Origin of the sequence: Pseudomonas sp. TH37 (genome assembly GCF_016650735.1) — a bacterium.
In the GTDB taxonomy this organism is placed as follows: Bacteria; Pseudomonadota; Gammaproteobacteria; order Pseudomonadales; family Pseudomonadaceae; genus Aquipseudomonas; species Aquipseudomonas farris.
Window position 1 is genome coordinate 1 of the sequence record NZ_JAEKFD010000003.1, and the last position, 56,665, is coordinate 56,665.

The 56,665-nt window shown below is 58.9% G+C and carries 53 protein-coding genes (1 of these 53 cut by a window edge); 41 read left to right on the top strand and 12 right to left on the bottom strand.

The window, feature by feature from the left end:
- Nucleotides 1-257: 257 nt before the first annotated feature.
- Nucleotides 258-761, bottom strand: a complete 504-nt coding sequence (locus JFU11_RS09320; RefSeq protein ID WP_123719432.1) for a L,D-transpeptidase family protein — start codon at nucleotides 759-761, stop codon at nucleotides 258-260.
- A 65-nt stretch (nucleotides 762-826) separates the two neighbouring features.
- A complete protein-coding gene (locus tag JFU11_RS09325) occupies nucleotides 827-1,378 on the bottom strand; it encodes an NUDIX hydrolase (protein ID WP_123719431.1) in 552 nt (183 codons plus the stop codon).
- A gap of 146 nt (nucleotides 1,379-1,524) precedes the next feature.
- Here JFU11_RS09325 and JFU11_RS09330 point away from each other — a divergent pair, with 146 nt between their 5' ends.
- The 5 genes from JFU11_RS09330 to purT all read left to right on the top strand — a co-directional run bounded on the left by JFU11_RS09330 (nucleotide 1,525) and on the right by purT (nucleotide 4,900).
- Nucleotides 1,525-2,124 (top strand): CoA pyrophosphatase, encoded by a 600-nt coding sequence (locus JFU11_RS09330; RefSeq protein WP_052966546.1) that lies wholly within the window; start codon nucleotides 1,525-1,527, stop codon nucleotides 2,122-2,124.
- A 68-nt stretch (nucleotides 2,125-2,192) separates the two neighbouring features.
- Nucleotides 2,193-2,717 carry a gamma carbonic anhydrase family protein gene (locus JFU11_RS09335; RefSeq protein WP_007954617.1) on the top strand — a complete coding sequence of 175 codons (525 nt, stop codon included), beginning with the start codon at nucleotides 2,193-2,195 and terminating at the stop codon, nucleotides 2,715-2,717.
- Nucleotides 2,714-2,929 (top strand): DUF1289 domain-containing protein, encoded by a 216-nt coding sequence (locus JFU11_RS09340; RefSeq protein WP_007897551.1) that lies wholly within the window; start codon nucleotides 2,714-2,716, stop codon nucleotides 2,927-2,929. The genes JFU11_RS09335 and JFU11_RS09340 overlap by 4 nt, the downstream gene beginning before the upstream one ends.
- Nucleotides 2,930-3,161: 232 nt before the next feature.
- Entirely contained in the window at nucleotides 3,162-3,629 is a 468-nt protein-coding gene (locus tag JFU11_RS09345) for a VUT family protein (RefSeq protein WP_008014742.1), read from the top strand.
- A gap of 89 nt (nucleotides 3,630-3,718) precedes the next feature.
- Complete coding sequence (gene purT, locus JFU11_RS09350; protein WP_123719429.1) at nucleotides 3,719-4,900, top strand: formate-dependent phosphoribosylglycinamide formyltransferase; 1,182 nt, start codon at nucleotides 3,719-3,721, stop codon at nucleotides 4,898-4,900.
- Nucleotides 4,901-5,027: 127 nt separating this feature from the next.
- Here purT and JFU11_RS09355 read toward each other — a convergent pair whose 3' ends face one another.
- The 3 genes from JFU11_RS09355 to ccsA all read right to left on the bottom strand — a co-directional run bounded on the left by JFU11_RS09355 (nucleotide 5,028) and on the right by ccsA (nucleotide 8,757).
- Complete coding sequence (locus JFU11_RS09355; protein WP_201060486.1) at nucleotides 5,028-6,344, bottom strand: MFS transporter; 1,317 nt, start codon at nucleotides 6,342-6,344, stop codon at nucleotides 5,028-5,030.
- A 343-nt stretch (nucleotides 6,345-6,687) separates the two neighbouring features.
- Entirely contained in the window at nucleotides 6,688-7,932 is a 1,245-nt protein-coding gene (locus JFU11_RS09360; protein ID WP_123719426.1) for a transporter associated domain-containing protein, read from the bottom strand.
- Nucleotides 7,933-7,944: 12 nt separating this feature from the next.
- Nucleotides 7,945-8,757, bottom strand: coding sequence for a cytochrome c biogenesis protein CcsA (gene ccsA / locus JFU11_RS09365; protein ID WP_123719425.1), 813 nt, complete (start codon nucleotides 8,755-8,757; stop codon nucleotides 7,945-7,947).
- A 210-nt stretch (nucleotides 8,758-8,967) separates the two neighbouring features.
- Between ccsA and ffh the strand changes: the two genes are divergently transcribed.
- The 5 genes from ffh (at nucleotide 8,968) to rplS (ending at nucleotide 12,538) form a co-directional block, all read left to right on the top strand.
- A complete protein-coding gene (gene ffh, locus JFU11_RS09370; RefSeq protein ID WP_008014733.1) occupies nucleotides 8,968-10,344 on the top strand; it encodes a signal recognition particle protein in 1,377 nt (458 codons plus the stop codon).
- A 249-nt stretch (nucleotides 10,345-10,593) separates the two neighbouring features.
- On the top strand, nucleotides 10,594-10,845 hold the full coding sequence (rpsP, locus tag JFU11_RS09375) for a 30S ribosomal protein S16 (protein ID WP_003198088.1): 252 nt from the start codon (nucleotides 10,594-10,596) through the stop codon (nucleotides 10,843-10,845).
- A gap of 5 nt (nucleotides 10,846-10,850) precedes the next feature.
- Nucleotides 10,851-11,387 (top strand): ribosome maturation factor RimM, encoded by a 537-nt coding sequence (gene rimM / locus JFU11_RS09380; protein ID WP_123719424.1) that lies wholly within the window; start codon nucleotides 10,851-10,853, stop codon nucleotides 11,385-11,387.
- Nucleotides 11,369-12,142 (top strand): tRNA (guanosine(37)-N1)-methyltransferase TrmD, encoded by a 774-nt coding sequence (gene trmD, locus JFU11_RS09385; protein WP_177409327.1) that lies wholly within the window; start codon nucleotides 11,369-11,371, stop codon nucleotides 12,140-12,142. The genes rimM and trmD overlap by 19 nt, the downstream gene beginning before the upstream one ends.
- Before the next feature lie 45 nt (nucleotides 12,143-12,187).
- Nucleotides 12,188-12,538 carry a 50S ribosomal protein L19 gene (gene rplS / locus JFU11_RS09390; protein WP_003175895.1) on the top strand — a complete coding sequence of 117 codons (351 nt, stop codon included), beginning with the start codon at nucleotides 12,188-12,190 and terminating at the stop codon, nucleotides 12,536-12,538.
- Nucleotides 12,539-12,818: 280 nt separating this feature from the next.
- Here the strand turns inward: rplS and suhB are convergent, their stop codons facing one another.
- Nucleotides 12,819-13,637, bottom strand: a complete 819-nt coding sequence (gene suhB / locus JFU11_RS09395; RefSeq protein WP_064679568.1) for an inositol-phosphate phosphatase — start codon at nucleotides 13,635-13,637, stop codon at nucleotides 12,819-12,821.
- A 146-nt stretch (nucleotides 13,638-13,783) separates the two neighbouring features.
- Between suhB and trmJ the strand changes: the two genes are divergently transcribed.
- From trmJ to JFU11_RS09500, 21 genes are all read left to right on the top strand, one after another.
- Complete coding sequence (trmJ, locus tag JFU11_RS09400) at nucleotides 13,784-14,554, top strand: tRNA (cytosine(32)/uridine(32)-2'-O)-methyltransferase TrmJ (protein ID WP_052967502.1); 771 nt, start codon at nucleotides 13,784-13,786, stop codon at nucleotides 14,552-14,554.
- A gap of 2 nt (nucleotides 14,555-14,556) precedes the next feature.
- The gene (cysE, locus tag JFU11_RS09405; RefSeq protein ID WP_007903579.1) at nucleotides 14,557-15,333 is read left to right on the top strand and encodes a serine O-acetyltransferase; all 777 of its coding nucleotides are present in this window, start codon (nucleotides 14,557-14,559) and stop codon (nucleotides 15,331-15,333) included.
- A 240-nt stretch (nucleotides 15,334-15,573) separates the two neighbouring features.
- Complete coding sequence (iscR, locus tag JFU11_RS09410) at nucleotides 15,574-16,065, top strand: Fe-S cluster assembly transcriptional regulator IscR (protein ID WP_007903581.1); 492 nt, start codon at nucleotides 15,574-15,576, stop codon at nucleotides 16,063-16,065.
- Nucleotides 16,066-16,115: 50 nt separating this feature from the next.
- Complete coding sequence (locus tag JFU11_RS09415) at nucleotides 16,116-17,330, top strand: IscS subfamily cysteine desulfurase (protein ID WP_123719423.1); 1,215 nt, start codon at nucleotides 16,116-16,118, stop codon at nucleotides 17,328-17,330.
- An 84-nt stretch (nucleotides 17,331-17,414) separates the two neighbouring features.
- Entirely contained in the window at nucleotides 17,415-17,801 is a 387-nt protein-coding gene (gene iscU, locus JFU11_RS09420) for a Fe-S cluster assembly scaffold IscU (protein ID WP_003443374.1), read from the top strand.
- A gap of 34 nt (nucleotides 17,802-17,835) precedes the next feature.
- A complete protein-coding gene (gene iscA / locus JFU11_RS09425) occupies nucleotides 17,836-18,159 on the top strand; it encodes an iron-sulfur cluster assembly protein IscA (protein ID WP_007903589.1) in 324 nt (107 codons plus the stop codon).
- Nucleotides 18,160-18,167: 8 nt separating this feature from the next.
- On the top strand, nucleotides 18,168-18,689 hold the full coding sequence (hscB, locus tag JFU11_RS09430; RefSeq protein WP_030129844.1) for a co-chaperone HscB: 522 nt from the start codon (nucleotides 18,168-18,170) through the stop codon (nucleotides 18,687-18,689).
- Between the two features lie 51 nt (nucleotides 18,690-18,740).
- Entirely contained in the window at nucleotides 18,741-20,606 is a 1,866-nt protein-coding gene (gene hscA, locus JFU11_RS09435; protein ID WP_123358115.1) for a Fe-S protein assembly chaperone HscA, read from the top strand.
- Nucleotides 20,606-20,947, top strand: coding sequence for an ISC system 2Fe-2S type ferredoxin (gene fdx, locus JFU11_RS09440; RefSeq protein ID WP_123719422.1), 342 nt, complete (start codon nucleotides 20,606-20,608; stop codon nucleotides 20,945-20,947). Before hscA ends, fdx begins: the two co-directional genes overlap by 1 nt.
- Nucleotides 20,948-20,961: 14 nt before the next feature.
- On the top strand, nucleotides 20,962-21,162 hold the full coding sequence (gene iscX / locus JFU11_RS09445; RefSeq protein ID WP_050681789.1) for a Fe-S cluster assembly protein IscX: 201 nt from the start codon (nucleotides 20,962-20,964) through the stop codon (nucleotides 21,160-21,162).
- Nucleotides 21,163-21,254: 92 nt separating this feature from the next.
- A complete protein-coding gene (ndk, locus tag JFU11_RS09450; protein WP_007916882.1) occupies nucleotides 21,255-21,680 on the top strand; it encodes a nucleoside-diphosphate kinase in 426 nt (141 codons plus the stop codon).
- Nucleotides 21,681-21,708: 28 nt separating this feature from the next.
- On the top strand, nucleotides 21,709-22,857 hold the full coding sequence (gene rlmN, locus JFU11_RS09455; RefSeq protein ID WP_007903600.1) for a 23S rRNA (adenine(2503)-C(2))-methyltransferase RlmN: 1,149 nt from the start codon (nucleotides 21,709-21,711) through the stop codon (nucleotides 22,855-22,857).
- A gap of 12 nt (nucleotides 22,858-22,869) precedes the next feature.
- Nucleotides 22,870-23,628: a type IV pilus biogenesis/stability protein PilW gene (pilW, locus tag JFU11_RS09460; protein ID WP_007903601.1), complete on the top strand. Its 759-nt coding sequence runs from the start codon at nucleotides 22,870-22,872 to the stop codon at nucleotides 23,626-23,628.
- Complete coding sequence (locus JFU11_RS09465; RefSeq protein ID WP_123719421.1) at nucleotides 23,628-24,647, top strand: RodZ family helix-turn-helix domain-containing protein; 1,020 nt, start codon at nucleotides 23,628-23,630, stop codon at nucleotides 24,645-24,647. The genes pilW and JFU11_RS09465 overlap by 1 nt, the downstream gene beginning before the upstream one ends.
- A 3-nt stretch (nucleotides 24,648-24,650) precedes the next feature.
- Nucleotides 24,651-25,760, top strand: a complete 1,110-nt coding sequence (gene ispG / locus JFU11_RS09470) for a flavodoxin-dependent (E)-4-hydroxy-3-methylbut-2-enyl-diphosphate synthase (RefSeq protein WP_007903603.1) — start codon at nucleotides 24,651-24,653, stop codon at nucleotides 25,758-25,760.
- A 37-nt stretch (nucleotides 25,761-25,797) separates the two neighbouring features.
- A complete protein-coding gene (gene hisS, locus JFU11_RS09475; RefSeq protein WP_052967496.1) occupies nucleotides 25,798-27,087 on the top strand; it encodes a histidine--tRNA ligase in 1,290 nt (429 codons plus the stop codon).
- Nucleotides 27,088-27,127: 40 nt separating this feature from the next.
- Complete coding sequence (locus tag JFU11_RS09480) at nucleotides 27,128-27,769, top strand: tetratricopeptide repeat protein (protein ID WP_007903605.1); 642 nt, start codon at nucleotides 27,128-27,130, stop codon at nucleotides 27,767-27,769.
- Nucleotides 27,762-28,913, top strand: coding sequence for an outer membrane protein assembly factor BamB (gene bamB / locus JFU11_RS09485; RefSeq protein ID WP_032830306.1), 1,152 nt, complete (start codon nucleotides 27,762-27,764; stop codon nucleotides 28,911-28,913). Before JFU11_RS09480 ends, bamB begins: the two co-directional genes overlap by 8 nt.
- 135 nt (nucleotides 28,914-29,048) lie before the next feature.
- On the top strand, nucleotides 29,049-30,518 hold the full coding sequence (der, locus tag JFU11_RS09490; protein WP_038981746.1) for a ribosome biogenesis GTPase Der: 1,470 nt from the start codon (nucleotides 29,049-29,051) through the stop codon (nucleotides 30,516-30,518).
- A gap of 294 nt (nucleotides 30,519-30,812) precedes the next feature.
- On the top strand, nucleotides 30,813-31,961 hold the full coding sequence (locus tag JFU11_RS09495; RefSeq protein WP_123719419.1) for a pyridoxal phosphate-dependent aminotransferase: 1,149 nt from the start codon (nucleotides 30,813-30,815) through the stop codon (nucleotides 31,959-31,961).
- A complete protein-coding gene (locus JFU11_RS09500; protein WP_201121280.1) occupies nucleotides 31,949-32,740 on the top strand; it encodes an amidohydrolase in 792 nt (263 codons plus the stop codon). Before JFU11_RS09495 ends, JFU11_RS09500 begins: the two co-directional genes overlap by 13 nt.
- An 80-nt stretch (nucleotides 32,741-32,820) precedes the next feature.
- Here JFU11_RS09500 and leuA read toward each other — a convergent pair whose 3' ends face one another.
- Entirely contained in the window at nucleotides 32,821-34,500 is a 1,680-nt protein-coding gene (gene leuA, locus JFU11_RS09505) for a 2-isopropylmalate synthase (RefSeq protein WP_050681792.1), read from the bottom strand.
- Between the two features lie 396 nt (nucleotides 34,501-34,896).
- On the opposite strand from leuA, the gene JFU11_RS09510 reads away from it, so the two are divergent.
- Complete coding sequence (locus tag JFU11_RS09510; RefSeq protein WP_201060488.1) at nucleotides 34,897-35,253, top strand: hypothetical protein; 357 nt, start codon at nucleotides 34,897-34,899, stop codon at nucleotides 35,251-35,253.
- A gap of 135 nt (nucleotides 35,254-35,388) precedes the next feature.
- Here JFU11_RS09510 and JFU11_RS09515 read toward each other — a convergent pair whose 3' ends face one another.
- The 3 genes from JFU11_RS09515 to JFU11_RS09525 form a co-directional block, all read right to left on the bottom strand.
- On the bottom strand, nucleotides 35,389-36,210 hold the full coding sequence (locus JFU11_RS09515; RefSeq protein ID WP_201060489.1) for a peptidoglycan DD-metalloendopeptidase family protein: 822 nt from the start codon (nucleotides 36,208-36,210) through the stop codon (nucleotides 35,389-35,391).
- 3 nt (nucleotides 36,211-36,213) lie between these two features.
- Nucleotides 36,214-37,593, bottom strand: a complete 1,380-nt coding sequence (gene xseA, locus JFU11_RS09520) for an exodeoxyribonuclease VII large subunit (protein WP_201121292.1) — start codon at nucleotides 37,591-37,593, stop codon at nucleotides 36,214-36,216.
- Between the two features lie 137 nt (nucleotides 37,594-37,730).
- The gene (locus JFU11_RS09525; RefSeq protein ID WP_201060491.1) at nucleotides 37,731-38,627 is read right to left on the bottom strand and encodes a LysR family transcriptional regulator; all 897 of its coding nucleotides are present in this window, start codon (nucleotides 38,625-38,627) and stop codon (nucleotides 37,731-37,733) included.
- A gap of 100 nt (nucleotides 38,628-38,727) precedes the next feature.
- On the opposite strand from JFU11_RS09525, the gene JFU11_RS09530 reads away from it, so the two are divergent.
- The 4 genes from JFU11_RS09530 to guaA all read left to right on the top strand — a co-directional run bounded on the left by JFU11_RS09530 (nucleotide 38,728) and on the right by guaA (nucleotide 43,584).
- On the top strand, nucleotides 38,728-39,495 hold the full coding sequence (locus JFU11_RS09530) for a sulfite exporter TauE/SafE family protein (protein WP_201060492.1): 768 nt from the start codon (nucleotides 38,728-38,730) through the stop codon (nucleotides 39,493-39,495).
- A 183-nt stretch (nucleotides 39,496-39,678) separates the two neighbouring features.
- A complete protein-coding gene (locus JFU11_RS09535) occupies nucleotides 39,679-40,227 on the top strand; it encodes a hypothetical protein (protein ID WP_038981758.1) in 549 nt (182 codons plus the stop codon).
- A 216-nt stretch (nucleotides 40,228-40,443) separates the two neighbouring features.
- A complete protein-coding gene (gene guaB, locus JFU11_RS09540) occupies nucleotides 40,444-41,913 on the top strand; it encodes an IMP dehydrogenase (protein ID WP_123358100.1) in 1,470 nt (489 codons plus the stop codon).
- Between the two features lie 93 nt (nucleotides 41,914-42,006).
- A complete protein-coding gene (guaA, locus tag JFU11_RS09545) occupies nucleotides 42,007-43,584 on the top strand; it encodes a glutamine-hydrolyzing GMP synthase (protein ID WP_007903619.1) in 1,578 nt (525 codons plus the stop codon).
- A 119-nt stretch (nucleotides 43,585-43,703) separates the two neighbouring features.
- On the opposite strand, the gene JFU11_RS09550 is transcribed toward guaA, so the two are convergent.
- Both JFU11_RS09550 and treR read right to left on the bottom strand, forming a co-directional pair.
- The gene (locus tag JFU11_RS09550; RefSeq protein ID WP_201060493.1) at nucleotides 43,704-48,422 is read right to left on the bottom strand and encodes a membrane-targeted effector domain-containing toxin; all 4,719 of its coding nucleotides are present in this window, start codon (nucleotides 48,420-48,422) and stop codon (nucleotides 43,704-43,706) included.
- 99 nt (nucleotides 48,423-48,521) lie between these two features.
- Complete coding sequence (gene treR / locus JFU11_RS09555; protein ID WP_123719412.1) at nucleotides 48,522-49,226, bottom strand: trehalose operon repressor; 705 nt, start codon at nucleotides 49,224-49,226, stop codon at nucleotides 48,522-48,524.
- A 237-nt stretch (nucleotides 49,227-49,463) separates the two neighbouring features.
- On the opposite strand from treR, the gene treP reads away from it, so the two are divergent.
- The 5 genes from treP to JFU11_RS09580 form a co-directional block, all read left to right on the top strand.
- Nucleotides 49,464-50,906: a PTS system trehalose-specific EIIBC component gene (gene treP, locus JFU11_RS09560; protein ID WP_123719411.1), complete on the top strand. Its 1,443-nt coding sequence runs from the start codon at nucleotides 49,464-49,466 to the stop codon at nucleotides 50,904-50,906.
- A gap of 140 nt (nucleotides 50,907-51,046) precedes the next feature.
- The gene (gene treC, locus JFU11_RS09565) at nucleotides 51,047-52,696 is read left to right on the top strand and encodes an alpha,alpha-phosphotrehalase (protein WP_123719410.1); all 1,650 of its coding nucleotides are present in this window, start codon (nucleotides 51,047-51,049) and stop codon (nucleotides 52,694-52,696) included.
- 108 nt (nucleotides 52,697-52,804) lie between these two features.
- On the top strand, nucleotides 52,805-54,028 hold the full coding sequence (locus JFU11_RS09570) for a carbohydrate porin (RefSeq protein WP_201060494.1): 1,224 nt from the start codon (nucleotides 52,805-52,807) through the stop codon (nucleotides 54,026-54,028).
- A 62-nt stretch (nucleotides 54,029-54,090) separates the two neighbouring features.
- Entirely contained in the window at nucleotides 54,091-56,625 is a 2,535-nt protein-coding gene (gene ptsP / locus JFU11_RS09575) for a phosphoenolpyruvate--protein phosphotransferase (RefSeq protein ID WP_201060495.1), read from the top strand.
- Between the two features lie 2 nt (nucleotides 56,626-56,627).
- A protein-coding gene (locus tag JFU11_RS09580) for a PTS transporter subunit EIIB (RefSeq protein WP_123719407.1) crosses the window boundary here: on the top strand, nucleotides 56,628-56,665 show its start. 253 nt of this gene lie beyond the right edge of the window; only the first 38 of its 291 coding nucleotides appear in the window; it begins with the start codon at nucleotides 56,628-56,630; its stop codon lies beyond the right edge, outside the window.

Genomic DNA, 56,665 nt, shown 5'->3' on the forward strand with positions numbered 1-56,665 from the left:
TTGGTATCTACCCGGTAGGCGTTGCCGAAGGCTGCGATCTTTTGAAATTATTTTTTCGATGCCGACCGAAGGTAGCGGCCAGAACATGAAGGAAAGGTAAGGCGATGCTTTTGTGGCGAGGGAGCTTGCTCCCGCTGGGGCGCGAAGCGGCCCTCGAATCAGCGAATGCGGTTTTAGATAGAACTTTGGGGCCGCTTCGCAGCCCAGCGGGAGCAAGCTCCCTCGCCACAAAAGCTCCTCGCCAGTGAAGGTAGCCGTTACGGACGAATCTCAATCATCGTGCCATCCGGCACCAGACCCCACACCTCGCGCATGTCCATGTTGCGCATGGCAATGCAGCCGTCGGTCCAGTCCAGCGTATGGAACAGGTCTTCGGGGTTGTCTTCGGTGTCCGGGGTGCCATGGATCATGATCATGCCACCAGGCTCAACGCCTTCGCGCCGGGCGCGGGCGGCGTCGCTGATATTAGGGTAGGAGATGTGCATCGCCAGGTTGAAGCGATCGCTGATCTTGCGCCAGTCGACCCAATAAAAACCTTCGGGGGTGCGTTTGTCGCCCTCCATCAGCTTCTGCCCCTTGGGGCGTTTACCCAAGGAAATGCGATAGGTCTTGATCGGCTTGCCGTCATTGATCAATTGCAACTGGTGGGCAGATTTGAGAACCAGAACTTTTTCGATGACTTTGCCGTCCAGCGTTTCCGTGGAGGAAGCCTGGCTGACAGCGACGAACGACAAGCAAAAAACGGCAAGCAACCAGCGCATTGAAACGATATCCCTAAGAGGTGTCGCGATTATGTATTTTATAGATGCTTTTATGTGTAGGCGCGTTAAATGATGGCAGGCTGGACGAGCGGTGGGATCGATTCGGACCGCACGGGGTAGACCTCGGTCCGCCGGTCAGCGAAGAAGCATTCTAAGGTACGCCCCACCGTGCGGAAAGCCAGTTCGCCCCAAGGGATGTCGGCTTCTTCGAACAGTTGCACTTCCAGGCTCTCGGGCCCTGCGGAAAAATCCAGGTCCACCAGCTCGGCGCGAAAGAATACATGCACCTGGCTGATGTGTGGCACGTCGATCAGCGTATAGATGCTCAGGTTGCGCACCCGGGCACAGGCTTCTTCGGCGGTTTCGCGAATGGCGGCCTGTTCGATGGTCTCACCGTTCTCCATGAACCCGGCGGGCAGGGTCCAGTAACCGAGCCGTGGCTCGATGGCGCGACGGCACAGCAACACCTTCGAACCCCAGACCGGCACGCAACCGGCAACAATATTGGGGTTCTGGTAATGGATGGTATGACAGCTATCGCAGACAAAACGCAGGCGCGAATCGCCTTCGGGAATACGCTGGATCACCGGGTTACCGCATTGGCTGCAAAATTTCATGCTTGGGTTCCTGAATGCTGCGCCTATCTTGGCGTGCAGCGGTGTCGGTCGGCAAGTTGTCGTTTCGCGACATGAGGCTGTTCGGGGCTTGGGCGGCCGGTGCGATTGGTGCATGATGCAGGGTAAGGCACAGATCGAGAAGACTCATGCTGGACGAGCTACTGCACCGGGTAAGCAATCACACGCCGCGTACGCTGGAAACCGACCTGCGTTTCCCTGAAGCCGCGGTATTGGTGCCTATCACGCGCAGTGACGAACCGGAACTGGTTCTGACCCTTCGCGCCAGCGGGCTCTCGACCCATGGCGGCGAAGTCGCCTTCCCCGGCGGTCGACGCGACCCCGAAGACCCAGACCTGATTTTTACCGCCCTGCGCGAAGCCGAAGAAGAAATCGGCCTGCCACCGGGGCTGGTCGAAGTGATCGGCCCGCTGAGTCCACTGATTTCCCTGCATGGCATCAAGGTCACGCCCTATGTTGGCGTGATTCCGGATTTCGTCGAATACCTGGCCAACGATGCCGAGATCGCCGCGGTGTTCAGCGTGCCGCTGGAGTTCTTCCGCAAAGATCCGCGCGAACACACCCACCGCATCGACTATCAGGGCCACAGTTGGTACGTGCCGAGCTACCGTTATGGCGAGTACAAGATCTGGGGGCTGACGGCGATAATGATCGTCGAGTTGATCAACCTGCTCTATGACGCGAAAATCAGCCTGCATCAACCACCCAAGAGTTTTATCAAAACCTGAAGCCGTCGCGCGTATGGCGTGAGTCTTTCTTTTCGCTAGTGAGCCTGTCTGGCCTTGAGGACAATAAGATGAAATACCGCCTGGGCGACGCCCGCGTCGAGACCCATCCGCAGAGCTGGGTCGCCCCCAATGCCGTGCTGGTAGGCAAGGTCAAATTGGAAGAGGGCGCCAACGTCTGGTTCAACGCCGTGTTGCGTGGCGACAACGAATTGATCCTGATCGGCAAGAACAGCAATGTGCAGGACGGCACCGTGATGCACACCGATATGGGCTACCCGCTGACCATTGGCACCGGTGTGACCATTGGCCACAACGCTATGCTCCATGGCTGCACGGTGGGCGATTACAGCCTGATCGGCATCAACGCGGTGATCCTCAACGGCGCGAAAATCGGCAAGAACTGCATCATCGGCGCCAACTCGCTGATCGGTGAGGGCAAGGAAATTCCGGACGGTTCACTGGTCATGGGCTCACCGGGCAAGGTCGTACGCGAATTGACCGAGCCGCAAAAGAAGATGCTCGAAGCCAGCGCCGCCCACTATGTGCACAACTCGCAGCGTTACGCCCGCGATCTGGTCGAGCAGGAAGAATGAGCACCACTGAACGACCGGTTCCATCGCCATGCGTGAATATTTGTGCGCTGGATGAGGATGACATTTGCACCGGGTGTCAGCGCACGGTGGAAGAAATCACCCGCTGGAGCCGGATGGACAACGCAGAGCGGCGCAAGGTGTTGGGGTTGTGTCATGAGCGGGCGAAGTCGAGTGGGTTGATCTGGATGTTGCCTTCCAAGTCTGACTCCTGAATTTTTTGTGGTTAGCGCGGTTTTTGTGGCGAGGGGGCTTGCCCCCGTTCGGCTGCGCAGCAGTCGTAAAGTCGGTACGCGCGGTGATTCAGGTAGAAAACAGTTGCACGTTTTAGCACTGCTACGCAGTGCAACGGGGGCAAGCCCCCTCGCCACAAAGCTCCCTCGCCGTGATCTGTGCGCTGAAGATGAAGTACCCTGTGCACCAAATTGACAGGTATCCCCCCGCCCCATGCTCTTCCTGATCGCCTACATCAGCAGCGTCGTGCTGATCAATTACGCCTTTTCCAGCGCCCCGCACCTGGACATCATCTGGTCGGCCTGGGGTGGGCTGGTGTTCGTCCTGCGCGACATGGTGCAAACCCGTTTCGGCCACGGCGCGATCGCGGCGATGCTGGTGGCGTTGGTGCTGTCCTACGTCACTTCCGACCCATCCATCGCGCTGGCCAGCGCCATCGCATTCGCCGTGTCGGAGTGCATCGACTGGCTGGTGTTCAGCATAACCAAGCGTCCATTGCATGATCGCCTGTGGATAAGTTCGGCGCTGAGCATCCCGCTGGACACCTTCATCTTCTTCGGCATGATCGATGCGTTCACTCCGGCCGTGATCCTCACCGCCATGGGCTCGAAGTTCGCAGGTGTGACAGTCGTGTGGCTGATCATGGCCTGGCGCTTGCGTAATCAGGCCGTCGTCAGCTGAAGCCAAACCCTCAGGTTCATGTAAAATGCCGCGCTTTCTCCCCATGGGAAGCGTGCTTCCCTCGATGATCCGCTTCTTGAGGACCTGAGATGACCCGTATCGGAACTCCATTGTCGCCAACCGCGACCCGCGTATTGCTGTGTGGCTGTGGTGAGTTGGGCAAGGAAGTGGTGATCGAGCTGCAACGCCTGGGCGTTGAAGTGATTGCCGTCGATCGCTACGCCAATGCGCCGGCCATGCAAGTCGCCCATCGCAGCCATGTGATCAACATGCTCGACGGCGCCGCCCTGCGTGCAGTGATCGAAGCCGAGAAACCGGACTTCATCGTGCCGGAAATCGAAGCCATCGCCACCGCGACCCTGGTAGAGCTGGAGTCCGAAGGCTTCACCGTGATCCCAACCGCTCGCGCCGCACAGTTGACCATGAACCGCGAAGGTATCCGTCGCCTGGCCGCTGAAGAGCTGGGCCTGCCAACGTCGCCGTACTACTTCGCCGACACCTTCGAGGACTACAGCAAGGCTGTCGAAGATCTGGGTTTCCCATGCGTGGTCAAACCGGTCATGAGTTCCTCGGGCAAAGGCCAGAGCCTGCTGCGCAGCGTCGATGACGTGCAGAAGGCCTGGGATTACGCTCAAGAAGGTGGCCGCGCCGGTAAAGGCCGCGTGATCATCGAAGGCTTCATTGACTTCGACTACGAAATCACCCTGCTGACCGTGCGTCACGTCGGTGGCACTACGTTCTGTGCGCCGGTTGGCCACCGTCAGGAGAAGGGCGACTATCAGGAATCCTGGCAGCCACAAGCCATGAGCCCGGTTGCTCTGGCTGAATCCGAGCGCGTTGCCAAAGCGGTGACCGAAGCCCTGGGTGGCCGTGGTCTGTTTGGCGTCGAGTTGTTCATCAAGGGTGATCAGGTCTGGTTCAGCGAAGTCTCGCCGCGCCCGCATGACACCGGTCTGGTGACCCTGATTTCCCAGGACCTGTCGCAGTTCGCGCTGCACGCACGGGCGATCCTGGGCCTGCCGATTCCCTTGATCCGTCAGTTCGGGCCTTCGGCTTCGGCGGTGATTCTGGTGGAAGGACAGTCGACTCAAACCGCATTCGCCAATTTGGGCGCTGCGCTGAGCGAGCCGGATACTGCGTTGCGTCTGTTCGGCAAGCCTGAGGTCAATGGCCAGCGTCGGATGGGTGTGGCGTTGGCGCGTGATGAGTCGATCGAGGCTGCACGGGCGAAAGCGACCCGTGCTTCTCAGGCTGTCGTGGTAGAGCTGTAACTGAGTCGCAGCTATCGCGGGCAAGCCCGCTCCCACAGGGTTTTCGGTTGATCACAAATTTTGTGTACACCTGAAATCCTGTGGGAGCGGCGGTGCGACGATTCGACTTGCCCGCGATGGCGTTTTATCAGGCAACCCGATTCAAATCGTTATGCCGCGTTTCCTTCAGGCACAACACCGCAATCAAGCTCAGCACCGCCGCCCCCGACACATACCCGCCGACATAACTCAAACCGCCCATCGCCACCAGTTTCTGTGCAAAGAACGGCGCAGCCGAGGCTCCCACAATCCCGCCCAGGTTGTAGGCCGCCGATGCGCCGGTATAGCGTACGTGGGTCGGAAACAGCTCTGGCAGCAGCGCGCCCATTGGCGCAAACGTCACGCCCATCAGAAACAGTTCGATGCACAGGAACAGCGCCACACCCCAGGTCGAGCCTTGGGTCAGTAGCGGTTCCATCAGGAATCCGGACAGAATCGCCAGCACGCCACCGATGATCAGCACCGGTTTGCGCCCGTAACGATCACTCGCCCAGGCCGACAGCGGTGTCGCGGCCGCCATGAACAGTACGGCGAAACACAGCAGAGCGAGGAAGGTTTCGCGGGTGTAGCCGAGCGTCGACACGCCATAACTCAGCGAAAACACCGTCGAGATATAGAACAGCGCGTAACACACGACCATCGCCCCGGCCCCCAGCAGCATCGGCGCCCAGTATTGGCTGAACAGCTCGACCAACGGGATCTTCACCCGCTCCTGGCGAGCCATGGCGTTGGCGAATACCGGGGTCTCGTGGAGCTTGAGGCGTACGTACAAGCCCACCATCACCAGGGCAGCACTGAGCAGGAATGGAATTCGCCAGCCCCACGAACGGAACTGCTCGTCGCTCAGACTCATGGCCAGAGTCAGGAACAGGCCGTTGGCCGCCAGAAACCCGATCGATGGACCGAGTTGCGGGAACATGCCGTACCAGGCGCGCTTGCCTTTGGGCGCGTTCTCCGTGGCCAGCAATGCGGCACCGCCCCATTCACCGCCTAGCCCCAAGCCTTGGCCGAAGCGCAGCGCGCAAAGCAGGATCGGCGCCCAGGCGCCAATGCTGTCGTAACCCGGCAGCACGCCAATCAGCGTGGTACACACGCCCATCAATAGCAGGGAGGCGACCAGTGTCGATTTGCGCCCGATGCGGTCACCGAAATGGCCGAACAGCGCCGAACCCAGTGGCCGCGCAAGAAAGGCGACACCGAAGGTGAGGAACGCCGACAGCATCTGGGCGGTGCCGGAGGTCTGCGGAAAAAACACCGGCCCGATCACCAGCGCTGCTGCGGTGGCATAGACGTAGAAGTCGTAGAACTCGATGGCCGTGCCAATGAAACTCGCGGTGGCTACTCGGGTGGCGGAGTTTGTTGGTTGGACAGGCGCGGTGTCGCTGAACGTTGTGCTGGTCGTCATGCGGTAATCCCTGACAGTCATGTGCCCCAGTGGAGCGAATTATTATGGTCGAATACCCAGGGATGTGGGTGGAGGCACGGTCGCTGTTCAAGGTAGGAACAGTCGTCGCAGTGGTGCGGATATCGTCGATGATCTGGCCGGAACCTGCTGCGTGCGGGGTAAGCACGTGGTTCGGCGGGAGCTTGGGTAAGCGGCTTGATTATAGGAAGGCGGCTAATGATTGAACAAGGGTATGGATATTGAAAAAGATCGCAGCCTCGCTTCGCTCGACAGCTCCTACAGTTTGGAATGCACTCCCTTGTAGGAGCTGTCGAGCGAAGCGAGGCTGCGATCTTTTAACTATCTAACGGCTAGAGGCAATCGCAGGCGTGGAACTGGTATGCCAGATCAGCACCCGCGTGACGCGATTGTCTTCCGTCTCCAGAATCTCCAGCCGATAACGCCCGATCTTCAGGCAAACCGCACTGTCGGGAATCGTTTCCAGCGCCTCGGTCACCAACCCGTTGAGGGTTTTCGGACCATCGCTGGGCAAGTGCCAGCCAAGGCTTTTGTTCAATTCGCGAATCGACGCCGCACCCTCGATGACCAGGCGACCATCGGCCTGCGGTTGGATGTGCGGATTATCCAGGTTGTGCTGGCTTTCAAATTCACCGACGATTTCTTCGAGAATGTCTTCCAGGGTCACGATGCCCAGCACTTCTCCGTATTCGTCGACCACCATGCCCAAACGTCGCTGCTGCTTGTGGAAGTTCAGCAATTGCAGCTGCAGCGGGGTGCTTTCCGGTACGAAGTACGGTTCGTGACTGGCTGCCAGCAGCGCTTCCAGAGTCAGGCTTGAGTCCGGCAGCAAATGACGGATCTGGCGGGTGTTGAGCACCGCTTCGACCTGATTGATGTCGCTGTGGAATACCGGCAGGCGGGTGCGTCTGTTATGGCGCAGTTGCTCGATGATTTCTTCGAGGGAATCGTCCAGATTGATTCCGTCGACGTCACTGCGCGGCACAAGAATATCGTTGACCGTGATGTTATCCAGCGCGTGGATACCTGACAGTGAATGCGGGCGACTGGCTGCGTGTTCGTGATCGTCGCGCCGATCTGCCGGTATCTCGTCTTCGCTTTGCTGCACCACGTTGATTTTGCGGGCGAATGGTCGCATCAGCAGTTGGCTGATGGCATTGAGTAACCAGGCCGCCGGGTAGACGATCTTCAAGGGTATGCCGAGCAGCGTGTTGCCCAGGGTCAGAACAGCATCCGGATAGCGCACGGCCAGGGTGCGCGGCAGGTAGTCGGCGAACACCAGCAGCACCGCGCTGGCACCGAGGCAGGCAATCCATGGACCGTTTTGTGCCCAGGTGAAAATCGCCAGCAAGGTGCTGATGACCACCACCAATGCGCGGCACAGGGTGTTGCAGAGGATCAGGCTGTTCAGTGGGAAGTTCAGCTTGGCCGGCGGTTTGTCGCTCGAGCGCGAGGCCGTGCGCTGCGCCAGCAATTGCTGTTGTGCAATTTCGATGGCGGTAAACAGCCCCGACCATAAAATCAGCAGGGCCAGCACCGCGAGCATCGGCCCTATGGGCAAGTCGTCCATTAATGCCGCCCGTCAGATATGCAGAATGTATTCGCGGACCAGCTTGCTGCCGAAGTACGCCAGCATCAGCAGGCAAAAACCGGCAAGGGTCCAGCGGATGGCTTTGTGTCCGCGCCAGCCGAGGCGGTTACGCCCCCAAAGCAGCACGCTGAACACGATCCAGGCCAGGCACGCCAGCAGGGTTTTATGCACCAGGTGCTGGGCGAACAGGTTCTCGACGAACAGCCAGCCGGAGATCAGCGACAGAGACAGCAGGCTCCAGCCGGCCCAGAGGAAACCAAACAGCAGGCTTTCCATGGTTTGCAGCGGCGGGAAATTCTTGATCAGCCCGGACGGATGCTTGTGTTTGAGCTGATGGTCCTGAACCAGCAGCAGCAAAGCCTGGAACACCGCGATGGTGAACATGCCGTAAGCGAGGATCGACAAGAGGATGTGGGCGAGGATGCCAGGCTCTTCGTTAATGATCTGCACCGTGCCAGCGGGGGCGAACTGTGCCAGCACCACGGTGGCGGCGCCCAGCGGGAACAGCAATAGCAGCAGGTTTTCCACCGGAATTCGCGAGCAGGCCAGCAGGGTCAGGGCGATGACCGCCGCGGCAATCAGGCTGGCGGCGCTGAAAAAGTCCAGGGCCAGGCCGATCGGTGTCAGCAGATAGGTGATCAGGCTGACGCTGTGGGCCAGCACGGCCAGCACACCGAGCGTGACCAGCAGGCGCTTGTTCGCCTTGGCGCCGGTCGCCAGACGAGTGCCTTGATAGAGGGTCGCAGCGGCATATAAGCAGGCGGCGGCGAGGGTGGTAAGCAAACTGGGTGACAAGGGGAGCATAAATCCTGTTAGGCAAGCCCGAAAGGCGCTGAGTTTGGCATAGAACCCCCACAGCACGAAAGACCAAGCAACCTGACGGCGAGGTGTCCGCCAGACGCAGTCTTCGCTATAATCCGCGACCTGCCCACGCCGCAGGCTCGCCGAGCACATGTTTATTCCGGTCTGGGCCGCCATTATCCCGGTCTACACAGGGCCTGAAAGGATCGCGCAATGTTTGAAAACTTAACCGACCGTCTCTCGCAGACGCTGCGCCATGTCACCGGCAAGGCCAAGCTGACCGAAGACAACATCAAAGACACCCTGCGCGAAGTGCGCATGGCGTTGCTCGAAGCCGACGTCGCCTTGCCGGTGGTCAAAGACTTCGTCAACTCGGTCAAGGAACGCGCTGTTGGCACCGAGGTGTCGCGCAGCCTGACGCCGGGCCAGGCCTTCGTGAAAATCGTCCAGGCCGAACTCGAAAGCCTGATGGGCGCGGCCAACGAAGACTTGAACCTGAGCGCCGTTCCTCCTGCCGTCGTGTTGATGGCCGGTTTGCAGGGGGCGGGTAAAACCACCACCGCCGGCAAACTCGCGCGCTTCCTTAAAGAGCGCAAGAAGAAGTCGGTCATGGTCGTGTCCGCGGACGTTTACCGTCCGGCGGCGATCAAGCAGCTTGAAATGCTCGCGGGTGAAGTTGGCGTTACCTTCTTCCCGTCCGACCTGAGCCAGAAACCGGTCGACATCGCGCAAGCAGCTATTAAAGAAGCAAAACTGAAATTCATCGACGTGGTCATCGTCGATACCGCCGGTCGTCTGCACATCGACGAAGAGATGATGGGCGAGATCAAGGCGCTGCACGCCGCAATCAACCCGGTCGAAACCCTGTTCGTGGTCGATGCCATGACCGGCCAGGACGCCGCCAACACGGCCAAGGCCTTCGGCGATGCACTGCCGCTGACCGGTGTGATCCTGACCAAGGTCGACGGCGATGCCCGTGGTGGTGCCGCGCTGTCGGTACGTGCCATCACTGGCAAGCCGATCAAGTTCATCGGTATGGGCGAGAAGAGCGAAGCGCTCGAACCGTTCCATCCTGAGCGTATCGCTTCACGCATCCTCGGCATGGGCGACGTGCTCAGCCTGATCGAGCAGGCCGAACAGACCCTCGACAAAGACAAGGCCGATAAACTGGCCAAGAAGCTGAAGAAGGGCAAGGGCTTCGACCTTGAAGACTTTCGCGATCAGCTGCAGCAGATGAAAAACATGGGCGGCCTCGGCGGCCTCATGGACAAACTGCCGAACATCGGCGGTGTGAATCTGGCGCAAATGGGCAACGCCCAGGGCGCGGCAGAGAAGCAGTTCAAGCAGATGGAAGCCATCATCAACTCCATGACCCCGGCCGAGCGCCGCGACCCTGAGCTGATCAGCGGTTCGCGCAAGCGCCGGATCGCCATGGGTTCCGGCACTCAGGTGCAGGACATCGGTCGCTTGATCAAGCAGCACAAGCAGATGCAGAAGATGATGAAGAAGTTCTCCGCGAAAGGCGGAATGGCCAAAATGATGCGCGGCATGGGCGGTATGTTGCCCGGCGGCGGCATGCCAAAGATGTAAAGTATTCACGCAAGGGCTTGCCCTTGCATCTCCCACATGGAAGTGGGATCTCCAGCAAACCCGCACTTGGCGGGAGCTGACTGGCCGTTTTCAACGACGGCTCTATAGCAAATCTGGATGGCGACCGATAGGCCGCCGGAAAAAGACATTTGCAAAAGTCCGGATATTCCTTAGAATATGCGGCCTTTCGGGCACCTATGCCCGCTGTGCCTTTAGATTTGCAGCACCGACTACAGGAACGATGTTCACATGCTAACAATCCGTCTTGCCCTTGGCGGCTCCAAAAAGCGCCCGTTTTACCACTTGACCGTAACCGACAGCCGCAACCCGCGCGACGGTTCGCACAAGGAACAGGTTGGTTTCTTCAACCCTGTTGCTCGTGGTCAAGAAGTTCGTCTGTCCGTGAACCAAGAGCGCGTAGCCTACTGGCTGAGCGTTGGTGCACAACCTTCTGAGCGCGTTGCTCAGTTGTTGAAGGAATCTGCTAAGGCTGCGGCCTGAGCAATATGAACGCGACGCCAGCTATTGCCGATGATTTGATCGTTATTGGCAAAATTTATTCTGTTCATGGCGTTCGCGGCGAAGTGAAGGTGTATTCCTTTACTGATCCGACTGAAAACCTGTTGCAGTACAAAACCTGGACGCTCAAGCGCGAAGGTAATGTGAAACAGGTCGAGCTGGTCAGTGGACGTGGGAGCGACAAGTTCCTGGTCGCAAAGCTCAAGGGTCTTGATGATCGTGAAGAAGCACGTCTTCTGGCTGGTTATGAGATCTGTGTGCCGCGCAACCTGTTCCCTGAATTGACCGACGGCGAGTACTACTGGTACCAGCTGGAAGGTCTGAAGGTTATTGATCAACTCGGGCAATTGCTCGGGAAAATCGATCATCTTCTGGAAACCGGCGCCAATGATGTAATGGTGGTCAAGCCTTGCGCTGGCAGCCTGGATGATCGCGAACGCCTGTTGCCCTATACGGAGCAATGCGTGTTGGCTGTCGACCTTGCCGCAGGCGAGATGAAGGTGGAATGGGATGCGGACTTCTAAACGTGGCTAACCTGCGCGTAGAAGTGATCAGTTTGTTTCCCGAGATGTTCTCCGCCATCAGCGAGTACGGCATCACCAGTCGGGCGGTGAAACAGGGGCTGTTGCAGCTTACCTGTTGGAATCCGCGAGACTACACGACGGATCGACATCACACTGTGGATGATCGCCCATTTGGCGGTGGTCCGGGCATGGTGATGAAGATCAAGCCCCTGGAAGATGCGTTGGTTCAGGCCAAGGCAGCAGTCGGGGAGGCGGCGAAGGTAATTTACCTGTCCCCCCAAGGCCGTCAACTGACTCAGTCGGCGGTACGCGAGTTGGCGAATCTGGATGCATTGATCCTGATTGCCGGCCGCTATGAAGGCATTGACGAGCGTTTTATTGATGCTCATGTCGATGAAGAGTGGTCGATTGGCGACTATGTACTGTCTGGCGGTGAGCTGCCGGCGATGGTCCTGATCGATGCGGTTACACGACTGCTGCCTGGAGCTTTAGGGCATGCGGACTCCGCCGAGGAAGATTCCTTTACGGATGGTTTGCTGGATTGCCCGCACTACACCCGACCGGAGGTGTATGCGGATCAGCGTGTTCCCGACGTATTGCTAAGTGGCAATCACGCGCATATCCGGCGTTGGCGTTTACAGCAGTCCCTTGGTAGGACCTTTGAACGACGCGCCGATCTTCTGGAAAGCCGCTCGCTTTCTGGAGAAGAGAAGAAGCTGCTCGAGGAATACATCCGCGAGCGGGACGATAGTTAACAACGTATCGATGGTAGATCCGACGATTTACCTTAGGAGCACAGCATGACTAACAAAATCATCCTTGCACTCGAAGCAGAGCAGATGACCAAAGAGATCCCTACCTTTGCCCCGGGCGACACCATTGTCGTTCAGGTGAAAGTGAAGGAAGGCGATCGTTCGCGTCTGCAAGCGTTCGAAGGCGTAGTTATCGCCAAGCGTAACCGCGGCGTAAACAGTGCTTTCACCGTTCGTAAAATCTCCAACGGTGTTGGCGTAGAGCGTACTTTCCAGACCTACAGCCCGCAAATCGACAGCATGGCCGTTAAACGTCGCGGTGACGTACGTAAAGCCAAGCTGTACTACCTGCGTGACCTGTCTGGTAAAGCAGCTCGCATCAAGGAAAAACTGGCTTAAGTCCAGCTTCCGATGCCGAAACGCCAGCCTGTTCAGGCTGGCGATTCAAGAAAATGCCTCGTATCGAAAGATACGGGGCATTTTTCGTTATGGTGCGGAGCCTGTAGGGGCGAGCGGTGCGGCGATCCGACTTGCCCGCGAAGAGGGTGTGTCAGTCGACATTGATGTTGCCTGGTACGCCGCCTTCGCGGGCACAGGGATTGTGCGACGTTGGGTTTTTTTCTGCGCAAAAAAAACGCCCCGAACAAGTCGGGGCGTTTTCTTGAGATGCTTCGAGCGTTTAACGCTTCAGCGAAGCTGGCAGGTGCGGCTGGATCGCCGTCAGTACTGCTTTGAAGCACTTGGTGTTGCCGGCGACGATGTGGCCTTTCTCAAGGAAGTCGTGACCGCCGGTGAAGTCGCTCACCAAGCCGCCAGCTTCCTGGATCAGCAGGGCGCCTGCAGCCATGTCCCACTCGGACAGGCCCGACTCCCAGAATGCATCGAAACGGCCGGCAGCTACGTAGGCCAGGTCCAGGCTCGCCGAGCCAGCGCGGCGGATGCCGGCGGTCTGGCCAACCAGGGCGCGGAACATGCCCAGGTAGTTGTCGAGGTTGTCCATCTGGTCGTCACGGAACGGGAAGCCGGTACCCAGCAGGGCGCCGTCCAGGCTGGTGCGGCCGCTGACGCGCAGGCGACGACCGTTCAGTTGGGCGCCGCGACCACGGCTGGCGGTGAATTCTTCCTGGCGAACCGGGTCCAGAACAACAGCGTGCTCCAGGCGGCCACGGTATTTGCAGGCAATGCTGACAGCGAAGTGAGGAATGCCGCGCAGGAAGTTGGTGGTGCCGTCCAGCGGATCGATGATCCACAGGTACTCTTCGCCTTCGATGCCGTTACCGGCGTGCATGCCGGTTTCTTCACCCATGATCGAGTGATTAGGGTAAGCCTTGCGCAGCGCATCGATGATTTTCTGTTCGGCGGCGCGATCCACCTCGGATACATAATCCTTGGCGTCTTTTTCGTCGACCTTGATGGTATCCAGGCGCTCGATGGAGCGGAAAATCAATTCACTGGCGCTGCGGGCGGCGCGCAGCGCGATATTCAGCATGGGCTGCATGGATGTGTCACCTAAGGTTGTTAAAGAAAGCCGGGCATTCTATCAGAAAGTTTCTACAGGTGAAGGTCGGTGTTCGCTTTCGTAGCTTAACGGTAGGATGAACTGTAAGATTCTGCTCCCTAATTCTGTGTTCGAGAGCGCCTCCCTTGCTGCAAAACATTCGTGTCGTCCTGGTCAATACCAGTCACCCCGGAAATATCGGCGGGGCTGCGCGTGCCATGAAGAACATGGGCCTGTCGCGGCTGGTGCTGGTCGAACCGCGGTTGTTCCCGCATCACGAAGCCGATGCGCGTGCGTCCGGCGCCGGTGACATCCTTGAAAATGCTCAGGTCGTCGCCACTTTGGAAGATGCCTTGGTCGGCTGCAATCTGGTGCTTGGCACCAGCGCCCGCGATCGTCGCATTCCCTGGCCGTTACTCGATCCCCGCGAATGCGGTGTGAAGGTGGTCGAAGAGGCGGGGCAGGGTGCCGAGATCGCATTGGTGTTCGGTCGTGAAGATTCCGGCCTGACCAATGAAGAGCTGCAGCGATGTCATTATCACGTGCACATCCCATCAGACCCTGAGTTCAGTTCGCTGAACCTTGGGGCAGCGGTGCAGGTGTTGAGCTATGAGGTGCGCATGTCCTGGTTGGCGGCTGCTGGTCAGCCGAGCAAGGTCGAGAAGGATGAAGTGGCATCCACCAAAAGTGGTGAGCTGGCGACCATGGATGAGCTGGAGCGATTCTATGAGCACCTGGAGCAGACGCTGGTGGCCATCGAATTTCTCGACCCGGAAAAACCACGGCACTTGATGGCGCGCCTGCGCCGGTTGTACGGACGCAGCTCGGTCAGCCGGGCGGAAATGAATATATTGCGTGGCATCCTCACGGAAACCCAGAAAGCGGCCCGTGGCGAGCTTCTAAAGCGGAAGGATTAATGATGTTCGAGCGTTTGCGTGAAGATATCCAAAGTGTTTTCCATCGTGACCCGGCGGCGCGTAATGCTTTTGAGGTTCTGACGTGCTACCCGGGCATGCACGCCATCTGGATCCATCGCCTGTCGTCAGCGTTGTGGGGTATGGGCTGGAAATGGCTGGCGCGGCTGGTATCGAACTTCGGTCGCTGGTTGACCGGGATCGAGATTCATCCGGGTGCCAAGGTCGGTCGTCGCTTCTTTATCGACCATGGCATGGGCATCGTTATCGGTGAGACCGCCGAGATCGGCAACGATGTCACTCTGTATCAGGGCGTGACCCTCGGCGGCACCAGTTGGAACAAGGGCAAGCGTCACCCGACTCTGGAAGACGGCGTGGTGGTCGGGGCGGGCGCCAAGGTGCTCGGCCCGTTTACGGTGGGTGCCGGGGCCAAGGTGGGTTCCAATGCCGTGGTCACCAAGGCGGTTCCGCCCGGGGCGACGGTGGTGGGGATTCCGGGACGGATCATCGTCAAGTCCGATGAAGAGCAGGACGCCAAGCGCAAGGCCATGGCCGAGAAGATCGGTTTCGATGCCTATGGTGTCGGCGAAGACATGCCGGACCCGGTGGCCCGAGCCATTAACCAGTTGCTCGATCATCTGCAGGCTGTAGATGGTCGACTTGAAGGGATGTGCGGGGCGCTGAAGGACCTGGGTAGCAATTACTGTGCGAAAGATCTGCCTGAGCTGCGCGAAGAAGACTTTGCCTGTGTGAAGGACAAGGATCAGAGCCAGGCCAGCTAAACCGAGTCAACTTCATCGCGAGCAGGCTCGCTCCCACAAATTTGAAATGCGGTTTCCTGTGGGAGCGAGCCTGCTCGCGATGAACGATAACGCGCAATTGCTGGCTGTACGCAGCCAGCCTTTGCTATGATGCGCGCGCTCTTTTGCGGGTAAACCTGAGTAAAGTACTAGGTCTTATAGTTGACTTAAATACTCGGGAATTGCATACTCGCCCCATTCCGAACTCCGTGGTAATTGTCCATGCGACTGACTACAAAAGGCCGATACGCCGTGACCGCCATGCTTGACCTGGCGTTGCACGCGCAGCACGGGCCGGTGTCCCTGGCCGATATCTCCGAGCGCCAAGGCATCTCCCTGTCCTACCTCGAGCAGCTTTTTGCCAAATTGCGCCGCAGCAATCTGGTGTCCAGTGTTCGCGGTCCGGGCGGTGGCTACCAATTGTCCCGAGACATGCAGGGCATCCAGGTCGCCCAGGTGATCGATGCGGTCAACGAATCGGTCGATGCAACCAAATGCCAGGGCCAAGGTGATTGCCATCAAGGCGACACCTGCTTGACCCACCACTTGTGGTGCGATCTGAGCCTGCAGATTCACGAATTTCTGAGCGGTATCAGCTTGGCTGACCTTGTAACTCGCCGTGAGGTGCAAGAAGTAGCCCAGCGTCAGGACCAGCGTCGTTGCAACAGCAAGGCGCCACGCCTGGACAAGATTGAAGCGTCCGCCGTCGAATGACAGCCAAAGAGCTAGCGGCACGCCAGCCAGCCTGATTTAGGAGATAGTCCATGAAATTGCCGATTTACCTTGATTACTCTGCGACGACCCCGGTTGATCCACGTGTCGCGCAAAAGATGAGTGAATGCCTGCTGGTCGACGGAAACTTCGGTAACCCGGCGTCCCGTTCCCACGTGTTCGGCTGGAAAGCTGAAGAGTCCGTCGAGAACGCTCGTCGTCAGGTCGCTGACCTGGTTAACGCCGACCCGCGTGAAATCGTCTGGACCTCCGGTGCCACCGAGTCCGACAACCTGGCAATCAAGGGTGCGGCGCATTTCTACTCCACCAAAGGCAAGCACCTGATCACCACCAAGATTGAGCACAAGGCTGTCCTCGACACCATGCGCCAACTGGAGCGTGAAGGTTTCGAAGTGACCTACCTCGACCCTCGCGAAGATGGTCTGGTTACTCCAGAGATGGTTGAAGCTGCCCTGCGCGACGACACCATCCTGGTGTCGATCATGCATGTGAACAACGAAATCGGCACCATCAACGACATCGCAGCCATCGGCGAACTGACCCGCTCCAAGGGGATCCTGTTCCACGTCGACGCCGCTCAGTCCACCGGCAAGGTCGAGATCGACCTGTCGAAACTGAAAGTCGACATGATGTCGTTCTCTGCCCACAAAACCTACGGCCCTAAAGGCATCGGCGCACTGTACGTCAGCCGCAAGCCGCGTGTTCGCATCGAAGCGACCATGCACGGCGGCGGTCACGAACGTGGCATGCGCTCCGGCACCCTGGCGACCCACCAGATCGTTGGCATGGGTGAAGCTTTCCGTGTAGCCAAGGAAGACATGGCTGCCGAGAACGTACGCATCAAAGCCCTGAGCGATCGTTTCTTCAAGCAGGTCGAAGGCCTCGAAGAGCTGTACGTCAATGGCAGCATGACTTCCCGCGTACCGCACAACCTGAACCTGAGCTTCAACTACGTTGAAGGCGAGTCGCTGATTATGGCGCTCAAGGATCTGGCGGTTTCGTCCGGTTCGGCCTGCACCTCGGCATCGCTTGAGCCTTCGTACGTATTGCGCGCCCTGGGCCGCAACGACGAACTGGCACACAGCTCGATTCGCTTTACCTTCGGCCGTTTCACCACCGAAGAAGAAATCGACTACGCCGCGCAGAAAGTCTGCGAGGCCGTTACCAAGCTGCGCACCCTGTCGCCGCTGTGGGACATGTACAAAGACGGTGTCGACATTTCGAAAATCGAGTGGGCGGCACACTGATTTCAAGTCGCCGCAAACCGGCCCTGTAAAACTACGGTTCGCAGGGCTTAAGAGCGACTCTCTGATGAGTGAGGATTAAGAATCATGGCTTACAGCGAAAAGGTCATCGACCACTACGAGAACCCGCGCAACGTCGGCAAGATGGACGCGGAAGATCCTGATGTCGGCACCGGCATGGTCGGCGCTCCGGCGTGCGGCGACGTGATGCGCCTGCAGATCAAGGTCAACGAACAAGGCATCATCGAAGACGCCAAGTTCAAGACTTACGGCTGCGGTTCGGCGATCGCCTCCAGCTCCCTGGCGACCGAGTGGATGAAAGGCAAGACTCTGGATGAAGCAGAGACCATCAAGAACACTCAGCTGGCCGAAGAACTGGCTCTGCCGCCAGTAAAAATTCACTGCTCCGTACTTGCTGAAGACGCTATCAAAGCGGCCGTTCGCGACTACAAGCAGAAGAAAGGCTTGATCTGACTTTCAAGATTTGGCGACGAGTAAGGAGTCACCGATGGCTATCAGCATGACAGAAGCGGCTGCTCAACACGTGCGACGCTCCCTCAACGGGCGCGGCAAAGGTGAAGGGATTCGTCTGGGTGTTCGCACCACAGGCTGTTCCGGCCTTGCCTACGTGCTGGAGTTTGTCGACGAGGTGGTGGCAGAGGATCAGGTGTTCGAAAGTCACGGCGAGAAAGTGATCATCGACCCGAAAAGCCTCGCCTACCTGGACGGCACCGAACTCGATTTCGTCAAGGAAGGGTTGAACGAAGGCTTCAAGTTCAACAACCCCAACGTGCGCGGTGAATGTGGCTGCGGCGAAAGCTTCAACATCTGAGGCTGCTTGTGGGAACTCCTTGTCATTTCGCTTTATTTGAACTGCAGCCGAGCTTCCGTCTGGATCTCGAGCAGTTGGCCACGCGCTACCGTGAGTTGGCGCGTGGTGTTCATCCGGACCGCTTTGCCGACGCTTCCGAGCGTGAGCAGCGGCTGGCGCTCGAGCAATCCGCGAGCCTCAACGAGGCCTATCAGACGCTCAAAAGCCCCCCCAAACGCGCGCGCTACTTGCTCGCCATGGGCGGTCGTGAGCTGCCGCTGGAGGTCACGGTGCATGATCCGGAGTTTCTTCTGCAGCAGATGGAGCTGCGTGAAGAGCTCGAAGACCTGCAAGACAGCGCCGACCTGGCGGGTGTTGCAGTGTTCAAGCGTCGCCTGAAGACCGCGCAGGATGAACTGAACGAAAGCTTCGCAGCCTGTTGGGATGATGCAGCGCAACGTGAACAGGCCGAACGCCTGATGCGGCGCATGCAGTTCCTCGACAAGCTCACCTACGAAGTGCGCCAGTTAGAAGAGCGCCTCGACGATTAACCCAGTGCCGCTCCGGTCGCACGCCTGATATACAGATAAGTCCTGATAACGATGGCCCTACTGCAGATCGCCGAACCCGGCCAAAGTCCTCAACCGCACCAGCGTCGTCTGGCTGTGGGGATCGACTTGGGCACTACCAATTCGCTGGTCGCTGCATTGCGCAGTGGTCTTTCCGAGCCTCTGGCCGACGCGCAAGGGCAGGTCATCCTGCCGTCTGCCGTGCGCTATCACGCCGATCGCGTCGAAGTCGGCGAGTCGGCCAAACTGGCCGCCGCGTCCGATCCTTTGAACACTGTGCTGTCGGTCAAGCGCTTGATGGGTCGTGGTCTTTCCGACGTCAAGCAATTGGGCGATCAGCTGCCGTATCGTTTTGTCGACGGCGAGTCGCACATGCCGTTCATCGACACGGTGCAAGGCCCGAAAAGCCCGGTCGAAGTCTCCGCCGATATCCTCAAAGTGCTGCGTCAGCGCGCTGAAGCGACCTTGGGTGGCGAATTGGTTGGCGCGGTGATTACCGTTCCGGCCTATTTCGATGATGCTCAGCGTCAAGCCACCAAAGATGCAGCCAAGCTGGCCGGTCTGAACGTGCTGCGCTTGCTCAATGAGCCAACCGCGGCGGCCGTTGCTTACGGTCTGGATCAGCACGCCGAAGGCTTGGTCGCGATTTATGACCTGGGCGGCGGTACTTTCGATATTTCGATTCTGCGCCTGACTGGCGGTGTGTTCGAAGTGCTGGCTACCGGCGGCGACAGCGCCCTGGGTGGTGATGACTTCGATCACGCTATTGCTGGCTGGATCATCGAGAGCGCCGGTCTGTCGGCCGATCTCGACCCGGGTACGCAACGTAATCTGCTGCAAACCGCGTGTGCGGCCAAAGAAGCCCTGACCAATTGCTCGTCCGTCGAAGTTGCTTATGGCGACTGGAAGGCCGAGTTGACCCGTGAAGCCTTCAATGCGTTGATCGAGCCGATGGTTGCTCGCAGCCTGAAAGCCTGCCGCCGCGCTGTGCGTGATTCCGGTATCGAACTGGAAGACGTACACGCTGTGGTCATGGTCGGCGGCTCGACGCGCGTGCCTCGTGTCCGCGAAGCCGTTGCGCACGCCTTCGGTCGCGAACCGCTGACTGAAATCGATCCGGATCAAGTCGTCGCCATCGGTGCTGCGATCCAGGCCGATACCCTGGCTGGCAACAAACGTGACGGCGGCGAACTGCTGTTGCTCGACGTGATTCCGTTGTCCCTGGGGCTGGAAACCATGGGCGGCCTGATGGAGAAGGTGATTCCGCGCAACACCACCATCCCCGTCGCCCGGGCCCAGGACTTCACGACTTATAAAGATGGCCAGTCGGCCATGGCGATCCATGTATTGCAGGGCGAGCGTGAGTTGATCAGCGACTGTCGTTCCCTGGCACGCTTCGAATTGCGCGGTATTCCGGCGATGGTGGCCGGCGCGGCGAAGATTCGCGTGACCTTCCAGGTCGACGCCGACGGTCTGCTCAGTGTCTCGGCCCGCGAATTGGGTTCGGGCGTCGAAGCGAGCATCCAGGTCAAACCGTCCTACGGCCTGACCGACGGCGAAATCGCCAAAATGCTCAAGGATTCGTTCCAGCACGCCAACGACGACAAAGTCGCCCGCGTATTGCGTGAGCAGCAAGTTGATGCCCAGCGCCTGATCGAGGCGGTGCAGGGCGCTCTGGAGGTTGACGGCGAACGCCTGCTCGACGCCGAAGAGCGCATGGTCATCGAATTGCAGATGCAGGAACTGACCGAACTGATGAAAGGCACCGATGGTTACGCTATCGAGCAGCAGACCAAGCGTCTGTCGCAAGTGACCGATGCCTTTGCTGCCCGCCGCCTGGACTCGACGGTGAAAGCCGCTCTGGCGGGGCGCAACCTGAATGAAATCGAGGATAACTGATGCCGCAGGTCATTTTTCTGCCACACGAGAAGTTCTGCCCGGAAGGCATGGTTGTAGAGGCTGAGCCCGGTATATCCATTCTCGAACTGGCCCATGAACACCATATCGAGATGGAAAGCGCCTGTGGCGGCGTCTGCGCTTGCACTACCTGCCATTGCATCATCCGCGAAGGTTTTGACTCGCTGGAAGAGGCGGATGAGCTGGAAGAAGACTTTCTTGATCGGGCCTGGGGTCTGGAAGCGCATTCGCGTCTAGGCTGTCAGGCGATCGTCGGGACTGAAGACCTGACCGTCGAAATTCCGAAATACTCGCTCAACCATGCAGCCGAAGCGCCGCACTGATTCAAGGAACCGACATGAGTCTGAAATGGGTTGATGTGCTTGAAATCGCGATCCAGCTGGCTGAAACCAAGCCAGATGTGGACCCGCGTTACGTGAACTTCGTCGATCTGCACAAATGGGTGCTGGCGTTGCCGGAGTTCAGTGATGATCCGACCCGCGGTGGCGAGAAGGTGCTTGAAGCCATTCAGGCCGCCTGGATCGAAGAAGCAGACTAAGTCTGCACCGTACGCAGTTAGGCAATACCAAAGAACCCGCGTATAATTCGCGGGTTTAATTTTTCGCAAATTACCGTTTCTGGAGTTACACCATGGCTGTTCAACGTACTTTCTCCATCATCAAGCCTGACGCTGTTGCAAAAAACGTTATCGGCGAGATCACCACTCGTTTCGAAAAAGCTGGCCTGCGCGTTGTAGCTTCGAAACTGAAGCAACTGTCCAAAGCTGAAGCTGAAGGCTTCTACGCTGAGCACAGCGCTCGTGGTTTCTTCGGCGACCTGGTTGCTTTCATGATCTCCGGTCCGGTTGTCGTTCAGGTTCTGGAAGGCGAAAACGCTATCGCTCTGAACCGTGAGCTGATGGGCGCTACCAACCCTAAAGAAGCTGCTGCCGGCACCATCCGCGCTGACTTCGCTGATTCCATCGACGCCAACGCTGTACACGGTTCGGACTCCGAAGCCGCTGCTGCTCGCGAAATCTCGTACTTCTTCGCAGCTACTGAAGTAACCACTCGCTAAGCATTGGCTTAAGAGTGAAGGTGAATCCATGACTACATCGACTGTAAAAACCAACCTGCTGGGTCTGACTCAACAGGAAATGGAAAAATTCTTCGACTCAATCGGGGAGAAGCGTTTCCGTGCCGGTCAGGTAATGAAATGGATTCACCACCTTGGCGTTGATGATTTCGACGCCATGACGAACGTCAGCAAGGCCTTGCGCGACAAGCTCAAGGCCATTGCTGAAGTCCGCGGCCCCGAAGTGGTCAGCGAGGACATCTCCACCGATGGCACCCGTAAGTGGGTGGTGCGCGTGGCGTCCGGTAGCTGCGTCGAGACCGTGTACATTCCCCAGGGCAAACGCGGCACTCTGTGCGTTTCGTCCCAGGCAGGCTGTGCCCTGGATTGCAGTTTCTGCTCCACCGGCAAGCAAGGTTTCAACAGCAACCTCACCGCCGCCGAAGTGATCGGTCAGGTCTGGATTGCCAATAAATCGTTCGGCAGCATCCCGGCGACCGCCGACCGTGCCATCACCAATGTGGTGATGATGGGCATGGGTGAGCCGCTGCTGAACTTCGACAACGTCGTGGCCGCCATGCATCTGATGATGGATGACCTGGGCTACGGGATCTCCAAGCGCCGCGTGACCCTGTCCACTTCGGGCGTGGTGCCGATGATCGATGAGCTGTCCAAGCATATCGACGTGTCCCTGGCGTTGTCTCTGCACGCACCAAACGACGCATTGCGTAACCAATTGGTGCCGATCAACAAGAAATATCCGCTTAAGATGCTGCTCGAGTCGTGCCAGCGCTACATGTCGTCCCTGGGCGAAAAGCGCGTGCTGACCATCGAGTACACCTTGCTCAAGGACATCAACGACAAGGTTGAACATGCCGTTGAGATGATCGAGTTGCTCAAGAACATTCCGTGCAAGATCAACCTGATTCCGTTCAACCCGTTCCCGCATTCCGGTTACGAGCGCCCGAGCAACAACGCGATTCGCCGTTTCCAGGATCAGCTTCACCATGCAGGCTTCAACGTCACCGTACGCACCACCCGCGGTGAAGACATCGATGCCGCGTGTGGCCAATTGGTAGGGCAGGTGCTGGATCGCACCCGTCGCAGCGAACGTTATATCGCCGTGCGCGAGTTGAGCGCCGAAAACGATATCGCAACAAACGCCGCGAACAATAATTAAGAGAGGATCTCTATGTCCCTGCGCTTCGCGCTGCTTGTGCTGTTGGCCAGCCTCTGTGCTGGTTGTGTCCTGTCGGGCGATTTCAACCCGATGAAGACCAGCAAGGGCCGTGATGAAGCGCGTGCCGCCTACGTGCAGCTGGGCCTGGGGTATCTGCAGCAGGGCATGACCGAGCGTGCCAAAGTCCCGTTAAAGAAGGCTTTGGACCTGGATAGCTCGGATCCTGACGCCAACGCGGCCTTGGGGCTGGTGTTCCAGGCCGAGATGGAGCCGGAACTGGCCGATCAGCATTTTCGCAAGGCGCTGTCTTCGCGTCCCGCCGATGCGCGAATCCTGAATAACTACGGCAGTTTTCTTTTCGAAGAGAAACGTTACAAAGAGGCTTACGAACGCTTCGAACAGGCCGCCGCCGATACCCTGTATCCTGAGCGTTCACGGGTTTTCGAAAACCTGGGCATGACCGCTTCAAAGCTTGGCCAGCGTGATCTGGCCCGCCAGCAACTGGAAAAAGCCCTGCGTTTGAATCGCCAACAGCCACGTGCATTGCTGGAAATGGCTGAGTTGTCTTACGAAGACAGGCATTATGTGCCCGCGCGTGACTATTACGACCGTTTTAGCCTGCTCACCGAACAAAATGCACGTAGTCTATTGCTCGGCGTTCGGCTGGCAAAAGTGTTCGAAGATCGCGACAAGGCCGCCAGTTTTGGCCTGCAATTAAAACGACTCTATCCCGGTACGCCGGAATATCAGCAATACCTGTCGGAGCAATGATGAAAGCGGCGCATCCCGAAGTTGTAGCAGCGAATCGCGTTAACCCCGGTGAGACTTTGCGCCAGGCCCGCGAAAGCAATGGCTGGTCGCTGGCCGAAGTGGCCCTCAAGCTCAACCTCACCGTCAATTCCCTGAGTAATCTGGAAGCCGGCGCTTTCGACAAGCTGCCTGGGCACACCTTTGCCCGTGGCTATATTCGCGCGTATGCCAAATTGCTCGGCATGGACCAAACCGTTCTGGTCCAGCAGTTCGACCAATCCACCGGCACCGACTCCCAAGGCAGCAACGTCCACAGCCTGGGGCGTATCGAAGAGCCGGTTCGGGTTTCCCACACCATTTTGCGAATTGTCAGCCTGCTGTTGCTGCTCGCAGTGATTGGCGGTGGTTTTGTCTGGTGGCAGGATCAAACCTCATTGCGCACCAAGGACCTGACCGGCCTGGCTCCGGAACACGTTGAAGTCGAAGGCGCCGACGGCACCACCCAGATCCATCCACTGGACGAACCGGAAGACCAGGCTGTTGCTCAAGGTCAGGCTGAAGGTGAAACGCCTCTTGCGCTGCCTCAGTCCGAGACTTCGGCCGAGGAGTCAGTCAGTGCCGAAACGAGCGCACCGGTTCCAGCGCCAGCGGCCCCAGCAGTAACGCCTGCGGCCCATGGCACTGCTCCGGTTGTCGCGACACCGGCGACACCAGCCCCGGCTGTTCCCGCTGTACCGGCACCGGTTGTTACTGCACCGATTGCTCCGACTGCCCCGGCTCCAGCAGCCACGGTGGCTGGCCAAGGCCAGGTTCAACTGCAATTCACCGCCGATTGCTGGACGCAAGTAACCGATGGCACGGGTAAGGTGCTGTTGAGTGGTCTCAAGCGTAAAGGCGAAAATGTTACTGTCAGCGGCAAACCGCCTTTTTCCGTGCGTCTGGGCTTCGCCCGTGGCGCGCAGGTCAGCTACAACGGGCAGGTGGTTGATGTCGCTCCGTTCACCAGTGGCGAGACTGCTCGCCTGAAGTTGGGTCAATAAGTCATGCACGGCGAATCTCCAATCAAACGTCGCGAATCCCGCAAAATCTGGGTCGGTAACGTGCCCGTGGGCGGCGATGCGCCTATCGCTGTGCAGAGCATGACCAACAGCGATACCAATGACGTGGCCGCCACCGTGGCCCAGATCAACCGTCTGGAAGCCGCTGGCGTCGATATCGTGCGGGTTTCCGTGCCGGACATGGACGCCGCCGAAGCCTTCGGCAAGATCAAGCAGTTGGTCAAAGTGCCGTTGGTGGCCGACATCCACTTCGACTACAAGATCGCTTTGCGCGTAGCCGAACTGGGCGTCGATTGCCTGCGGATCAACCCGGGCAACATCGGTCGTGAAGACCGCGTGCGTGCGGTGGTCGATGCTGCCCGTGATCGGGGGATTCCGATCCGCATCGGCGTCAACGCCGGCTCCCTGGAAAAAGACCTGCAAAAGAAATATGGCGAGCCGACTCCCGCTGCGCTTGTCGAGTCCGCCTTGCGTCACGTTGAACACCTCGAGCGCCTGAATTTCCAGGACTTCAAGGTCAGCGTGAAAGCCTCCGACGTATTCATGGCCGTCGCCGCCTACCGCTTGCTGGCCAAGGAAATCGTCCAGCCGCTGCACTTGGGCATCACCGAAGCCGGTGGTTTGCGTTCAGGCACGGTGAAATCCGCCGTGGGCCTCGGTATGCTGCTCGCCGAAGGGATTGGCGATACTATTCGCATCTCGTTGGCGGCCGACCCGGTCGAGGAAGTGAAAGTCGGCTACGACATTCTCAAATCCCTGCACCTGCGTTCCCGTGGCATCAACTTCATCGCCTGCCCGAGCTGCTCGCGGCAGAACTTCGATGTGGTCAAAACCATGAACGAGCTGGAAGGGCGTCTTGAAGACCTGCTGGTGCCGCTGGATGTCGCGGTGATCGGTTGCGTGGTCAATGGGCCGGGCGAAGCCAAGGAAGCCCATATCGGCTTGACCGGCGGCACGCCAAACCTGATTTACATCGACGGCAAGCCGTCGCAGAAACTGACGAATGACAATCTGGTGGATGAGCTTGAACGCTTGATCCGTCAGAAAGCGGCCGAAAAGGTCGAAGCCGACGCAGCTGTAATCGCTCGCGGCTGACCCTGACTAAAGAGCCGAATGAATTTAAGGATTTTAAGTGAGTAAGTCTCTGCAAGCCATTCGTGGCATGAACGACATCCTGCCCGAGCAGACTCCCCTGTGGCGTCATTTCGAGGGCACTGTTTCGCGTTTGCTGGATAACTACGGTTACAAGCAGATTCGCATGCCGATCGTCGAGTTCACCGAGCTGTTCAAACGCTCCATCGGTGAAGTGACCGACATCGTCGAAAAAGAGATGTACACCTTCGACGACCGCAACGGCGATTCTCTGACCCTGCGCCCTGAAGGCACGGCGGCCTGCGTGCGTGCGGTGCTTGAGCACGGCATCACCGGCGGCGGTCAGGTGCAGAAACTCTGGTACATCGGCCCGATGTTCCGTCACGAACGTCCACAGAAAGGTCGTTATCGCCAGTTCCACCAGATCGGTTGCGAAGTCTTCAACCTCGACGGTCCGGACATCGACGCCGAGCTGATCGTGCTGACCTGGCGCCTGTGGGGCGAGCTGGGTATCCGCGATGCGGTCAAGCTCGAACTCAACAGCCTGGGCACCAGCGAATCCCGTGGTCGTTATCGTGAAGCACTGGTCGAGTACCTGTCCGCTCGCCTGGATCAACTGGACGAAGACAGCCAGCGCCGTCTGAAGACCAACCCGCTGCGGGTTCTGGATACCAAGAACCCCGACACTCAAGCGGCGTTGGCCGACGCGCCAAAGATGGCCGACTACCTCGACGAAGAATCCCGCGTGCACTTCGAGGGCCTCAAGGCTCGTCTGGACGCCGCGGGCATTCCTTATGTGATCAACCCGAAGCTGGTTCGCGGGCTGGATTACTACAGCAAGACCGTTTTCGAATGGGTCACCGACAAGTTGGGCGCCCAAGGCACCGTGTGTGCCGGTGGTCGTTACGACGGTCTGGTGGAGCAGATGGGCGGCAAGCCGACCACAGGCGTTGGTTTCGCCATGGGCATCGAGCGTCTGGTGCTGCTGCTTGAAACCCTGGAGCAGATTCCCGAAGAGATCTCCCGTCAGGTCGATGTCTACCTCTGCGCCTTCGGTGAAGCCGCCGAGCTGGCCGGTCTGGCCCTGAGCGAGCGTGTTCGTGATCAATTGCCCAACCTGCGCCTGCAAGTCAATGCCGGCGCCGGCAGCTTCAAAAGCCAGTTCAAGAAAGCCGACAAGAGCGGTGCGCTGTACGCATTGATTCTCGGTGAGGACGAAATGGCCCAGCAAGTGGTAGGTTTCAAACCCCTGCGTGGCCAGGGCGAACAACAAAGCATTGCCTGGGATGCGCTTGCTGCACACCTGGCCACCTGCGTCGTGCAGGGTTGAAGCTGTCAAACAGCCGATTTAGCGATTAAGGAGTATTGGGGTGTCGAGTACCGAAGACGAACATCTGGCGGAGTTGAAGGACTGGTGGACACGCAACGGCAAGCCCCTGGTCACTGGCGGCCTGTTGGCGCTGGTCATCGTGTTCGGCTGGCAGGCCTTTCAGAAGTATCAGAGCAATCAGTCGCAAGGCGCCTCGATTCTCTATCAGCAATTGCTCGAAACTACGCTGACGCCTGATGGCAAGCCTGATGCTGCACGTGTTTCGGATCTGGCCGGCAAGCTCAACAGCGAGTTCGGCGGCACCGCTTACGCGCAATACGGCAGCCTGTTCGTGGCGAAAGTCGCGGTCGACAGCGGCAAGCTGGACGACGCAGCCAGCGAGCTGAAAGCCATTGTCGCCAAACCGGCCAATCCGGCACTCGGCGAAATTGCTCGTCAGCGCCTGGCGCAGGTACTGGCCGCGCAGAACAAGGTCGATGAAGCCCTGAAACTGCTCGAAGGCGATGCCGACAAAGCCTTCCTGGCCACTCGCGAAGAACTCAAAGGCGACCTGCTGGTGCAGTTGGGTCGTACCGACGAAGCGAACACGGCGTATCAAAAAGCCAAGGCGGCACTGTCGGATGAAGCGGCGGTCGGTGGCCTACAAATCAAGCTGGACGACCTGGCCAAAGGGGATGCGTGACGTGATCCGTTGGAAACATGCAGCATTGCTGGCTCTGGCCATATTGGCCGCGGGTTGCAGCAGCAACAGCAAAAAAGAATTGCCACCGGCCGAGTTGACCGACTTCAAAGAAGAAGTGGTTCTGCAAAAGCAGTGGAGTCGTTCGATCGGTGACGGTCAGGGCGAAACCTACAACATGCTGGTTCCGGCGATCGATGGCGATACCATCTATGCTGCCGACGTCACCGGTGTGGTGATGGCGATGGATCGCAGCAATGGCGACGTCAAATGGAAGAAAGATCTCGAACTGCCTGTCTCCGGCGCCGTTGGCGTGGGTTACGGTCTGGTCATGATCGGCACGCTCAAGGGCGAAATCGTTGCCCTGGACGCCAGCAGCGGTGAAGAGAAATGGCGCGCTCGCGTGACCAGTGAAGTGCTCGCGCCGCCGGCCACCAACGGTGACGTTGTTGTGGTTCAGACCCAGGATGACCGTCTGATCGGCCTGGATGCCGCTACCGGCAACCAGCGCTGGTTGTATGACAGCACGCCGGCGGTTCTGACCCTGCGCGGCACCAGCGCACCGATCGTCACCAACCGCCTCGCGGTGGCTGGCCTGTCGACCGGTAAAGTGGTTGCTCTGGATGTTTCCAACGGCGTGCCGGTATGGGAACAACGCGTAGCGATTCCACAAGGTCGTTCGGAACTGGAGCGTGTGGTCGATATCGACGGTGGCTTGCTTCTGTCCGGCGGTACACTGTACGTCGCCAGCTACCAGGGTCGTGTCGCGGCACTGGACCTGGAAAGCGGTCGTCAACTCTGGCAGCGTGATGCTTCCAGCTATGCCGGCGTTGCCCAGGGTTTTGGCAGCGTCTACGTGAGCCTGTCCGCAGGCACTGTTGAAGGCGTCGACGAACGTTCTACCACTGCTTTGTGGAGCAACGATTCACTGGCCCGCCGTCAACTGTCGGCTCCGGAAGTGTTCTCCAGCTATGTTGCAGTCGGTGATATGGAAGGTTACCTGCACCTGCTGAGTCAGGTGGACGGTCGTTTCGTCGGCCGCGAGCGCATCGACAGTGACGGCCTGCGTGCCCGTCCGCTGGTGGTGGGTGACACGATTTATCTGTATGGCAACAGTGGCAAACTGGAAGCCCTGACCATTAAGTAAAGACTATGCTTGGGGTTTAACCCCCAAGCGGCCCCGTTCTGCGGGGCTCGCAGTGCTTACAGGCGCTGCCCCGAGCACCAGCCGCTGCCTCGCAGCGGCTTTTGTATTTTCTGAAATAACGAAGTGGAGAGCCGCATGGTTCCCGTAATCGCCCTGGTGGGCCGACCGAACGTCGGCAAGTCCACCTTGTTCAACCGCCTGACCAGGACTCGCGACGCTATCGTCGGCGACTTGTCCGGTCTGACCCGTGATCGCCAGTACGGTGAGGCCAAGTGGCAAGGGCGTTCCTACATTCTGGTCGACACCGGCGGTATCTCCGGTGACGAGCACGGTATGGACGAAAAAATGGCCGAGCAGTCGCTGCTGGCCATTGAAGAAGCAGATGTCGTTCTATTCCTGGTAGATGCCAAGGCCGGTTTCACCGCGGCCGACCAGATGATCGCCGAGCACTTGCGCAAGCGTAACAAGCGTTCTTACGTGGTTGCCAACAAGGTCGACAACATCGACCCTGAAATGGCCCGCGCCGAATTCGCCCCATTGGGCATGGGCCACGCGATCCCGATCGCCGGTGCTCATGGTCGTGGCATCACCCAGATGCTGGAAATCGCCCTGAGCGACTTCCCGAAAGACGAAGAAGAACCGGAAGAAGGCGAAGAAGAGATCGTTGCCGAAGGTGAGGAAGCCAAGCGCATTCCTGGCCCAAGCGAAAAAGACGGTATCAAGATCGCAATCATCGGTCGCCCGAACGTCGGCAAGTCGACCCTGGTCAACCGCATGCTCGGTGAAGACCGGGTTATCGTTTATGACCAGCCCGGCACCACTCGCGACAGCATCTACATCCCGTTTGAACGTAACGACGAGAAGTACACGCTGATCGACACCGCTGGTGTGCGCAAGCGCGGCAAGATCCACGAAGAAGTCGAAAAATTCTCCGTGGTCAAAACCCTGCAGGCGATCAAAGACGCCAACGTGGTGATCTTCGTGATGGACGCCCGCGAAGGCGTGGTGGACCACGACCTCAACCTGCTGGGCTTTGCCATTGAGTCGGGTCGTGCGCTGGTGATCGCGATCAACAAGTGGGACGGCATGACGCCGAGCGAGCGCGACTTCGTGAAGGTCGAGCTGCAACGTCGACTGTTCTTCGTTGACTACGCCGACATTCACTTCATCTCGGCCCTGCACGGCACGGGCGTGGGCAACCTCTACGCCTCCGTACAGAACTCGTTCAAGTCTGCGGTCACCCGCTGGCCAACCAACCGCCTGACCCAGATTCTGGAAGATGCGGTTGGCGAGCACGCGCCACCGATGGTCAACAACCGCCGGATCAAACTGCGTTATGCCCACTTGGGTGGTGCTAACCCGCCGATCATCGTGATCCACGGTAACCAGATCGAGAAGGTGCCGAAGTCTTACGTCCGTTACCTGGAAAACACTTACCGTCGTGTGCTAAAGCTGGTCGGTACGCCGATCCGCATCGAGTTCAAGGGCGGCGAGAACCCGTACGAAGGCAACAAGAACTCGCTTACCGACCGCCAGGTCAACAAGAAACGCCGCATGATGTCGCACCACAAAAAGGCCGACAAAAAGCGCCGCGACAAGCGCTGATTCACGGATCGCCCACGCCGCTGGTGTGGGCGCATTTGTGGCGAGGGGGCTTGCCCCCGTTCGACTGCGAAGCAGTCGCAAATCGATCAATGGGTTTCATCAGAAGCACCTCGATTACAGGTTTTGGGGCCGCTTCGCGACCCAACGCGGGCAAGCCCGCTCACCACAGGTTATGCGGTGAATGTTTTAGAAGAAGGGCGCCGGTTGGCGCCCTTTTTTTATGGGCGCCGTTTGGGCTATTCTCGAGCTCTCCCGTGCCGTCGTAGAGCCGGGTGTAGAGCCGGGGAATCACCGATGATCACCAGTAAGCTGCCGAATGTCGGCGTCACTATCTTCACGCAGATGTCTCAGCTCGCGGCGCAAACCGGGGCGATCAATCTGTCTCAAGGGTTTCCCGATTTCGACGGCCCGCAGGCCCTGCGCGATGCAGTCGGTCGGCATATCGCCAGTGGTCACAATCAGTATTCGCCGATGACCGGCTTGCCGGTGTTGCGTCAGCAGATTGCAGCAAAGATCGCTCGCAGCTACGGCGCCCATGTCGATGCCGACAATGAAGTGACGGTCACCCCCGGCGCGACTCAGGCAATCTTCTGCGCCATTCAGGCGGTGATCCATAGCGGTGACGAAGTCATCGTGTTTGATCCGGCCTACGACAGTTATGAACCTTCGGTGGAGCTGGCCGGTGGCCGTTGCGTGCATGTGCAACTGGGCCTGAAAGACTTTGCCATCGACTTCCAGAAGCTCGCTGAGGCCATTACGCCGCGCACGCGGATGATTATCCTCAATACCCCGCACAACCCCAGCGGAGCACTGATCAGCCGTGCCGAGCTGGATCAACTGGCGGCGTTGATCCGCGACCGCGACATCTATGTGATCAGCGACGAAGTCTACGAGCACCTGGTATTCGATGGCGTGCCTCACGTCAGCGTATTGGCCCACGAAGAGCTCTATCAACGCGCATTTGTGGTCAGTTCGTTCGGCAAGACCTACCACGTCACCGGTTGGAAAACCGGTTATGTAGTGGCGCCGCCAGCCCTCACCGCAGAGCTGCGCAAGGTTCACCAGTACGTCAGTTTCTGCGGCGTGACGCCGTTGCAATATGCCTTGGCCGATTACATGGCCGAGCACCCGGAACACGTCGAAGAGTTGCCGGACTTCTATCAGGCCAAGCGCGATCTGTTCTGCGATCTGCTGACACCGTCACGCTTCAGTTTCACCCGCGTGGCCGGTACTTACTTCCAGCTGGTCGATTACTCGCAGATTCGCCCGGACCTCAATGACGTCGAGATGGCGCTGTGGATGACCCGCGAACATGGCGTCGCGAGCATCCCGATCTCGGTGTTCTACCAGACTCCACCGGTCGGCCAGCGCCTGGTGCGCCTGTGCTTTGCCAAACGCGAGGAGACCCTGCGTGAAGCAGCGGCAAAACTATGCGTGATCTGAGTGCTCTGCCCAATCTGAATGTTGCGCTGATCCAGACCACTCTGGCCTGGCATGATCGTCAAGCCAATCTGCAGCATTTCGAGCCCTTGCTGGAACAGGCTCGCGGCGCTGACCTGATCATCCTGCCGGAGATGTTCACCACCGGTTTCTCCATGGAATCGGAAACCCTCGCCGAGCCGGAAAATGGCCCCACCAGTAAATGGCTGCGGGTTCAGGCGGCGAAACTGGATGCGGTGATCACCGGCAGCATCATCGTTCAGGTGCCTGACGGCAGTCATCGCAATCGTCTGTTGTGGGCGCGGCCGGACGGGGAGGTGTGGCACTACGACAAGCGTCATCTGTTCCGCATGGCGGGCGAGCACAACCATTTCACCCCGGGCGAGCGTCAGGTGCAGTTCGAATTGAAGGGCTGGCGAGTGCGGCCGCTGATTTGCTACGACCTGCGTTTCCCGGTCTGGAGCCGCGACCCTCAAGACACCGACTTATTGCTGTACACCGCCAATTGGCCGGGCGCCCGGCGCCAGCACTGGAACCGTCTGCTGCCGGCACGGGGGATCGAAAACCTTTGCTATGTGGCGGCGGTGAACCGCATCGGTACTGATGGCAAAGGCTTTGCGTATACCGGTGACAGTCAGGTGCTGGATTTTCAGGGCGAGACGTTGCTCAGCGCAGGCGATGCCGATGGGGTCTTCAAGGTTGTTCTGGACGCGGCGGAGTTGGCGGCTTATCGCGCACGGTTTCCGGCGAATCTGGATGCGGATACCTTCGAGTTCACGTAACTGATCGTTCCCACGCAGAGCGTGGGAACGATCAGGCCCCGAGGTTCACACCCCGGGGCCTTTTGCATTGCCGCGCAGACTTACGCCGCTTTCGCTTCCGGCTGGCTCAGGGAGCGGTTCAGCGCGCTGAACAGGGCCTTGAAGCTGGCGGTGGTGATGTTTTCATCGATACCGACGCCGTGCACCGCACGCTCACCATTCACCCGCAGTTCAATGTAGGCCGCTGCCTTGGCATTGGTGCCCGCGCCGATGGCGTGTTCGTTGTAGTCCATGATTTCCACCGGGATCGGCAGACCGGCCACCAGCGCTTCCAGAGCGCCGTTGCCCTTGCCACGCCAGTGCAGGTTGGTTTCACCCTGACCTTTGCTGGAGACTTCCACTTCCACGGCGCTGTGACCGTTTTCTTCCTGCAAACGATGGCTGACCAGCGCGTACGGGGTGTTGGCCTGCAAGTACTCGCTGTGCAGCAGCGCGTGGATCTGCTGGGCAGTCATCTCCAGGCCCAGGCGATCGGTTTCACGCTGTACGACCTGACTGAACTCGATCTGCATGCGGCGCGGCAAGTTGATGCCGTATTCCTGTTCCAGCAGGTAAGCGATACCGCCCTTGCCCGACTGGCTGTTGACGCGAATCACCGCCTCATAGCTGCGGCCGATGTCAGCCGGGTCGATCGGCAAGTACGGCACTTCCCACAGGGCGTCCGGTTTCTGCTGGGAGAAGCCCTTGCGGATCGCATCCTGGTGCGAGCCAGAGAACGCGGTGTGAACCAGGTCGCCGACATACGGGTGACGTGGGTGCACCTGGATCTGGTTGCATTCTTCGACGACTTTGCGCACGCCGTCGATATCGGAAAAGTCCAGTTCAGGGTGGATGCCCTGGGTGTAGAGGTTCAATGCCACGGTCACCAGGTCGACGTTACCGGTCCGCTCGCCGTTGCCGAACAGGCAACCTTCGACACGGTCGGCGCCGGCCATCAGGCCCAGTTCGGTGGCGGCTACGCCAGTGCCACGGTCGTTGTGGGTGTGCAGGCTGATGATCACGCTGTCACGACGGTTGATGTGGCGGCCGAACCATTCGATCTGGTCGGCATAGATGTTCGGGGTGGCGCATTCGACGGTGGCAGGCAGGTTGAGGATCACCTTGTGCTCAGGCGTCGGGTTCCACACTTCGATCACCGCGTCGCAGACTTCCTTGGCGAATTCCAGTTCGGTGGCGCTGAAGGTTTCTGGCGAGTACTCGAAGGTCCACTCGGTTTCCGGCTGCTGGGCGGCGTATTTGACGAACAGCTTGGCGGCGTTCACGGCGATGGCCTTGATCCCGTCCTTGTCCTGGTTGAAGACAATGCGGCGGAAGGAAGGGGAGGTCGCGTTGTACAGGTGAACGATGGCTTTCTTGGCACCGCGCAGGGATTCGAAGGTACGTGCGATCAAGTCTTCACGGCCCTGGGTCAGCACCTGAATGGTGGTGTCGTCCGGGATGTGGCCGTCTTCGATCAGCGTACGCACGAAGTCGAAGTCGGTTTGCGAAGCGGCCGGGAACGAGGCTTCGATTTCTTTCACGCCGACTTGCACCAGGGTTTTCCAGAAACGCAGCTTCTTGACCGCGTCCATGGGCTCGATCAGCGACTGGTTGCCGTCACGAAGGTCCGAGCTGCACCAGATCGGCGCTGCGGTGATGGTCTTCGATGGCCAGGTGCGGTCCGGGATATCGATGGTCGGGAACGCGCGGTATTTCGAAGACGGGTCTTTGAGCATGCTCATCGGAAAATCCTTATTGTGTGGGCCGAAAAAAGGCGGCCTGCCGGTGGATCAAATGTTCTGGGGATAAAGCGTAAGACGAGGCACCGCGATTCAGCCTGGCAGTCGTGCGCTGACGAGGCACAGGCTGCGGTGCTGGCGAAGCTGAATGAGGGTGTGAGAGGTTTTCATGCCTTCAACCCTAACCGCGGGGGGAAAGGATGGCAAGCAGTCGAAAAAAATTGAGAGGAATACTCGAAAAGTCGAGTTTATTGAGATTTTGTTGCGGTGAATGGCAGGGATTGTATTGATGTTTGCGCGAGGTTTGAGCGATGCGCAATTGAAGGTTGGCGATTGCAGTTCGGTCGACGCAGCTATTCTTAAAGCCTCAACCAGACGACCAGAAAGCAGGAGTTGGCAATGAACGAGTCGGATTGGAAGCTCTATAGCGCACTGCGTCCGGTAGCCCATGAGCGGATGTGTATCCGGATCATGGAGGAGGTCGAGCGCACGGTGCTGGATAAAAGCCTGGCGCCTTATGAGCGTATTGAAGCCAGTGAAGAAAGGCTGAAGGCCGGTCAGCAGGAGCTGTATTGGGCGTTTGGCGTTTTCAGTCACTCACGCAATGAGGCGCCTGCTCATTTGCTGGGGCTGTGTGCTCATGAGCTGATCACATCTGAAGAATTGGCTGGTTTCTCGCAGGAAACTCAAACCTGGATCAAAGAGCGGCTGGCGCACCGGGAAGTCCATGGGATTGAGGATCTGGAGGCGGAATAAGCGGCGCCTGTGACATTGCCTTCGCGGGCAAGCCACGCTCCCACAGTATTTGTGTCGTTCACAGATTTTGTGTACGACACAAATACTGTGGGAGCGTGGCTTGCCCGCGAAGAGGCCGGTAGTCTCAACAACTATTTACGGTTGAAACGCCCCAATAAAAATCGCCGGATCCACCCGCGCATCATTCAGGCTGATGTTCCAGTGCATATGCGGCCCGGTCGCGCGCCCGGTGGAGCCGACTTTGCCGACCACGCCACCACGGGCCAGTTGCTGGCCGACCTTCACGTCGATCTTCGACATATGGCAGAACATGCTGATAAAGCCCTGGCCGTGGTCGACGAATACCGTATTGCCGTTGAAGAAGTAGTTACCAATCAGGATCACCTTGCCGGCGGCCGGGGTTTTGATCGGCGTGCCGGCAGGCACCGCGAAGTCGAGGCCTGCGTGGGGATTGCGTTCTTCTCCATTGAAAAAGCGGCGCACGCCAAACTTGCTCGACAGCGGCCCGTTGACCGGTTTGTCCAGCAGCAGATTGCTCGGGGTGTTCGGGCTGAAGCTGCGGTAGGCCTGGATCTGCTCCGCCAGCTCGCCCTCGATGCGCTTGAGATTCTCCGGGTTCGGATTGACCTGCTGAGTGTTTTTCAGGGTGATGTGCTGTTCCGGGTATTTCTTGCCGCCGACGGTGAAGCTCAGGTTACGACCACCACTGCTAAGCGACTGGCTGCCCGGTTTGACGGTCAGCGGCACGCCGACGATGGCCAGCCAGTTGTTCTGTTCCTTGACCACCAATACCGGTTTGCCTTGATAGCTGGCTTTGGGTGCCTGGGCGGAGCTGCCCAGATCCACCACCGCCACGCCCCCCGGCACCGGTTTGTTCAACAGGCGGGTGATGTAACTGTCGGCGTGGGCGTTGAACGTCAGGCACAGCAACAGCAGCGGAGCTAAAAAACGCGGCATGGATCAATCCAGTAAAGAAAGGGTGACAGGCGTCAGGTGATTGTCTTCGACGCGCACTTGCAGCTCGCCTTCGCCCAGTTTGGCTTTCAGGCGTTGGCCGGTATGGGTCTGCGCGGCGCTACGAATCGCGTTGCCGCGCTCGTCCAGCAGAATGCTGTAGCCACGCGCGAGGGTCGCCAAGGGGCTGACCACATGCAGCGTCTGCATCTGACTTTGCAGTTGCAGCCGGCGGGATTTAAGCCCTTCACGCATGGCTCGGGGCAGGCGCTCGGCGAGGCTGTCGAGGCGCTGGCGAAGCAACGCCAATTGCCGCCCCGGATGTTGGCCAGCGAGGCGGGTTTCCAGACGGATCAAACGTTCGCGACGGGTATTGAGGCTGCGTTCGAAAGCGCGGCGCATGCGCATGTCCAGGTCATCCAGGCGTTGTGCTTGCTGACGCAGTCGTTCGCCAGGATGACGCAGGCGCCGGGCCATGCCTTCCAGACGCAACCGGTCGCGCATCAAGCGGTCGCGGATGCGCATCACCAGGCGCCGGTGCAGACTTTCGACACGACGCACCAGATCGCTGGAGTCCGGCGCGAGCAGTTCGGCCGCGGCGGACGGTGTCGGGGCGCGGACGTCGGCGACGAAGTCACTGATCGACACGTCGGTTTCGTGGCCGACGGCGCTGACAATCGGCGTCGCGCAGGCATCCACGGCGCGGGCCACGGCTTCTTCGTTGAAACACCAGAGGTCTTCCAGCGAACCGCCGCCACGGGCCAGGATCAACGCGTCGAAACCGCGGGCATCCGCCAGTTTCAGCGCGCGGACAATCTGCGCGGTAGCTTCGCGGCCTTGCACGGCGGTGGGGATCAGCGTCAGTTGGATCTGCGGCGCGCGGCGGCGGAACACACTGATGATGTCGCGGATCACCGCGCCGGTGGGCGAGCTGATGATGCCGATGCGTTGCGGGTGCGCTGGCAGCGGCACTTTGCGCTCGGCACTGAACAGGCCTTCGGCGCTGAGCTTTTCCTTCAACGCATCGAAGGCCAGACGCAGGGCGCCGTCACCGGCCGGTTCCACTGTGTCGAGAATCAGCTGGTAATCGCCACGGCCTTCAAACAGCGAAACCTTGCCGCGAACCTTGACCGCCAAGCCGTCCTTCAGCGCCTGGCGAACCCGCGCGGCGTTCTGCCGAAACAGCGCGCAACGCACTTGGGCGCCGCTGTCCTTGAGGGTGAAATACACATGGCCGGACGCCGGGCGGGCGAGGTTGGAGATTTCGCCTTCGACCCAGATGTTGCTGAACACGTCTTCGAGCAACACCCGCGCGCGGCCGTTGAGCTGGCTGACAGTCAGGACTTCCCGGTCCAGGCCGAGTCTTGCAAAGGGATCTTTAATCATGGGGCGCATGATAAAGGCAATCTCCTGCGCAATGCACGATCCCCTGTAGGAGCTGCCGCAGGCTGCGATCTTTTGATCTTGAATTTCGGCGAGGCTGAAATTGCTGAAGATCAAAAGATCGCAGCCTTCGGCAGCTCCTACGCCGATTGGGTGAAGTGCTCAACGAATTGCTGAACCAGCGCAGTGGGACTCTGCCGATAGGCGAGGGCGACGGTGCTTTGGCAATCGGGGTCGGCCAAGGGGAGAAAGTGGATATCCGGCGGTGCGATGTCCTGCATCGATTCCGGTAGCAGCGCGATGCCGAATCCGGCCTGGATCAATTGCAGTTGCGTGGTTTTGCGCGACACCACCCGCGCCGCCTGGGGAAAGAACCCCTGGCGCATGCACAACTCGGCGGACAGATAGCTCAGGCCGCCACGCTGTGGATGAGGGATGGAAATAAACGCTTCATTCTTCAACTGCGCCAGATCGATGCCTTGCGCGGACTTATCCACAGCCAACCGATGATTCGGCGGCACCGCCAGCAACAGGCGCTCGCTGTACAGCGGAACAATCTGCACCCCTTCACGCTGACGCAGCACCGGCAGGCGCAACAGGCCCACATCGAGGCGACCTTCGGCCAATTCTTCCAGTTGCGCCTCGGAGGACAGTTTGACGATGTCCATGGACACACCGGCGTGCCGATCCAGATAGACGCTGATGCCTCGCAACAGCCGACCGCTCATGGGCACCGTGCTGGAGTGACTCAGGCGCAACACGCCGAGTTGACCGGTGCCCACCTGAGTAGCCATTTCGCTGGCCTTGGTCAGTTCGTTCAGCAGGTTTCTCGCCCGAGGCAAAAAGGCTTCACCTGCCGCCGTCAAACGGGGCTGGCGCGCGGTGCGTTCGAACAGCGGCGTTTGCAGACGGGTTTCCATGTCCTTGATCTGCCGGCTCAAGGCGGATTGAGCAATAAACAGTCGTTCGGCTGCAGCGCTGAAGCTGCCGCTCTCGGCGATTTCCACGAAGTAGCGCAATTGACGGGTTGAAAGCACGAGGCATGCCTTTTTGAGATGGGTAGATGACCTTGAAGATATTAGTCGCAACGCTCGGCGCTGGCTAAAGTCATCACAGAAATTAAAGGAAGCCGTGACGATGAGTGTGCTGGAGTTGTTAAACCAATGGCCGTGGGTGGCGGTGGATTGGCTGGTGATCGGGTTGGGCGTTGCCCTGGCCTACATCGTGTTCGGCATCGCCAGTTTTGGCACCGCGCTGGTGGCCGGGCCGATTCTGATCCTGTTCATGCCGCTGTCGAAAATCGTGCCGCTGCTGGTGCTGCTGGACTTCGTCGCGGCGTTCGGCAATTTGCTGCCCTCGCGACGGGATGTGGCGAGGCCCGAATTGCTGCGGCTGCTGCCATGTATGGCGGTAGGCTGCACGTTGGGAGTGATATTTCTGCTGAACCTGAAATCCGATGTTTTGCTGCTGTTGATGGGGCTGTTTATCAGTGCCTATGCGATTTACAGCCTGTGGATTAAAACCCGTCCGGCGCAATTGTCCGCCGGGTGGGCGGTGCCGATGGGCACGGTGGGCGGGATGTTCGGGGCGCTGTTTGGCAGTGGCGGCTTTTTATATGCGATCTATTTGAACAGTCGGCTGCCCAAGGACGCAGCCCGGGCAACCCAGAGTGCGCTGATCAGTTGCAGCACCGTGGTGCGTTTGAGCCTGTTTGCCGTCGCCGGTGTGTATGCCGAGCTACCCTTGTTGGTATTGGCGCTGTGTTTGTTGCCGGCGATGGCGCTGGGGTTGTGGATCGGTCGGCGGTTGATCATGAAATTGTCCCGCGAGGCATTCGTGCGGCTGGTGACCTGGCTGGTACTGGCCAGCGGGATTGCCTTGATCGGGCGCTATTTGAGTACTTGACCGGATTTCGTCAGGGATTAAGCTGCCGGCCGTCCTGACGCCATCGCGGGCAAGCCCGCTCCCACAAGGATCTCAGGTGAGCACAAATGTGTTTACAACCGAGATCGTGTGGGAGCGGGCTTGCCCGCGATGGCGTCAGGACGAACACCGCAGAACATCCTTTTGACGCAGTAGGCTTGCACCATGAACTCGCAAAGCATCATCGTCCCGAAAATCTCCACCCTGCCGGTGCACGAACCCCGGGCCCGGGCGGTCGTGCGTTGGCTGGTGCGCAAGAACATCATTAAAGAAGAACTGACCACCTGTGGTCGCACCGGCAATCGCATGGCCCACGCCATCGCCGACGGCGCCCGTGCGGTGGTCCTGCACCCTGAAGCGCTGCCGTTCGGCGAGCCGGTCAATGGTCTGGAAATCATCACCAAGCGCTGCATCTATACACCGGCCAAGGGATTTCTCGAAGAGGCCGGCTGCGCCGAGTGCCGCAAGGAAATCGGCGAAGCGCTGTTCGAAAGCCTGGAAGAGTGGATGCCGGGGCGCACCGATAACTTCACGTGCCCTGAATGCGGGCATGAAGACGACATCAACGGGTTTCTGTTCTTGCAGGAGTGCGGCTTTTCCAACCTGGGCTTCATCTTCAACAACTGGCTCGAGGCCGGGTTCAAGCAGAGCTTTATCGACGAATTTGCCGATTGGCTGGATCAACCTGTGAGCTGGGTCAAGGTCGAACTCTGAACGCGGGCGCCTTTGCAGGAGCTGCCGAAGGCTGCGATCTTTTGATCTTGTTTTTGAAAATCAAAGTCAAAAGATCGCAGCCTTCGGCAGCTCCTACAGAGACGTCGTTTTTCCGTATGTCAGTAATGCCAATAATAGACAGAGTTTTACATTGAACCCGAGGGGGTGTCTGACTATAATGGCGCGCTTCCATTTTCCCGCTCGGGAGCCCCCGCGATGCTGCGTATCAGCCAAGAAGCTCTGACCTTCGACGACATTCTTTTAGTGCCCGGTTATTCCGAGGTTCTTCCTAACGAAGTCAGTCTCAAGACCCGCCTTACCCGTGGCATCGAGCTGAATATTCCACTGGTTTCTGCTGCCATGGACACCGTTACTGAAGCCCGTTTGGCAATTGCCATGGCTCAGGAAGGTGGCATCGGTATCATCCACAAGAACATGACCATCGAGCAGCAAGCTGCCGAAGTGCGTAAGGTCAAACGGTACGAGGCCGGCGTGGTCAAGGACCCGATCACCATCGAGGCTGACGCCACGGTTCGTGAACTGTTCGAACTCACCCGCCTGCACAACATCTCCGGCGTTCCGGTACTGCACGATGGCGACCTGGTCGGCATCGTCACTTCCCGTGACGTGCGTTTCGAAAACCGCATGGACGCCAGCGTCCGTGAAGTGATGACGCCTAAAGAGCGTCTGGTCACGGTCAAGGAAGGCGCCGACAAGAACGACGTCCGTGAGCTGTTGCACAAGCACCGTATCGAACGCGTGCTGATCGTCGACGACAAATTCGCCCTCAAAGGCATGATGACCGTCAACGACATCGAAAAAGCCAAGGCCTACCCACTGGCCAGCAAGGACGATCAAGGTCGTCTGCGCGTTGGCGCTGCAGTCGGTACCGGTAAAGACACCGGTGACCGCGTAGCTGCCCTGGTTCACGCTGGTGTTGACGTAGTAGTGGTCGACACTGCTCACGGTCACTCCAAAGGCGTGATCGACCGCGTTCGCTGGGTCAAGCAGAACTTCCCTGAAGTGCAGGTCATCGGCGGCAACATCGCCACCGGCGCTGCCGCCAAGGCCCTGGCCGAAGCCGGCGCTGACGCAGTCAAGGTCGGTATCGGCCCTGGCTCGATCTGCACCACCCGTATCGTCGCCGGTGTCGGCGTCCCGCAAATCAGTGCCATCGCCAACGTCGCCGCTGCCCTTGAAGGCACTGGCGTTCCGTTGATCGCCGACGGCGGCATCCGTTTCTCCGGTGACCTGTCCAAGGCCATCGTTGCCGGTGCTTCCTGCGTGATGATGGGCTCGATGTTTGCCGGTACTGAAGAAGCGCCAGGCGAAATCGAACTGTTCCAGGGCCGTTCGTACAAGGCTTACCGCGGCATGGGTTCGCTGGGCGCCATGTCCCAGGCTCAAGGTTCCTCCGACCGTTACTTCCAGGACTCCTCGGCAGGCGCCGAGAAGCTGGTTCCGGAAGGCATCGAAGGGCGTGTTCCGTACAAGGGCACCCTGAGCGCCATCATCCATCAACTGATGGGCGGCCTGCGTTCTTCCATGGGCTACACCGGTAGCGCCGATATCGAAGAAATGCGCACCAAGCCTGAGTTCGTGCGGATCACCGGCGCTGGCATGGCCGAGTCCCACGTTCACGACGTGCAAATCACCAAAGAAGCGCCAAACTACCGCGTAGGTTGAGGCTTCCAGCAATAAGTTAAGTAACCGGGGCTGTTTTCAGCCCCGAGTTGTTTCTGATTCTCTTCACCGAACTGCATAGACGAGACTGACCACATGGCCCTCGACATTCACGCCCACCGCATCCTGATCCTCGACTTCGGTTCCCAGTACACCCAGCTGATTGCCCGCCGCGTGCGTGAAATCGGCGTGTACTGCGAACTGCATCCGTTCGACATGGACGACGAAGCGATTCGCGAATTCGCTCCAAAAGGCGTCATTCTCGCCGGCGGCCCCGAGTCCGTGCACGTAGCCGACAGCCCGCGCTGCCCGCAAGCGGTGTTTGACCTGGGCGTACCGGTCTTCGGTATCTGCTACGGCATGCAGACCATGGCTGAACAGCTGGGTGGCAAGGTCGAAGGTTCCGAGCTGCGTGAGTTCGGTTATGCCCGCGTTGACGTGGTCGGCAAGAGCCGTCTGCTCGATGGCATCGAAGACCATATCGACGCCGATGGCCTGTTCGGCCTCGACGTATGGATGAGCCACGGTGACAAGGTCACCAAGATGCCGGAAGACTTCCACATCCTGGCCAGCACCCCAAGCTGCCCGATTGCCGGCATGTTCAACGATGCTCGCGGCTACTACGGCGTGCAGTTCCACCCGGAAGTGACCCACACCAAGCAGGGCGGTCGCATCCTCTCGCGCTTCATCCTCGACATCTGCGGCTGCGAAGCCCTGTGGACACCTTCGAAGATTGCGGAAGACGCCATCGCCCAGGTCCGCGCCCAGGTTGGTACCGACAACGTATTGCTCGGCTTGTCCGGCGGCGTTGACTCCTCGGTGGTTGCCGCGCTGCTGCATAAGGCCATCGGCGACCAGCTGACCTGCGTGTTCGTCGACAACGGCCTGCTGCGCCTGCACGAAGGCGAGCAAGTGATGGCCATGTTCGCCGAGAACATGGGCGTCAAAGTGATTCGCGCCAACGCCGAGGACCAGTTCCTCGACAACCTGGCTGGCGAAAGCGACCCAGAGAAGAAGCGCAAGATCATTGGCCGTACCTTCATCGACGTTTTCGATGCCCAGTCCAACAAACTGGATAACATCAAGTACCTCGCCCAAGGCACCATCTACCCGGACGTGATCGAGTCGGCTGGCGCGAAAAGCGGCAAGGCGCACGTGATCAAGTCGCACCACAACGTGGGCGGCCTGCCGGAAGAAATGAACCTCAAGCTGGTTGAACCCCTGCGCGAGCTGTTCAAGGACGAAGTCCGTCGTCTGGGCCTGGAACTCGGCCTGCCGTACGACATGGTCTACCGTCACCCGTTCCCGGGCCCAGGCCTGGGTGTGCGGATCCTCGGTGAAGTGAAGAAGGAATACGCCGACCTGCTGCGTCGCGCCGACCACATCTTCATCGAAGAGCTGCGCAAGGCCGACTGGTACCACAAGGTCAGCCAGGCATTCGTGGTGTTCCAGCCGGTGAAATCGGTTGGCGTTGTCGGCGATGGCCGTCGTTACGCCTGGGTTGTTGCCCTGCGTGCCGTGGAAACCATCGACTTCATGACCGCGCGTTGGGCACACCTGCCTTACGAACTGCTGGAAACCGTCAGCGGCCGCATCATCAATGAAATCGAAGGCATCTCCCGCGTCACCTACGACGTGTCGAGCAAGCCGCCAGCGACCATTGAGTGGGAATGATCGTGATTGAGCCTGTGAACTCAGGCTCAAAACGATAGTGACAAAAGAAGCCCCCGATCGAGAGATCGGGGGCTTTTTGCGTTTCAGGGGTTGTGTACCTTGTAGAAACGGATGATGAGTTAAAGCGGCAAGCGGCCTTCGAGGTCCATGCCCATACGGCTCAGGGCCCAGGACAGTTCGACGATGTCGTCGTACGGTACCTGATGCACCTCGGTCCATGATGGGCGATTGATCAGATACTTGCCGTCTGCCGTGCTCTCGACCAGTGTTCGTGCAATTCGGCCATCCCTTCCGCGATGAATCAGCGTCCAACCGCCGTCCGACTTCTCGAAAGTGAACATGCCTTGGCGGAACAGCAGCCGCTCGAGCTCCTCCGGTGTCCTTTCGAGCAAGGGCAGTGGCGTCTGCAGACTCAGGTCGGCAAACAGGGTGTCGGAATCTCCCCTAATGGATTCGTGTTGCGAGCCAAAACCGCGTCCTATCTCAATCCCCCGATCCGTTTCGATCAGCAAGTTTTCTTCCGGTAGCACCTCTTCAATGCGCAAACCAATACCGCCCTGCATTTCACTGATGCCAGGCATACCGCGAAAGGTGTTCAAGTTTTCCTGATCCGTCAGCACCACCCATTTTCCAGCCCCGTTGAGCGATTCATTGGCCTGCATGATGGTGTGGGTGAGGTAGGTTTTTATGGCTTGTTCATGCATGTCGGGAAGTGGCGAGGCGGGGTAGCGGTAACTCGCCAGACAATCCGTTGCCTGTATTCGAATGCGGTTGTGTTGAGCGACCTTGACCACTTCAAGCGGCGTGAACCGTCCGGAAGGATCGCTTTGCAGCTGTCGTAGAGACTTCTCAAGGTCGTCGGACATTTCCCCGCTTCTGAAAAACTGATTGAGATCCAGTTGACTGAAATCGTTGAGCAGGCGATGGAAATAGAGCGTCTTGACCTCCTTTTGGGCCAGGATCGGCATGTTCTCGATAAGAAACCGCATGCTGGCAATGCGATCCTGGCTTTCGCCGATGACCAAGCCTGGTGCGGCGTTAAAAATCTCCGGAATCAGTTCTGCGGCGGTGGTCGATGGTGTCACGACAGGAAGCGCCGGGCGCGCGGGCAATGAACCAGTTAACCCACTACGGGAAAAGAACTGTCGGGCGTCCCGTGACAGGTTTGCGCGATGGGCTGCGACGTATTCGTCGTAAGTGGACATCCCGCGCAGATGTCCATCGGGCTGGCGCATGATTTTGATGTGAGTTTCTCTTATGCCCAGCGCCAGTTTTCTGAGACGGAGTCCGCCCGAAGCATCGTACCGAGTGGCGGGACGGCTCAGGGTGGCCAGCGGTGGATTTTGAACAGTGACCTGGGACGTTCCTGGCTGCGTGTTGCCGCCGCCCTTGAGTTCGGCTCGGGGGGCCAGCTCCCATTCGCCCTGAGCATTGAGGCGTACCGGTAGAGATCCTGAAAACGCGTTCGGTCGTTCAGGATCAATGATGGCCCAAGTGCCGCCGCCATTGACGTCGGCTTCGTAGCGCACGTAATAGGCCGTGTCATCCAGCATGATGGCAGTTGAAGGGTTGGCGTCGAGTTGATAGATGCCCTGGAATTTTCCGGAATCGGTGCCGGGTGTTTTGTCCTCCAGCAGTTCGTTGGCCTGCCAGTTGTCTGGAATGCCCGATCGTTGGATTTCAGGCAGCGACCGAGGAAGGTTTTCGATCAGCGATGCTGCTCCGTCAACCTCGCCAGCCACTTCCGGCCAGCCCATCGGCTTCATCCCCTTTGCAGTCAATGCCTCTTTGAGTTCATCGAGGTTGTCCACAGTCATGGATTCATAGGCTGGCCGAAGCGGGGTATCCAGGTTGAGCCTTCCACCGGGTGTCGATCTAACGGAGCTCTCTACAATTTCGTTATTGGCGTTGCGATAAACCACCAGCACGTTGCTTCTGAAGCGCTGAAAGGTGAACATTCCGGACTCCGGCAACAGCGCTCTCAGATCCTGCGGGGGCCGGTAGGCCCATGGGGTTTCCATCTGAACGCGCCAGTCGCCTTTGATCAGGTCATGGATGCTGTCGAAATCAGTTCCGTCTGACACGTCATAAACAGGGGAGTCCGGATAGTCTGCATATTCCACTGCTAGCCCGGGATCGGAGCCGATGGGTTGTGCCTGCCCCGGCACTACATCATCGATACGAAGGCTCAGGGCATCGGTCTGTTCGCTGATGCCCCGGTAGCCTCTGAACGTCGCCATGTTTTCCTGATTGACCAGGGCAATCCATTTGGCCGGCTCTTTCAGTTCTTCATTGAAGTGGATGACCTCGCTGGCAAAAAAACTCCTGGCCATCTGGTAATCCGATTCCCAGTTAAAAGCATCTTTATTGATGTTGTAGGTCGTCGACATGTCGATAGCTTGAACCCGAATGTGCTGGGCATTGGCGGCTTTCACCAGCGCGAGCAAATTGAATTTGCCATCGGGATCGTTGCCGGCCTTGATGTCGAGTTTCCTCAAGTAGTTTTCCAGTTCTTCCGGCATTTCGCCGGTTCGCGCGAAGGCATCCAGTTCAAGTTGGTTGGCGTTCGCCAGCAGCTCCTGCAAGTACAGGGTTTTCACCCCGCGCTGGGCCAGCGCGGGCATGTTATCGATCAGGAACTGTTTGCTGCCGATGCTGCCTTGACTCTCACCGACGACTAACCCCGGCTTTCCCGCGAATGCAGCATCGAGCAGATTGGTGGACGTTTCGAACAGTTGTGCTGTAGGTATCGGTAGACGAGGACTGGGTGGATTAAGCTCGTAATACACCTTTGCGTCACTGACCAGGTTGCTGCGAGGTTCTTCCTGCGCCAGGTCAAACTCGCTCAAGGAGCCTGTGAGTTCGTCCATAGGGGACATGAATACACTACGGGCGCCGACTGTATCTACATCGGACATGAGCACACTGCGCACGTCTATTGAGCCGATTGTCCATACCCTTCTGAACAGGCCGCGAACGTCTGCCCCACCGAGTGCCCAGGCTCTCATCTCGGGGTCTTCGAGCCCGGGCACATGAATGCCCGGCGTTCGTGCCCATTCTTCTACAACGGGTTCAGCTGATACGCCAGCGGTCGCGATGGGCGGTACGTTCATGCCGCCCCTCAGCCCCAGTCGCGGGATGATTTGCCACTTGCCTTCGGCGTCCAGGCGCACGGGAATCGTGCCCGAGAATGCATCGGGCTTGGCCGGGTCGACAATGGCCCAGCTACCACGGCCGTTTATGTTGGTTTCATAGCGCACGTAATAAGCATTGTCGTTGAGCTTGATAGCGCTCGAAGGGTTGGACGCGAGGCGATAAGTCCCTTGAAATTTGCCCGGTTCACGAACCAGCGCATTGTCATCGAGTGACACATCGATCTTGAAAGTCTCTGGCACCTTCACAGCAGGCTCGGTCTCGCCCGCTGCTTCAACGGTGACCTCGGTCGGCGTCAGTCCCGGGCTTTTGACAGGTAGTGTCGATTCCTTCAGATCGGCCATTTCTTTCGCTTCGGCAGCGTCGATTTCCGGGCCGACTTCCTCAAGCGAGCCCGGACCTTTGAGGACTAAAAGGTTAAACAGCAAATCTATGCTGCTGAGCACCGCGCCAAGGACGCCGGCCTTGCGTTCCTCGGTGGTTTTTCCATTGACCGCCTGATCGATGTTCAAGCCCAGGCTGACGATGCTGGCGCCGACCACTGGCAGTGCAATCGGCCAGCCGACGACCGCCATCGGACCGAGCACTCTCACCCCCGCGCTGAGGTAGCCGATCCAGAGTTTTTTGCGTAGATCGCCATTGGATGTCAGCGAGAGTTCGGCTTCGGCGAACATCGCAGCTTTGGTCGAGTCGCCCAACCAGCTGAACGCATCGCCGGTGACAGCCTGGTTCTTTTGATTGATCAGGTGATGGTCGTACTTGCCCCAGGTGCTGACCAGCCGGTTCATGATATCGGTGATGTTCTCGGCGACGGTCTGGCGATCGGCCAGGGAAAAATGCGTCATGAACGCCTGGCGCGCATCTTCCGTGTTCATCCGCTGCAACATCCAGTAGTGCATGTCTATCGCGGTTTCCAGCACCTGAAAGGCGTCGGTTTCACCGGGCAGGTAAACAATCTGCCGGCCCTTGGGCGCGACAAAACGAAGAATGTTGTTGGCCATGTAGCCATCGACATCCAGGGTTCGAACGCTGTCAGCGCAGGGGTGTTGTGATTGCAGTAACTGCAGGCTGACAGGCCAGGTAATCGGGCCAATGACCGTATTGGTGACGAACTGGAAGTCCTTTTCACTCAACTGGCGTTTATCACGCGCCTGCAGGGCTTTGATAAGAAAATTGCACTTGGCCAGGGTGCGGAAGTCGGTGCCGGAATCGTTCCAGAACGCGGTTAGCTTATCGGTATAGCGCGTGCTGAAATCAATGCTCCAGAAGTCCTTCAAAACCTCATTGCAATGCAGGCGCACTTCGTTGGTTTCATTGAAATCGCCAGTTTTCGGGCCGACGGTATAGAAGCCCGCATAGACATCCAGCAAGTCGGCGTTGTCCTGGTCAGCGACGCGGAAGCGATGGATCACCAGCTGCGTCAGGGTCATGGAACTGGTGGGCGTTGCCTTGACGTGTTCCCAACCGGTGAAGGCTTTCGAGCTGCTTTGGGACGCGTCGAATCGGTGGAAGTACACCTGATCCGGATCGAGGTCGACGATGTCATATTTTTTCAGCAGGTCACTGGCAACTTCGTGCGCCGTGTCTTGCAGGCTGGGGCACGTCTGGATGACGCTGGTGGCGATTGCCTTGAGCGCTGCCTTGTCGGCAGCATTGGGCAGTGGGCGGGTTTCGATCGGGTTCATGCTCTCTATCCTTGAGAAATGGGCATCGAGGATGACCCGTTCGCTCAAGGAATGTGCACTACATAGTTATGCCCATTGTCGATTCAGTACCGTGTAGTGTCAGCGCCGGGCCACATCCGAAAAATAGAATTTATCGAGGGTGTGCCGCGACTCGGTGTACTCGAACTGTCGACCGTCCTGCAGGAAGGTCTGGTTGCTGACCACGATCACATGACTCTGGCCGTCGAGGTCCAGGAGCAGTTGGTCGTCCTTGCTGCGGGGCACCGCTTCGATGGTGCGCTGGGCGTAGGCGATTTGCAGTTGCAGGGTCTGCTCGATGAAGGCGTAGATCGATTGTTCGGCGATATCGCGGGACAGGCCGGGAATCACGTCGCTGACGAAATGGTTGATGTCGAGGATCACCCGTTTGCCGTCGATCCGCCGCACTCGCTTGATTCGTGTGATCAGGCTGCCTTCTTTGGCCTTGATGTGTTCAAGCAACGGGCCTTCGAGAGGTATTTGTGCGAACTCGACCACTTCGGTGCTGACGTCATTGCCCAGTCGTGGGTAGGTTTCCTGGAAGCTGACGATGCCGCCGAGCTGAAACTCGATCGGGTTGGTCGACAGCACGAAGGTGCCTTTGCCGTGGACTTTCTGGGCGAAACCGCGCTCCTGCAATTGCTCGATGGCCTTGCGCACGGTGCCGCGGCTGGCCTGATAGCTGTCCATCAGTTCGGTTTCGGAAGGCAGTCGTGCGCCGCGTTCCAGACGTTCGGTCGTGATGCTGGCAAGCAGATCGCTGTAGATCTGGTTGTATTTACTCATGGGAATGGCTCTGTGCCGCGCTGTGCTCAAGGTTTTGAACCTTAAGGGCAGGGTAGGGGTTTGTCCATGCGGCTTTGGGTTTCTTTGACTTCGGAGGTAGGAAATATCGCCGCCTGTCGGGTTCGGGAGACACAAAATCAAACTCGTCTGTACGAGTTGTTGCAATAACTCGTACAGACGAGTACTTTTCGCTTCGGCGTGCTGCCAATAACAAAAAACTACAGTGGAAGAACAAGCATGAGCCACGACTACCCGAATATCGCCTCTGAGCTGCTACACAGCCTCGGTGGCAGCGACAACCTCGAGCAGGCCGCGCATTGCGTCACACGGCTGCGCCTGGCCCTCAAGGACCCGAAACTGGTCAACAGCGCCACGCTGAACCAGATCGATCTGGTCAAAGGTTCGTTCTTTACCGGTGGCTTGTTCCAGGTGGTGATCGGCCCCGGCGAGGTGGAAAAGGTCTACGCCGAACTGCGCCGGCAAACCGGTCTCGCCGCCTCGACCATCGCCGACGTCAAACAGAAAAGCGCCGACAAGATCCACCCGATGCAGCGATTGGTGCGGGTGTTTTCCGACGTGTTCATGCCGATCCTCCCGGCCCTGATCATTGCCGGCCTGTTGATGGGCATCAACAACCTGATCGGCGCCAAAGGCATGTTCATCGAGGGCAAGACCCTGCTGGACGCGTACCCGAAACTTGACGGGCTCTGGAGCCTGATCAACCTGATGGCCAACACCTCGTTCGTGTTTCTTCCGGCACTGGTGGGCTGGTCGGCGGCCAAGCGCTTTGGCGGCAGTGAAATCCTCGGCATCGTGCTCGGCCTGATGCTGGTGCACCCGGATCTGCTTAACGCCTGGAACTACGGCAAAGCGGTGGCGGGGCTGGAAGGGCAGAGTCTGCCGTACTTCGACATCCTCGGCATGTTTCAGATCGAGAAAGTCGGCTATCAGGGACAAATCCTGCCGATCCTGCTGGCAGCCTACGTGATGAGCGTCATCGAAAAGTGGCTGCGGGCGCGGGTGCCTAACGCGGTGCAATTGCTGGTGGTGCCGATCACTACAATCGTCGTCACCGGTGTGCTGGCGCTGGCAGTGATTGGCCCGGTGACCCGCCATCTGGGGATCCTCATCACCGAAGGCGTGGTCACCCTGTTCGACCTGGCGCCCATGGTCGGTGGCGCGATTTTCGGCCTGCTCTACGCACCGCTGGTGATCACCGGCATGCACCACATGTTTCTCGCGGTCGACCTGCAACTGATCTCCACCCAGGGCGGCACTTTCATCTGGCCGATGATTGTCATGTCCAACCTCGCCCAAGGCAGCGCGGCCCTGGCGGTGTTCTACACGACCCGCAGTGTGCGGGACAAAAGCATGGCCTCGACCTCGGCGATTTCTGCCTACTTCGGCATCACCGAACCGGCCATGTTCGGGGTCAATCTGCGCTACAAGTTTCCGTTCTATGCGGCTCTGATCGGCTCCGCGCTGGGCTGCATCTTCCTGTCGCTGAACAAGGTCCAGGCCTCGGCAATCGGCGTCGGCGGCTTGCCCGGTTTCATCTCGATCATTCCGCAGTTCATTCCGATGTTCGTGGTCGGGATGGTGATTGCCATGGTCGTGCCGTTTGTTCTGACCTGCGGGTTGAGCATGAGGATTGTTCGGCCCGGGTATCGGGTCGCTTGATAGATCGCATTCGCCCGTAGGAGCTGCCGAAGGCTGCGATCTTTTGATCTTCGGCGGTGTTGCTGAAAGACCAGGATCAAAAGATCGCAGCCTTCGGCAGCTCCTACGGGGCCAGTACATATTTAAGAGGGAATCCCGCCATGCAAGACTGGCAACGTTCGGTGATCTACCAGATCTACCCGAAGAGTTTTCACAGCCACGCCGGCAACCCCACGGGGGATTTGCTCGGCGTCGTGGCCAAGCTCGACTACCTGCACTGGCTGGGTGTCGATTGCCTGTGGATCACGCCGTTCCTGCGTTCGCCCCAGCGCGACAACGGTTACGACATCAGCGATTACTACGCCATTGATCCAAGCTACGGGACCATGGCCGACTGCGAGTTGCTGATCGCCGAAGCCGACAAGCGCGGGATCAAATTGATGCTCGACATCGTGGTCAATCACACCTCGATCGAACACACCTGGTTTCAGCAGGCCCGTAGTAGCCTCGATAACCCTTACCGCGATTTCTACATCTGGCGCGACCAGCCGAACAACTGGGAATCCAAGTTCGGCGGTTCGGCCTGGGAGTACGAGGCCCAGACTGGTCAGTACTACCTGCACTTGTTCGACCACACGCAGGCCGACCTGAACTGGGACAACCCCCAGGTGCGTGCCGAAGTCTTCAAGATGATGCGTTTCTGGCGCGACAAGGGTGTGGGCGGTTTCCGACTGGACGTGATCAACCTGATCTCCAAACCGGCGGACTTCCCCGAAGACAACAGCGACGGTCGTCGCTTCTACACCGATGGCCCGAACGTCCACGAATACCTGCAGCAGATGCACCGTGAAGTGTTCGAAGGCCATGATCTGATCAACGTCGGCGAGATGTCGTCCACCAGCCTGGAACACTGCATTCGCTACTCGCGGCTGGAGTCGAAAGAGCTGTCGATGACCTTCAACTTTCATCACTTGAAGGTGGATTACCCGAACCTGCAAAAGTGGGTTCGCGCCGATTTCGATTTCCTCGCACTCAAGCGCATCCTCTCCGATTGGCAGACCGGGATGCAGGCTGGTGGCGGCTGGAACGCGTTGTTCTGGTGTAACCACGATCAGCCGCGTGTGGTCTCGCGTTTTGGTCACGATGGTGAGCATCGGGTGGTGTCGGCGAAGATGCTCGGCACGGCGCTGCATTTCCTGCAGGGCACGCCGTTCGTGTACCAGGGTGAAGAACTGGGCATGACCAATCCGGGGTTCGATCACATCGATCAATACCGCGATGTCGAAACCCTGAACATCTTCCGGCTCAAGCGCGAAGCCGGTAGCAGCGACGCCGACAACATGGCGGCGATCATGCAGAAGTCCCGGGACAACGGTCGTACGCCCATGCACTGGAACGCCGAGCCTAACGCCGGTTTCAGCGCTGCCGAACCATGGATCGGTGTGCCGGCCAACGCGGCGCAGATCAACGTCGCTCACCAACTCGACGATCCGGATTCCGTGCTGCATCACTACCGTCAGCTGATTGCCCTGCGCCGCCGTGAAACGCTGATGTCCGACGGCGTGTATCGGCAGTTATTGCCTGAGCACACGAAAATCTGGGCGTATGTGCGTGAAGGCCATGGCGAGCGTTTGCTGGTGCTGAACAACTTCTATGGCGCGCCGTGCGAAGTCGAACTGCCAGATGACGTGATCAGCGAAGCGATGGCTCAACGTCTGGTCATCAGCAACTACCCGGACTGTGCGCTGCGCAATCAGCAGGTGTTTTTACGGCCGTTTGAGTCGTTCGTGCTGCACCTGACTAACCACTAGCCCTTAACCAATAAAAGCACCGTTTTAAAAAACACGCAGAACGCTGCGCGGGGGAGTTTTGCGCGCCGTTTTTTGCTGCATCACACAATAAAAATAATGAGGTGGTTCTTGAAAACAACAATAAATCGCAGCCTTGTAGCGGCGGGCGTGTGCCTGGCATTACCACTGTCGGCCCAGGCGCTGGAATTCGCCGGTTACTTGCGCAGCGGCGTCGGAACCTCGGTTAACAGCGGTAAACAGCAGTGTTTCCAACTGCCGGGAGCGCAGACCAAATACCGCTTGGGTAACGAATGCGAGCAATACGCCGAACTTGAATTGCGCCAGGATCTGTACACCCTGGACGATGGTTCGGTGCTCAGCGTCGACGGCATGGCATCGCTGTATAACCAGTACGACAAGGACCTGACGTTCAACGGTGACAACGGCTCGGTGCGCCTGCCGCAGCTGTATGCGCAATGGTCGAACATGCCCAGCCTCAACGGCGGCTCGCTGTGGGCCGGTCGGCGTTACTACAAACGGAACGATATCCACATTTCCGACTTCTACTACTGGAACCAGAGCGCCACCGGCGGCGGTATCGAAGATGTGCTGATCGGCGATCTGAAGTACAGCTACGCCTTCTCGCGCAAAGACAATCTGTACCAGAAGGACTACATCAACCGTCACGATTTCAACGTCGCCGGCTTCAATACCAACCCCGGCGGCGAACTGGAATTCGGCCTGAGCTACATCGACAAACCCGACAGCCGCGACGCTCATCGCGGTTGGGCAATTACCACCCAGCATGTGCAGAAAGGCTTTCTGGGCGGCAAGAATAAACTGGCCTTTCAGTACGGCGAAGGTCCGGGCACCGGGTTGGGCTATACCGGTAACGTGAAGCTGGATGACAGCAGCAAAAGCTACCGGGTGGTGGAGTTCTTCGACTGGCAAGTGACGCCGCGTTTCGGCGGGCAAGTCGAAGCGGTCTACCAGAAAGACATTCGCCCGGACGGCGCCGACCAGAACTGGATTTCCCTCGGGATTCGTCCGGCGTATGCGATCACCGAGCAGTTCAAGCTGGTGACCGAACTGGGCCACGATCAGGTTGAAGCCACGGGCGGGACGCGCAAGCTGAGCAAGTTCACCTTCGCCCCGACCTGGTCGCCCAAGGGCCCGGAATTCTGGGCGCGCCCCGAGGTGCGTCTGTATTACACCTATGCCAGCTGGAACGAGGCGGCCAAACGGGCGGCCAATGAACTGGCGGCGGGTTCGGCGTTGTCCGACACCGGCGCCTTCGGCACGGCGCGACACGGTTCGAACGTCGGATTGCAGGTCGAGTATTGGTGGAAATAAGCGATGCTGTCGGAGCCTCGCGCTCCATCAGCACTTCAAAGAACAAAACAGCAGGTGACGTCATGGCCACACCCCAACAATTGCAACTGCTGGCACCTTTGTCCGGCGTGCTGATGCCGCTGGACCAGGTGCCCGATCAGGTGTTTTCCAGTCGCGTGATCGGCGACGGTCTGTGCATCGATCCAACTTCGCAAACCTTGTGCGCACCGCTGGCCGGGGTGATCAGTAATGTGCAGGTCAGTGGGCATGCCGTCAGCATCACCGACGACAATGGCGTGCAGGTGCTGATGCACATCGGCCTCGATACCGTGAACCTGGCCGGCAAGGGTTTCACCCGGTTGGTGGAGGAAGGTCAGCGGGTAGTAGTGGGGCAGGCGCTGATCGAGTTCGATGCCGATTACATTGCCTTGAACGCCCGCAGTTTGTTGACCTTGATGCTGGTGGTCAGTGGCGAGCCGTTCACCTGGCTGACGCCCGAAACGGGTGTGGTGGAAGGCGGTCAGCCGCTGCTGAGTTTGAATCCGTCCGAAGTGGCGGTCGATGAGCCGATGCCGGAAGAGGACGAGGCGCTATTCTCCAGACCGGTGACGTTGCCCAATGCCAACGGCTTGCACGCGCGCCCTGCGGCAGTGTTTGCCCAAGCGGCGAAAGGCTTTTCTGCGAGCATTTGCCTGCATAAACAGCAGGACAGCGCGAACGCCAAATCCCTGGTGGCGATCATGGCGTTGCAGACCGCCCATGGTGATGTCCTGCAGGTCAGCGCGGCGGGCACGGATGCCGAAGTGGCGATCAAGACGCTGGCCGAGTTGCTGGCCGTCGGTTGCGGGGAAGCCGTGACGGTGATGGCAGAAGTTGAGACGGTTGTGGCCGAGACCTCATCGCTGAAGGTGCTGCGCGGCGTCTGTGCATCGCCGGGGTCGGCGTTTGGCCAAGTGGTGCAGATTGCCGAGCAGACCCTCGAGGTGAGCGAGTCAGGCACCAGTCCTCAGGTTGAGCGTGAGCACCTGTCCCGGGCGTTGGCAGCGGCGGTTCTGGCCTTGCAGCAGTTGCGAGACAAGGCCACGGGTGACGCCCAGGCAGACATCTTCAAGGCTCATCAGGAACTGCTCGAAGACCCAGGCCTGCTGGATCAGGTCCTGGCACTGATCGATGCCGGCAAAAGTGCCGGTTTCGCCTGGCATGCGGCCACCGAGTCGACGGCAGCCTTGTTCAAAAGCCTGGGCAATGCCTTGCTGGCTGAACGCGCCGCAGACCTGGCCGACGTCGGTCAACGGGTGCTCAAGCTGATTCTCGGCGTCGAGGATCGTGCAATGGAGCTGCCGGACGGGGCGATTCTGATTGCCGAGCAACTGACGCCCTCCCAAACGGCTGGCCTGGACACGCATAAGGTGCTGGGGTTCGCGACGGTCGGCGGTGGCGCCACCAGCCACGTGGCAATTCTCGCGCGGGCCTTCGGTTTGCCGGCGATCTGCGGCTTACCGGTTCAGGTGCTGACATTGATCAATGGCACCCGGGTTTTGCTTGATGCCGACAAGGGTGAGTTGCAGCTGGATCCCGAGCTGGCCGCTATTGAGCAGTTGCAAGCCAATCGTCAGCGACAAAAGAAACGCCAACAATACGAGCTGGAAAATGCAGGCCTGGCCGCCTGTACCCGCGATGGGCATCACGTTGAAATCACCGCCAATATCGCTTCGCTGGCCGAAGCCGAACAGGCCATGACGCTGGGCGGCGAGGGCGTTGGTCTGTTGCGTTCAGAGTTTCTTTATCTGGATCGCAATCACGCGCCGAGCCATGACGAACAGGCATCCACCTACAGCGCCATCGCCCGCACCATGGGCCCGGCGCGCAATCTGGTGGTGCGAACCCTGGATGTCGGCGGTGACAAACCGTTGGCCTATGTGCCGATGGAGCGCGAAACCAACCCATTCCTGGGCATGCGCGGAATTCGTTTGTGCCTGGAACGTCCGCAGCTGTTGCGTGATCAGTTCAAGGCGATTTTGAGCAGCGCCGGGCTGGCTCGCCTGCACATCATGCTGCCGATGGTCACGCAGTTGTCGGAGCTGCGGCTGGCCCGTCAGCTGCTTGAAGAAGAGGTGCTGGCATTGGGCCTCACTGAACTGCCGAAACTGGGGATCATGATCGAAGTGCCGGCGGCGGCACTGATGGCTGATCTGTTTGCGCCCGAGGTGGATTTCTTCTCCATAGGCACCAACGACCTGACCCAGTACACCTTGGCCATGGACCGCGATCACCCACGGCTGGCCAGTCAAGCCGACAGTTTTCATCCCTCGGTGCTGCGCCTGATCGCCAACACTGTGAAAGCCGCTCATGCCCATGGCAAATGGGTTGGCGTGTGCGGCGCCATGGCTTCGGAAAAACTGGCGGTGCCGCTGTTGCTGGGGCTTGGGGTAGATGAACTGTCGGTGAGCGTGCCGTTGATTCCGGCGATCAAAGCGGCAGTTCGCGAAGTGGATCTGCTGGACTGCCAGGCCATCGCCCTGCAGGTGCTGGGGCTGGAAAGTGCCGAGCAAGTACGCGAGGCATTGCGGCGGCACCATGAGGCGACGGTCGATACTTCATTGATTCTGGAGAACTGAGCATGTTCGAGAAAATGCAGCGGGCGTTCTGGAAAGCGTT

What these genes read in the sequence shown, in the direction of transcription:
- JFU11_RS09320 (WP_123719432.1), bottom strand. Translation starts at nt 761, where the DNA reads ATGCGCTGGTTGCTTGCCGTTTTTTGCTTGTCGTTCGTCGCTGTCAGC.
- JFU11_RS09325 (WP_123719431.1), bottom strand. Translation starts at nt 1,378, where the DNA reads ATGAAATTTTGCAGCCAATGCGGTAACCCGGTGATCCAGCGTATTCCC.
- JFU11_RS09330 (WP_052966546.1), top strand. Translation starts at nt 1,525, where the DNA reads ATGCTGGACGAGCTACTGCACCGGGTAAGCAATCACACGCCGCGTACG.
- JFU11_RS09335 (WP_007954617.1), top strand. Translation starts at nt 2,193, where the DNA reads ATGAAATACCGCCTGGGCGACGCCCGCGTCGAGACCCATCCGCAGAGC.
- JFU11_RS09340 (WP_007897551.1), top strand. Translation starts at nt 2,714, where the DNA reads ATGAGCACCACTGAACGACCGGTTCCATCGCCATGCGTGAATATTTGT.
- JFU11_RS09345 (WP_008014742.1), top strand. Translation starts at nt 3,162, where the DNA reads ATGCTCTTCCTGATCGCCTACATCAGCAGCGTCGTGCTGATCAATTAC.
- purT (WP_123719429.1), top strand. Translation starts at nt 3,719, where the DNA reads ATGACCCGTATCGGAACTCCATTGTCGCCAACCGCGACCCGCGTATTG.
- JFU11_RS09355 (WP_201060486.1), bottom strand. Translation starts at nt 6,344, where the DNA reads ATGACGACCAGCACAACGTTCAGCGACACCGCGCCTGTCCAACCAACA.
- JFU11_RS09360 (WP_123719426.1), bottom strand. Translation starts at nt 7,932, where the DNA reads ATGGACGACTTGCCCATAGGGCCGATGCTCGCGGTGCTGGCCCTGCTG.
- ccsA (WP_123719425.1), bottom strand. Translation starts at nt 8,757, where the DNA reads ATGCTCCCCTTGTCACCCAGTTTGCTTACCACCCTCGCCGCCGCCTGC.
- ffh (WP_008014733.1), top strand. Translation starts at nt 8,968, where the DNA reads ATGTTTGAAAACTTAACCGACCGTCTCTCGCAGACGCTGCGCCATGTC.
- rpsP (WP_003198088.1), top strand. Translation starts at nt 10,594, where the DNA reads ATGCTAACAATCCGTCTTGCCCTTGGCGGCTCCAAAAAGCGCCCGTTT.
- rimM (WP_123719424.1), top strand. Translation starts at nt 10,851, where the DNA reads ATGAACGCGACGCCAGCTATTGCCGATGATTTGATCGTTATTGGCAAA.
- trmD (WP_177409327.1), top strand. Translation starts at nt 11,369, where the DNA reads ATGGGATGCGGACTTCTAAACGTGGCTAACCTGCGCGTAGAAGTGATC.
- rplS (WP_003175895.1), top strand. Translation starts at nt 12,188, where the DNA reads ATGACTAACAAAATCATCCTTGCACTCGAAGCAGAGCAGATGACCAAA.
- suhB (WP_064679568.1), bottom strand. Translation starts at nt 13,637, where the DNA reads ATGCAGCCCATGCTGAATATCGCGCTGCGCGCCGCCCGCAGCGCCAGT.
- cysE (WP_007903579.1), top strand. Translation starts at nt 14,557, where the DNA reads ATGTTCGAGCGTTTGCGTGAAGATATCCAAAGTGTTTTCCATCGTGAC.
- iscR (WP_007903581.1), top strand. Translation starts at nt 15,574, where the DNA reads ATGCGACTGACTACAAAAGGCCGATACGCCGTGACCGCCATGCTTGAC.
- JFU11_RS09415 (WP_123719423.1), top strand. Translation starts at nt 16,116, where the DNA reads ATGAAATTGCCGATTTACCTTGATTACTCTGCGACGACCCCGGTTGAT.
- iscU (WP_003443374.1), top strand. Translation starts at nt 17,415, where the DNA reads ATGGCTTACAGCGAAAAGGTCATCGACCACTACGAGAACCCGCGCAAC.
- iscA (WP_007903589.1), top strand. Translation starts at nt 17,836, where the DNA reads ATGGCTATCAGCATGACAGAAGCGGCTGCTCAACACGTGCGACGCTCC.
- hscA (WP_123358115.1), top strand. Translation starts at nt 18,741, where the DNA reads ATGGCCCTACTGCAGATCGCCGAACCCGGCCAAAGTCCTCAACCGCAC.
- fdx (WP_123719422.1), top strand. Translation starts at nt 20,606, where the DNA reads ATGCCGCAGGTCATTTTTCTGCCACACGAGAAGTTCTGCCCGGAAGGC.
- iscX (WP_050681789.1), top strand. Translation starts at nt 20,962, where the DNA reads ATGAGTCTGAAATGGGTTGATGTGCTTGAAATCGCGATCCAGCTGGCT.
- ndk (WP_007916882.1), top strand. Translation starts at nt 21,255, where the DNA reads ATGGCTGTTCAACGTACTTTCTCCATCATCAAGCCTGACGCTGTTGCA.
- rlmN (WP_007903600.1), top strand. Translation starts at nt 21,709, where the DNA reads ATGACTACATCGACTGTAAAAACCAACCTGCTGGGTCTGACTCAACAG.
- pilW (WP_007903601.1), top strand. Translation starts at nt 22,870, where the DNA reads ATGTCCCTGCGCTTCGCGCTGCTTGTGCTGTTGGCCAGCCTCTGTGCT.
- JFU11_RS09465 (WP_123719421.1), top strand. Translation starts at nt 23,628, where the DNA reads ATGAAAGCGGCGCATCCCGAAGTTGTAGCAGCGAATCGCGTTAACCCC.
- ispG (WP_007903603.1), top strand. Translation starts at nt 24,651, where the DNA reads ATGCACGGCGAATCTCCAATCAAACGTCGCGAATCCCGCAAAATCTGG.
- bamB (WP_032830306.1), top strand. Translation starts at nt 27,762, where the DNA reads ATGCGTGACGTGATCCGTTGGAAACATGCAGCATTGCTGGCTCTGGCC.
- der (WP_038981746.1), top strand. Translation starts at nt 29,049, where the DNA reads ATGGTTCCCGTAATCGCCCTGGTGGGCCGACCGAACGTCGGCAAGTCC.
- JFU11_RS09495 (WP_123719419.1), top strand. Translation starts at nt 30,813, where the DNA reads ATGATCACCAGTAAGCTGCCGAATGTCGGCGTCACTATCTTCACGCAG.
- JFU11_RS09500 (WP_201121280.1), top strand. Translation starts at nt 31,949, where the DNA reads ATGCGTGATCTGAGTGCTCTGCCCAATCTGAATGTTGCGCTGATCCAG.
- leuA (WP_050681792.1), bottom strand. Translation starts at nt 34,500, where the DNA reads ATGAGCATGCTCAAAGACCCGTCTTCGAAATACCGCGCGTTCCCGACC.
- JFU11_RS09510 (WP_201060488.1), top strand. Translation starts at nt 34,897, where the DNA reads ATGAACGAGTCGGATTGGAAGCTCTATAGCGCACTGCGTCCGGTAGCC.
- JFU11_RS09515 (WP_201060489.1), bottom strand. Translation starts at nt 36,210, where the DNA reads ATGCCGCGTTTTTTAGCTCCGCTGCTGTTGCTGTGCCTGACGTTCAAC.
- xseA (WP_201121292.1), bottom strand. Translation starts at nt 37,593, where the DNA reads ATGATTAAAGATCCCTTTGCAAGACTCGGCCTGGACCGGGAAGTCCTG.
- JFU11_RS09530 (WP_201060492.1), top strand. Translation starts at nt 38,728, where the DNA reads ATGAGTGTGCTGGAGTTGTTAAACCAATGGCCGTGGGTGGCGGTGGAT.
- JFU11_RS09535 (WP_038981758.1), top strand. Translation starts at nt 39,679, where the DNA reads ATGAACTCGCAAAGCATCATCGTCCCGAAAATCTCCACCCTGCCGGTG.
- guaB (WP_123358100.1), top strand. Translation starts at nt 40,444, where the DNA reads ATGCTGCGTATCAGCCAAGAAGCTCTGACCTTCGACGACATTCTTTTA.
- guaA (WP_007903619.1), top strand. Translation starts at nt 42,007, where the DNA reads ATGGCCCTCGACATTCACGCCCACCGCATCCTGATCCTCGACTTCGGT.
- JFU11_RS09550 (WP_201060493.1), bottom strand. Translation starts at nt 48,422, where the DNA reads ATGAACCCGATCGAAACCCGCCCACTGCCCAATGCTGCCGACAAGGCA.
- treR (WP_123719412.1), bottom strand. Translation starts at nt 49,226, where the DNA reads ATGAGTAAATACAACCAGATCTACAGCGATCTGCTTGCCAGCATCACG.
- treP (WP_123719411.1), top strand. Translation starts at nt 49,464, where the DNA reads ATGAGCCACGACTACCCGAATATCGCCTCTGAGCTGCTACACAGCCTC.
- treC (WP_123719410.1), top strand. Translation starts at nt 51,047, where the DNA reads ATGCAAGACTGGCAACGTTCGGTGATCTACCAGATCTACCCGAAGAGT.
- ptsP (WP_201060495.1), top strand. Translation starts at nt 54,091, where the DNA reads ATGGCCACACCCCAACAATTGCAACTGCTGGCACCTTTGTCCGGCGTG.